Origin of the sequence: Micromonospora sp. DT44 (genome assembly GCF_049841635.1) — a bacterium.
Lineage (GTDB): Bacteria > Actinomycetota > Actinomycetes > Mycobacteriales > Micromonosporaceae > Micromonospora.
On record NZ_JBNCKS010000013.1, the window covers coordinates 1 to 56,379 of the forward strand.

The 56,379-nt window shown below is 72.5% G+C and carries 51 protein-coding genes, 1 pseudogene and 2 riboswitches; of the genes and pseudogenes, 22 read left to right on the plus strand and 30 right to left on the minus strand.

Going from position 1 to position 56,379, the window contains the following annotated elements; translation table 11 throughout:
• Positions 1-78: 78 nt before the first annotated feature.
• From ACLQ25_RS09895 to ACLQ25_RS09925, 7 genes are read right to left on the minus strand one after another with little or no spacing between them, the layout of a single operon-like run.
• The gene (locus ACLQ25_RS09895; RefSeq protein WP_425730600.1) at positions 79-2,277 is read right to left on the minus strand and encodes an AAA family ATPase; all 2,199 of its coding nucleotides are present in this window, start codon (positions 2,275-2,277) and stop codon (positions 79-81) included.
• 36 nt (positions 2,278-2,313) lie between these two features.
• Positions 2,314-2,823: a hypothetical protein gene (locus ACLQ25_RS09900; protein WP_425730601.1), complete on the minus strand. Its 510-nt coding sequence runs from the start codon at positions 2,821-2,823 to the stop codon at positions 2,314-2,316.
• A gap of 38 nt (positions 2,824-2,861) precedes the next feature.
• Positions 2,862-3,635, minus strand: coding sequence for a GTP-binding protein (locus ACLQ25_RS09905; protein ID WP_425730602.1), 774 nt, complete (start codon positions 3,633-3,635; stop codon positions 2,862-2,864).
• A complete protein-coding gene (locus tag ACLQ25_RS09910) occupies positions 3,613-4,107 on the minus strand; it encodes a DUF742 domain-containing protein (RefSeq protein ID WP_425730603.1) in 495 nt (164 codons plus the stop codon). The genes ACLQ25_RS09905 and ACLQ25_RS09910 overlap by 23 nt, the downstream gene beginning before the upstream one ends.
• On the minus strand, positions 4,104-4,580 hold the full coding sequence (locus ACLQ25_RS09915; RefSeq protein WP_425730604.1) for a roadblock/LC7 domain-containing protein: 477 nt from the start codon (positions 4,578-4,580) through the stop codon (positions 4,104-4,106). The genes ACLQ25_RS09910 and ACLQ25_RS09915 overlap by 4 nt, the downstream gene beginning before the upstream one ends.
• Positions 4,577-7,273, minus strand: coding sequence for a nitrate- and nitrite sensing domain-containing protein (locus ACLQ25_RS09920; RefSeq protein WP_425730605.1), 2,697 nt, complete (start codon positions 7,271-7,273; stop codon positions 4,577-4,579). The genes ACLQ25_RS09915 and ACLQ25_RS09920 overlap by 4 nt, the downstream gene beginning before the upstream one ends.
• Complete coding sequence (locus ACLQ25_RS09925; protein WP_425730606.1) at positions 7,260-8,432, minus strand: hypothetical protein; 1,173 nt, start codon at positions 8,430-8,432, stop codon at positions 7,260-7,262. The genes ACLQ25_RS09920 and ACLQ25_RS09925 overlap by 14 nt, the downstream gene beginning before the upstream one ends.
• Before the next feature lie 374 nt (positions 8,433-8,806).
• Here ACLQ25_RS09925 and ACLQ25_RS09930 point away from each other — a divergent pair, with 374 nt between their 5' ends.
• Positions 8,807-11,671, plus strand: coding sequence for an alpha/beta fold hydrolase (locus tag ACLQ25_RS09930; RefSeq protein WP_425730607.1), 2,865 nt, complete (start codon positions 8,807-8,809; stop codon positions 11,669-11,671).
• A complete protein-coding gene (locus ACLQ25_RS09935) occupies positions 11,671-12,537 on the plus strand; it encodes an ABC transporter permease (RefSeq protein WP_425730608.1) in 867 nt (288 codons plus the stop codon). Before ACLQ25_RS09930 ends, ACLQ25_RS09935 begins: the two co-directional genes overlap by 1 nt.
• On the opposite strand, the gene ACLQ25_RS09940 is transcribed toward ACLQ25_RS09935, so the two are convergent.
• From ACLQ25_RS09940 to ACLQ25_RS09955, 4 genes are all read right to left on the minus strand, one after another.
• A complete protein-coding gene (locus tag ACLQ25_RS09940; RefSeq protein WP_425730609.1) occupies positions 12,527-13,138 on the minus strand; it encodes a DUF4232 domain-containing protein in 612 nt (203 codons plus the stop codon). The genes ACLQ25_RS09935 and ACLQ25_RS09940 overlap by 11 nt on opposite strands.
• A gap of 201 nt (positions 13,139-13,339) precedes the next feature.
• Positions 13,340-13,633 (minus strand): hypothetical protein, encoded by a 294-nt coding sequence (locus tag ACLQ25_RS09945; protein WP_425730610.1) that lies wholly within the window; start codon positions 13,631-13,633, stop codon positions 13,340-13,342.
• Between the two features lie 121 nt (positions 13,634-13,754).
• On the minus strand, positions 13,755-14,015 hold the full coding sequence (locus ACLQ25_RS09950) for a hypothetical protein (RefSeq protein ID WP_425730611.1): 261 nt from the start codon (positions 14,013-14,015) through the stop codon (positions 13,755-13,757).
• Positions 14,016-14,057: 42 nt separating this feature from the next.
• Entirely contained in the window at positions 14,058-14,561 is a 504-nt protein-coding gene (locus ACLQ25_RS09955) for a hypothetical protein (protein ID WP_425730612.1), read from the minus strand.
• Positions 14,562-14,808: 247 nt separating this feature from the next.
• On the opposite strand from ACLQ25_RS09955, the gene ACLQ25_RS09960 reads away from it, so the two are divergent.
• Positions 14,809-15,045, plus strand: a complete 237-nt coding sequence (locus ACLQ25_RS09960) for a winged helix-turn-helix domain-containing protein (protein WP_425730613.1) — start codon at positions 14,809-14,811, stop codon at positions 15,043-15,045.
• Between the two features lie 390 nt (positions 15,046-15,435).
• A complete protein-coding gene (locus ACLQ25_RS09965; RefSeq protein ID WP_425730614.1) occupies positions 15,436-15,879 on the plus strand; it encodes a DoxX family protein in 444 nt (147 codons plus the stop codon).
• Positions 15,880-16,033: 154 nt separating this feature from the next.
• On the opposite strand, the gene ACLQ25_RS09970 is transcribed toward ACLQ25_RS09965, so the two are convergent.
• Complete coding sequence (locus ACLQ25_RS09970) at positions 16,034-16,339, minus strand: ArsR/SmtB family transcription factor (protein ID WP_425730615.1); 306 nt, start codon at positions 16,337-16,339, stop codon at positions 16,034-16,036.
• A 91-nt stretch (positions 16,340-16,430) separates the two neighbouring features.
• On the opposite strand from ACLQ25_RS09970, the gene ACLQ25_RS09975 reads away from it, so the two are divergent.
• From ACLQ25_RS09975 to paaN, 4 genes are all read left to right on the plus strand, one after another.
• Positions 16,431-17,399, plus strand: coding sequence for a DMT family transporter (locus tag ACLQ25_RS09975; protein ID WP_425730616.1), 969 nt, complete (start codon positions 16,431-16,433; stop codon positions 17,397-17,399).
• Between the two features lie 67 nt (positions 17,400-17,466).
• A riboswitch (SAM riboswitch) is annotated at positions 17,467-17,602 on the plus strand.
• A 10-nt stretch (positions 17,603-17,612) separates the two neighbouring features.
• The gene (gene thrC, locus ACLQ25_RS09980) at positions 17,613-18,899 is read left to right on the plus strand and encodes a threonine synthase (RefSeq protein WP_425730617.1); all 1,287 of its coding nucleotides are present in this window, start codon (positions 17,613-17,615) and stop codon (positions 18,897-18,899) included.
• 236 nt (positions 18,900-19,135) lie between these two features.
• A complete protein-coding gene (locus ACLQ25_RS09985) occupies positions 19,136-20,155 on the plus strand; it encodes a GNAT family N-acetyltransferase (RefSeq protein WP_425730618.1) in 1,020 nt (339 codons plus the stop codon).
• Positions 20,156-20,206: 51 nt separating this feature from the next.
• Positions 20,207-21,880 carry a phenylacetic acid degradation protein PaaN gene (gene paaN, locus ACLQ25_RS09990; protein ID WP_425730619.1) on the plus strand — a complete coding sequence of 558 codons (1,674 nt, stop codon included), beginning with the start codon at positions 20,207-20,209 and terminating at the stop codon, positions 21,878-21,880.
• Between the two features lie 164 nt (positions 21,881-22,044).
• Here the strand turns inward: paaN and ACLQ25_RS09995 are convergent.
• Positions 22,045-22,574: pseudogene (locus tag ACLQ25_RS09995) on the minus strand (GNAT family N-acetyltransferase).
• Between the two features lie 284 nt (positions 22,575-22,858).
• Between ACLQ25_RS09995 and ACLQ25_RS10000 the strand changes: the two are divergent.
• The 3 genes from ACLQ25_RS10000 to groL all read left to right on the plus strand — a co-directional run bounded on the left by ACLQ25_RS10000 (position 22,859) and on the right by groL (position 26,252).
• On the plus strand, positions 22,859-23,062 hold the full coding sequence (locus ACLQ25_RS10000) for a cold-shock protein (protein WP_124815530.1): 204 nt from the start codon (positions 22,859-22,861) through the stop codon (positions 23,060-23,062).
• 116 nt (positions 23,063-23,178) lie between these two features.
• On the plus strand, positions 23,179-24,357 hold the full coding sequence (locus ACLQ25_RS10005; RefSeq protein ID WP_425730620.1) for a hypothetical protein: 1,179 nt from the start codon (positions 23,179-23,181) through the stop codon (positions 24,355-24,357).
• A gap of 272 nt (positions 24,358-24,629) precedes the next feature.
• On the plus strand, positions 24,630-26,252 hold the full coding sequence (groL, locus tag ACLQ25_RS10010; RefSeq protein ID WP_425730621.1) for a chaperonin GroEL: 1,623 nt from the start codon (positions 24,630-24,632) through the stop codon (positions 26,250-26,252).
• Between the two features lie 58 nt (positions 26,253-26,310).
• Here the strand turns inward: groL and ACLQ25_RS10015 are convergent, their stop codons facing one another.
• From ACLQ25_RS10015 to ACLQ25_RS10025, 3 genes are all read right to left on the minus strand, one after another.
• Positions 26,311-26,556, minus strand: coding sequence for a hypothetical protein (locus ACLQ25_RS10015; RefSeq protein ID WP_425730622.1), 246 nt, complete (start codon positions 26,554-26,556; stop codon positions 26,311-26,313).
• A gap of 77 nt (positions 26,557-26,633) precedes the next feature.
• Complete coding sequence (locus ACLQ25_RS10020) at positions 26,634-27,569, minus strand: GNAT family N-acetyltransferase (protein ID WP_425730623.1); 936 nt, start codon at positions 27,567-27,569, stop codon at positions 26,634-26,636.
• 39 nt (positions 27,570-27,608) lie between these two features.
• Positions 27,609-30,182, minus strand: a complete 2,574-nt coding sequence (locus ACLQ25_RS10025; protein WP_425730624.1) for a S8 family serine peptidase — start codon at positions 30,180-30,182, stop codon at positions 27,609-27,611.
• A gap of 153 nt (positions 30,183-30,335) precedes the next feature.
• Between ACLQ25_RS10025 and ACLQ25_RS10030 the strand changes: the two genes are divergently transcribed.
• Positions 30,336-32,165, plus strand: a complete 1,830-nt coding sequence (locus tag ACLQ25_RS10030) for a glycerol-3-phosphate dehydrogenase/oxidase (protein ID WP_425730625.1) — start codon at positions 30,336-30,338, stop codon at positions 32,163-32,165.
• Positions 32,166-32,254: 89 nt separating this feature from the next.
• A complete protein-coding gene (locus tag ACLQ25_RS10035) occupies positions 32,255-32,779 on the plus strand; it encodes a hypothetical protein (RefSeq protein WP_425730626.1) in 525 nt (174 codons plus the stop codon).
• Positions 32,780-32,791: 12 nt separating this feature from the next.
• Here the strand turns inward: ACLQ25_RS10035 and ACLQ25_RS10040 are convergent, their stop codons facing one another.
• Positions 32,792-34,192 carry an FAD-binding oxidoreductase gene (locus ACLQ25_RS10040; RefSeq protein WP_425730627.1) on the minus strand — a complete coding sequence of 467 codons (1,401 nt, stop codon included), beginning with the start codon at positions 34,190-34,192 and terminating at the stop codon, positions 32,792-32,794.
• Positions 34,193-34,248: 56 nt separating this feature from the next.
• Between ACLQ25_RS10040 and ACLQ25_RS10045 the strand changes: the two genes are divergently transcribed.
• A complete protein-coding gene (locus ACLQ25_RS10045) occupies positions 34,249-34,524 on the plus strand; it encodes a DUF4031 domain-containing protein (RefSeq protein WP_425730628.1) in 276 nt (91 codons plus the stop codon).
• Here the strand turns inward: ACLQ25_RS10045 and ACLQ25_RS10050 are convergent.
• Positions 34,502-35,152 carry an HD domain-containing protein gene (locus ACLQ25_RS10050; RefSeq protein ID WP_425730629.1) on the minus strand — a complete coding sequence of 217 codons (651 nt, stop codon included), beginning with the start codon at positions 35,150-35,152 and terminating at the stop codon, positions 34,502-34,504. The two genes, ACLQ25_RS10045 and ACLQ25_RS10050, sit on opposite strands and share 23 nt — an antisense overlap.
• 77 nt (positions 35,153-35,229) lie before the next feature.
• On the opposite strand from ACLQ25_RS10050, the gene ACLQ25_RS10055 reads away from it, so the two are divergent.
• Positions 35,230-36,495 carry an FUSC family protein gene (locus ACLQ25_RS10055; protein ID WP_425730630.1) on the plus strand — a complete coding sequence of 422 codons (1,266 nt, stop codon included), beginning with the start codon at positions 35,230-35,232 and terminating at the stop codon, positions 36,493-36,495.
• A 9-nt stretch (positions 36,496-36,504) separates the two neighbouring features.
• Here ACLQ25_RS10055 and ACLQ25_RS10060 read toward each other — a convergent pair whose 3' ends face one another.
• Entirely contained in the window at positions 36,505-37,740 is a 1,236-nt protein-coding gene (locus ACLQ25_RS10060; RefSeq protein ID WP_425730700.1) for an aminotransferase class V-fold PLP-dependent enzyme, read from the minus strand.
• 79 nt (positions 37,741-37,819) lie between these two features.
• A riboswitch (SAM riboswitch) is annotated at positions 37,820-37,940 on the minus strand.
• Positions 37,941-37,963: 23 nt separating this feature from the next.
• Between ACLQ25_RS10060 and ACLQ25_RS10065 the strand changes: the two genes are divergently transcribed.
• Positions 37,964-39,466: a PrsW family intramembrane metalloprotease gene (locus tag ACLQ25_RS10065; RefSeq protein ID WP_425730631.1), complete on the plus strand. Its 1,503-nt coding sequence runs from the start codon at positions 37,964-37,966 to the stop codon at positions 39,464-39,466.
• Positions 39,467-39,502: 36 nt separating this feature from the next.
• Here the strand turns inward: ACLQ25_RS10065 and ACLQ25_RS10070 are convergent, their stop codons facing one another.
• Together ACLQ25_RS10070 and ACLQ25_RS10075 are read right to left on the minus strand one after the other, a co-directional pair.
• Complete coding sequence (locus ACLQ25_RS10070; RefSeq protein WP_396799982.1) at positions 39,503-39,670, minus strand: hypothetical protein; 168 nt, start codon at positions 39,668-39,670, stop codon at positions 39,503-39,505.
• Positions 39,671-39,751: 81 nt separating this feature from the next.
• The gene (locus ACLQ25_RS10075; protein WP_357128963.1) at positions 39,752-40,090 is read right to left on the minus strand and encodes a GroES family chaperonin; all 339 of its coding nucleotides are present in this window, start codon (positions 40,088-40,090) and stop codon (positions 39,752-39,754) included.
• Positions 40,091-40,248: 158 nt separating this feature from the next.
• Here ACLQ25_RS10075 and ACLQ25_RS10080 point away from each other — a divergent pair, with 158 nt between their 5' ends.
• Positions 40,249-41,547: an AI-2E family transporter gene (locus tag ACLQ25_RS10080; protein ID WP_425730632.1), complete on the plus strand. Its 1,299-nt coding sequence runs from the start codon at positions 40,249-40,251 to the stop codon at positions 41,545-41,547.
• A 7-nt stretch (positions 41,548-41,554) separates the two neighbouring features.
• On the opposite strand, the gene ACLQ25_RS10085 is transcribed toward ACLQ25_RS10080, so the two are convergent.
• Positions 41,555-43,744 (minus strand): ATP-dependent DNA helicase, encoded by a 2,190-nt coding sequence (locus ACLQ25_RS10085; protein WP_425730633.1) that lies wholly within the window; start codon positions 43,742-43,744, stop codon positions 41,555-41,557.
• A gap of 100 nt (positions 43,745-43,844) precedes the next feature.
• Here ACLQ25_RS10085 and ACLQ25_RS10090 point away from each other — a divergent pair, with 100 nt between their 5' ends.
• The 4 genes from ACLQ25_RS10090 (at position 43,845) to ACLQ25_RS10105 (ending at position 47,135) form a co-directional block, all read left to right on the plus strand.
• Positions 43,845-44,351 (plus strand): DUF402 domain-containing protein, encoded by a 507-nt coding sequence (locus ACLQ25_RS10090; protein ID WP_357128972.1) that lies wholly within the window; start codon positions 43,845-43,847, stop codon positions 44,349-44,351.
• Positions 44,352-44,418: 67 nt separating this feature from the next.
• Positions 44,419-45,369, plus strand: coding sequence for a PPK2 family polyphosphate kinase (locus ACLQ25_RS10095; protein ID WP_425730634.1), 951 nt, complete (start codon positions 44,419-44,421; stop codon positions 45,367-45,369).
• A 127-nt stretch (positions 45,370-45,496) separates the two neighbouring features.
• The gene (locus tag ACLQ25_RS10100) at positions 45,497-46,123 is read left to right on the plus strand and encodes a DUF47 domain-containing protein (protein ID WP_007465788.1); all 627 of its coding nucleotides are present in this window, start codon (positions 45,497-45,499) and stop codon (positions 46,121-46,123) included.
• 4 nt (positions 46,124-46,127) lie between these two features.
• Positions 46,128-47,135 (plus strand): anion permease, encoded by a 1,008-nt coding sequence (locus tag ACLQ25_RS10105; protein WP_425730635.1) that lies wholly within the window; start codon positions 46,128-46,130, stop codon positions 47,133-47,135.
• 49 nt (positions 47,136-47,184) lie between these two features.
• Here the strand turns inward: ACLQ25_RS10105 and ACLQ25_RS10110 are convergent, their stop codons facing one another.
• Positions 47,185-48,153 carry a Gfo/Idh/MocA family protein gene (locus tag ACLQ25_RS10110; protein ID WP_425730636.1) on the minus strand — a complete coding sequence of 323 codons (969 nt, stop codon included), beginning with the start codon at positions 48,151-48,153 and terminating at the stop codon, positions 47,185-47,187.
• 80 nt (positions 48,154-48,233) lie between these two features.
• On the opposite strand from ACLQ25_RS10110, the gene ACLQ25_RS10115 reads away from it, so the two are divergent.
• Complete coding sequence (locus ACLQ25_RS10115) at positions 48,234-49,067, plus strand: NUDIX hydrolase (RefSeq protein ID WP_425730637.1); 834 nt, start codon at positions 48,234-48,236, stop codon at positions 49,065-49,067.
• Between the two features lie 134 nt (positions 49,068-49,201).
• On the opposite strand, the gene pstB is transcribed toward ACLQ25_RS10115, so the two are convergent.
• The 7 genes from pstB to ACLQ25_RS10150 form a co-directional block, all read right to left on the minus strand.
• Complete coding sequence (gene pstB, locus ACLQ25_RS10120; RefSeq protein WP_099848932.1) at positions 49,202-49,978, minus strand: phosphate ABC transporter ATP-binding protein PstB; 777 nt, start codon at positions 49,976-49,978, stop codon at positions 49,202-49,204.
• Between the two features lie 17 nt (positions 49,979-49,995).
• Positions 49,996-51,084 carry a phosphate ABC transporter permease PstA gene (gene pstA / locus ACLQ25_RS10125; RefSeq protein WP_355050879.1) on the minus strand — a complete coding sequence of 363 codons (1,089 nt, stop codon included), beginning with the start codon at positions 51,082-51,084 and terminating at the stop codon, positions 49,996-49,998.
• Positions 51,081-52,172: a phosphate ABC transporter permease subunit PstC gene (pstC, locus tag ACLQ25_RS10130; RefSeq protein ID WP_425730638.1), complete on the minus strand. Its 1,092-nt coding sequence runs from the start codon at positions 52,170-52,172 to the stop codon at positions 51,081-51,083. Before pstC ends, pstA begins: the two co-directional genes overlap by 4 nt.
• A 39-nt stretch (positions 52,173-52,211) precedes the next feature.
• On the minus strand, positions 52,212-53,318 hold the full coding sequence (gene pstS / locus ACLQ25_RS10135; RefSeq protein ID WP_425730639.1) for a phosphate ABC transporter substrate-binding protein PstS: 1,107 nt from the start codon (positions 53,316-53,318) through the stop codon (positions 52,212-52,214).
• Positions 53,319-53,531: 213 nt separating this feature from the next.
• Positions 53,532-54,458, minus strand: coding sequence for a mycothiol synthase (mshD, locus tag ACLQ25_RS10140; protein ID WP_425730640.1), 927 nt, complete (start codon positions 54,456-54,458; stop codon positions 53,532-53,534).
• A gap of 87 nt (positions 54,459-54,545) precedes the next feature.
• A complete protein-coding gene (locus ACLQ25_RS10145) occupies positions 54,546-55,427 on the minus strand; it encodes a polysaccharide deacetylase family protein (RefSeq protein ID WP_425730641.1) in 882 nt (293 codons plus the stop codon).
• A 135-nt stretch (positions 55,428-55,562) separates the two neighbouring features.
• Positions 55,563-56,282, minus strand: coding sequence for a winged helix-turn-helix transcriptional regulator (locus ACLQ25_RS10150; protein WP_357129003.1), 720 nt, complete (start codon positions 56,280-56,282; stop codon positions 55,563-55,565).
• Positions 56,283-56,379 lie beyond the last annotated feature (97 nt).

Genomic DNA, 56,379 nt, shown 5'->3' on the forward strand with positions numbered 1-56,379 from the left:
CAGGCCACCACCAGTATCAACATCATCAGCCCGGACCCTTGACGACCACACCCACCGCCTAACTGAACGGCGTTGGTACTAGTCCCGCTCGGCGGCGTACGCGGCCAGCCAGGCGACCTGGGCCGGGTCCAGCGACGGGCGGACGCGGTCGCGCGCGGTAGCGACGTGCGCGGCGGTGACGGTGGCGGCGGCCAGCGACTCCCGCATCGCGGCGAGCGCCGCCTCCCGGATCACGGCGGCGCAGTCCGCGGCCGAGAAGCCGTCCAGTTCCGCGCCGAGGGCGGCCAGGTCGACGTCGGATGCCAGCGGCACGTTCCGGGACGCGGCCCGCAGGATCTCCGCGCGGGCCTGGCCGTCCGGTGGCGGCACGTAGACCAGCCGCCCCAGCCGGCCGGGCCGCAGCAGCGCCGGGTCGACCAGGTCCGGCCGGTTCGTGGCGCCCACGACCACCACGTTGCGCAGCGCCTCCACCCCGTCCAGCTCGGTGAGCAGCGCCGCGACCACCCGATCCGTGGTGCCGCCGTCGGTGGCCTGCCCGCGTACCGGGGCCAACGCGTCGACCTCGTCCAGGAAGATCAGCGTCGGCGCGGCCTCCCGGGCCCGGCGGAACAGCTCGCGTACGGCGCGTTCGCTCTCGCCCACCCATTTGGAGAGCAGTTCCGCTCCCTTGACCGAGAGCACGTTCGCCCGGCCCGACCCGGCGAGCGCGGTGACCAGGTACGTCTTGCCGCAGCCGGGCGGTCCGTAGAGCAGCACACCGCGCGGTGGCTGCACGCCGAGGCGGGCGAAGGTGTCCGGGTAGGTCAACGGCCACAGCACCGACTCGGTCAACGTCTGCTTGACGTCCTCCAGTCCGCCGACGTCGTCGAGCGTCACCGACGCCAACTCCAACGTCGACGCGGCCATCGTCGTCGGCCGGACCACCTCCAGGGCGGCGGTGAAGTCGCCCATCGACACCGTGGGCGTCGACGCGGACTTCTGCCGCAGCGCCGCGCGTACCCCGGCCTCCCGGACCAGCGCGGCCAGGTCCGCCGCGACGAACCCGGGGGTACGGCCGGCCACCTCGTCCAGCCGCACGTCGTCGGCGAGCGGGACCTGCCGGGTCAGCACGGTGAGCTGTTCACGGCGCAGGGCCGCGTCGGGCAGCGGCACGCTGATCCGCAGCGACAGCAGGTCGGGCGCGCGCAGCGCCACGTCGACGGCCTCCGGCCGGCTGGTGGTGCAGACCACGGCGACCCCCGCCCGGACGACCTCCGCGAGCACCTGCCGGAACACCGTGGCCAGCGGACCGGGCTCGTCCGCCGGGGCCAGGGCCTCCACGTCGGTGACCAGCAGCACCGCCGGCCCGGCGGTACGGGCCGCCGTCGCGGCGGCGCGCAGCCGGTCGGCGGCGGCCTGGTCGGCCAGCGCGACCACCTCGGGCGCCCACAGCGGATGTACGCGGGCACCCACGCGGGCCGCGACCGCCCGGACCAGCGCCGACTTCCCGGAGCCGGCCGGTCCGGAGAGCAGCACGCCCAGCGAGATGGTGGTGCCCAGCCGGCCCAGCACCTCCCGGTGGTGGAAGCCGAGGTCGAGGAGTTCGGTCAACTCGTCCGCCTGGGCGCGCAACCCTGGCAGCTCGTCCACGTCGGGCGCGTCCGTCTCTTCGACGGCGTCGACCGTCCCGGGCCGCCGGGCCGGTGGTGGCGCGGCGTGGGTGGCCGGACCGTGCTCCCAGGCGACCACCGTGTCCATGGTGACCAGCGACCCGGCGGACTCCTCGACGGTGACCACGGTGAGCAGGGTGCTCGTCCAGGCGAAGCCGACGCTGGTGGCGAGGCTGCGCCGGGCCGCCTCGACGAGACCGCGCGTCGACGCGTCCGGCAGCACGTCCTGCGGCAGCAGCGACACGTCGTCGCCGGCCGTGACGACCTTGCCGAGCAGGGCGAGCCGGAGCATCTCCGGGCTGACCGCCGCGATGACCTCCACCGGCCCGGCCAGGGTGACCCGGGCCGCCGGGGTCAGCGGCAGCGGCGAGACGCGCACCGACGCGCCGTCCCGTACGCCCAGGTTGCCGAGCGTCAGGTCGTCGGCGTAGAGCAGGGCGCTGCTCGCGCCCGCCCCGGCCGCCGCCACGATCCCGGCGGTCTCCCGGCGACCCGTGAGCCGCACCGGCGAGCCCGGGCGCAGGCCCAGCGCGGTCAGCGCCTCCGGGTGCAGCCGCACGATGCCCCGTCGGGCGTCCAGCGCGGCCGGTCGAAGGCTCGCCGTCAGGGTCAGGTCGGGTGGGGCCACCGCCCGACCGTAGTACCCGTCAGCCGGCCACGTCGTTCAGCGCCGCGGATCCAACTCGTCCAGCAGCGACGGGTCGCGCCGGATCAACTCCGCCAGGCGGGCCGCCGGGTCCGGCGTCAACCCGTCCGGGCCGGGCACCCACGCCGGGACTGTCCGCCCGGAGAGCGGCCAGGACGGCGGGGGTTCCACCGGGGCCACCGGCGGCTCCGGGCCGACCGTCACGTCCGGGCCGTCCCAGGAGACCCGCAGCGGGTACGTCCGGCCGTCGTGCTCCACCCGGACGGTCACCGCCAGCCCGGGGTGCGCGCCGACGACCTGGCGTACCGCCTCGGTCACCTCCTCGACCGGCCCCCACCCGGCGTCGTCGGCGGGGTCGTGCCGTTCCGCGTGCCGGGCTGGCCCGGCGTTGCGGGCCGGCCCGGTGAGGCCCGGCGCGGCGGTCGGGCCCGGTGGTGGCGTGGTGCCGTCACGGTCGTCGGCCCGCCGGCGCAGCGCCTCCTCGCGCCGGGCCAGCCGGGCCAGCGTCTCGTCCAGGTCGCCCCTCACCAGATCACCCCTTCCCGCCACGGCCGGAGCCGGTCGGCTCAGGCCTTCCTGTCCCGGGTGGCCCGGTCCAACGCGCGGTCCAGGACGACCAGCAGGGCGTCCCGCACCGAGAGTCGGTCCCGGGCGTCGAACTGCACCAGGGGTACGTGGTCGCCGATGGCCAGCGCCCAACGGATCTCGCCGAGTTCCAGGGCCAGTCGCCCGTCGAACGCGTTGACCCCCACCACGAACGGCAAACCGGCCCGCTCGAAGAAGTCGATCGCCGGGAAGCAGTCGTCCAGTCGTGCGCTGTCGACGACCACGAGCGCGCCGAGCGCGCCCCGGGCGAGGTCTTCCCACATGAAGCCGAAGCGGGACTGCCCCGGGGTGCCGAACAGGTAGAGCTTCAGGCTGCGGTCGATGGTCACACAACCGAAGTCCATCGCCACCGTCGTCGTGGTCTTGTTCGACCGTGCGCCCGGGTCGTCCACGCCGATGCCGGCGCTGGTCATCTCGGCCTCGGTGGTCAGCGGCGCGATCTCGGAGATCGCGCCGACCGTGGTGGTCTTGCCCACCCCGAACCCACCGGCGACGAGGATCTTGACCGGTACGGGTGGCGCGGCCGACGGACGGCTGGTCGGTCCCGTGTCGGCCGGCGGCCGGTACGGAGGTGGCGGCCCGGTCGGCGGTAGCGGCCCGGTCGGCGGTGGCGCGCTGGCACGCCCGGACGCCGGAGGAGTGCCCGGGCCCGCGCCGTAGCGGGCGGTGGCGCTGTTGCCGGCGAGACCCCCGATCGGGACGACCGGCCATTCAGGAGATCGCACGAAGTCCATCAATCACTCGCAGGATGAGGTCGGGGTCGTAGGCGTCGTTGGCGTCGGTCACGTGCACGTCCAGGTGCCCGGCGGCCCGCAGGTCGCCCACCAGCACCCGGGTCACGCCGAATTGCAGCCGGGCCCGGGCGGAGATCTCGGCAACCGAGATCGGTTCGGCGCAGAGCGCGATGATCGCCTGAAGCTCCGGCGCGAGCAGGCTGACCGGCGTGCCCGTCCAGCGGGCGACGTCGGAGCGGGTCACCTGCGTCTCGAGTCCGATCGCCGGATCGGCGCCGGCCACCCGCCCGGCGGTGAGCACGAACGGCCGCAGACCGGCCGGGCCACTGTCGTCCGGAGCCGGAGCCGGAGCCGGCGCCGGCGCCGGCGCCGCCGACGCGCCGCCCCCACCCGGGTGCGGCGTGCGCAGGTAGGGGCGGATCCGTACCCCGGGCTCCGGGTCCGGATCCTCGCCGGCGACGTCGGGAGTCACTGCTGAACGGCGTTCTTCAGCTCGGCGATCAGGCGCGGGGTGAGCGCGCCGCCGGCCCGGCCGGCGAAGAGCGTCATCTCGTACGCGACGGTGCCCAGGTTCGCCGAGCGGTCGGCGACGACACCCAACACGGAACCGCTGCTGATAGCGCTGATCAACAGGTACCCGTCGGCCATGTCGACGATCACCCGGTTTAGGCCGCCGAGCGCGTACCAACTGGCCGCGCCCCCGGCGAGGCTGGTCATGCCGGAGACCACGGCGGCCAGACGCTCCGCGTTGGAGCGGTCCTTGATGGCCGACATGGCCATCAGCAGCCCGTCCGAGGAGACCGCGATCGCCTCCAACACCCCGGCGGTGCTGGAGGTGAAGGAGTCCAGCAGCCAGTTGAACGTGCGGGCCTCGGGGCTGAGGTCCCCCCCGGCGGCCGGCTGGGTCTGGTGGTCGACGTTGTCGTGCAGGAAGGGGCTGGTCACCGTGATGATCCTTCTTCGTTCCGACGATCTGGGCTGACTTCGCGGAGAGCGCGGGCGACGCCCGCCTCGAAATCGGTGATGAGGCTGCGCACCTCGGCCGGGTCGCCGAGCTGCGGGCTGGCTGGTGGGTTGGGCGGTGAGACCGTCAGGTTCGCGCCGGGCACGCGCCGGCTCAGCCGGGGACGGCCCCGGTTGGTGCCGCCGGTGTCCGCCACGGTCGGGCCGAAGCCGCCCGGGGTGGTGGGCAGGTCGACGGTAGCGCCGGAATCCGCCACCGTGGGCCCCGCGCTGGCGGGCGGGTCGGTGACCGTCCGCATCGACCAGTTCCCGCCGGGGCCATCGGCGGGTGGGGCGCTCGACTCGGCGCGGCGTACGCCGGACTGGAACGCCTCGACCAGCGCGCGGGCGGCGTCCGGGTCGGCGCTGGTGGCGTCGACCGGCCGGCTGGGTGCGGCGGCCGCGGAGAGGCTCGCGCCGGGCACCCGCTGCCGGATCCGGGGGCCGGCGGACGTTCCCGCCGTGGTGGCGCTCTGCGCGACGGCGGCGGGTTGCGGTGTCGTACGGGCGGTCGCGGCGGCGTCCGCCGACTCCCGAGCGCCGAAGGCGTCCCAGGACTCGCCGGACTCCAGGCTGCGGGTGGCCCGGCTGAGCAGGTCCGTGTCGAAGCCGGACGGTGGCACAGCGGCGGCTGCGACGGCCGGTGCGGCAACGGCCGGTGCGGCGGTGGCCGGTGCGGCAGCGGCGCCCCGGGCACGAGCGCCCCGGGCGGAGTCCAGAGCCAGCCGTCGTCCCCGGTCCGGTACGGCGGCCCGGGCGACCGTCGCCCCGGCCCGGTCGGCGCGGCGCAGCACCAGTGACGCCTGGGGTATCTCCACCTGGGCGGTCACGCCGCCGCCAACGGTGGCGGCGAGACGCACCTCCCAGCCGTGGCGGCGAGCCAGCCGGCCCACCACGAAGAGGCCGAGCACCTCGGTCGGCGCGAGGTCGAGACGTTCCCGCCGGGTGAGCCGGGCGTTCTCCTCGGCGAGCCGCTGCTCGCTCATGCCGATGCCGTGGTCCACCACGGTGATCCGGGCGCCCAGCCCGGAGGTCTCGCCGGTGACCACGACCCGGGTGTGCGGCGGGGAGAAGACCGTCGCGTTCTCCATCAGCTCGGCCAGTGCCAGGACGAGGTCGCCGATCACGGCCGGCGCGGCGGCGACACCCGCCGGCACCTGCACGTCTACGCGGGTGTAGTCCTCGATCTCGCCGAGCGCCAACCGGACCACGTCGGCCAGCGGAACCGGCGCGGTGTGCGCGTCGGCGCCGGCCGACCCGGAGAGCACCACGAGGCTGCCGGCGTTGCGGCGCAGCCGGCTGGAGATGTGGTCGAGCCGGTACAGGTGCTCCAACCTGCCCGCGTCGGCCTCCTGCTGCTCCAGCCGGTCGATCAGGGCGAGCTGCCGGCTCACCAGGTTCTGGGTACGCCGTCCGACGTGCCCGAACATCTGCGCCACGTTGCGTCGGCCGGCGATCTGCCGCTCGACCAACTGGGCGGCGGTGTTCTGCACCCGGTCGAACGCCCGGGCCAGGTCACCGATCTCGTCGCTGGAGGAGATGACCACCGGCTGCAACCGGACCGACTGGACGTTCTCGGCCTCGTCGTCGGTGACCCGGACCAGCTCCGCCTCGGCGACCCGGGCGACCCGGTCGGCGGAGCGGGTGAGCTGGGTCAGCGGTCGCGCCACCGTACGCGCCACCGCCGCGCTGAGCAGCACCACCAGCGCCAGGATCAGCGCCGCCGCGCCAGCCACCAGGTAGGCGGCGGTGAGCGCGCGCCGCTGGTCGGCCTTCACCTCGGCGAGAACGTCGGCGACGATCTTCTTCTCGACGAACTGACCGAGCCGGATCATCGTGCGGACGGCCGGGAACAGGGCCTCCATCGGCACGTCGCGGACCGCCCCGGCCGGGTCCCGGGCGCTGGTAATCAGGAAGTCGGGGCTGGTACGCGCGGCCACGGCGGCGTCGTTGAGCTGAGCAACCTTGAGCTGCTCGGGCGTGATCAGGCTGCGGAAGCGGGCGTTGTCGACCTGGAGGGCCGCGATGCACGCCACGTAGCCGGCGGTGGTGTCCGGAGTGCCGATCGCCTTGACGAGGATGCTCAGCGTGGCGCAGGAGCCGATGCCCTCGTCGGCGCGGAGCAGCCCGTCCAGGGCGAGCACCTGGCGGCCGGGCAACGTCTCGGTGTCCACACTGAAGACCAGCCGGAGCGATCCGATCAACTCCCGGTTGACCGGGCCGAAGGCGTCCATCACCTGGCCGGGGTTCGCACTACGGGCCAGTACCGCCCTGCGCAGGTCGCCCAGCCGGGACACCCCGTTGAGCGCGTGGTCGACCTGCTCGGTCAGCGCGTCTCCGCCGTCGGCCCGCAGGTCGGCCACCCGGTCGTCCACGTCGGCCGCCTTGCGGATCACCTCGGAGCGTTCGACCCGACCGAGGAGGAAGCCGATCGACAGGATGCGCTCCTGCTGGAGGTCCTGAACGAGGCTGCCGACCCGGCTGGCGAGCCGTACCTGGTCGGTGATGTCGGCGGCGCGTTGGGCGGCGGCCACCCGGTCGAGCACCACGGGCACCGCGAGGCCGACCATGCTCAGCAGGGGAATCACCACGAGCAGCGCGAGCTTCCCGCGGATCCGGAGCCTAGCGAGCAGCATCGAACGGCCCCCACTGTTCGGCGACCGGCTCGTGGGCCGCGCCCACCGGTTGCAGCGGTCGGATGTCGGTCGCGGCCGGTGGTTGCCAGGGGTCGCCGGTCGGCGGGGTGGCCGGGGTCGTGGCGTCTGGTGTGGCGGCCCGCCGGCGTGTCCGCCGGTCGGCGGCGATCAGTAGTACGGCGAGCCAGATCAGCACCAGCGCGGCCACCCCGGCCGCCCCGGCGGCCAGCCACCGGTCCCGGGCCAACCCGTCGATCCGTTCGGTGAGCAGGGTGTCCAGCTCGCCGAGGATGACGGGCTGAAGCTGCCGGGCGGCGTTGCGCGAGTTGAGCGCGGTGGCGGTCAGTTGGCCCTGGTCCACCGTTCCGGAGGCGCTGGGCGTCGAGTACAGGGCCATCGCCTCCACCGACCGCTGGTAGGCGTCGAGCGGGGTCAGCACGTTGGCGCCCAGGTCAGTGCTCTCCGAGTTGTCCACGGCGGAGCGCAGGTTGTCGACCACGTCGGTCGCGGGTGCCAGGGCGGCCACCCGCAGGCCGGTCATCTCCATCAGGCTCCGGGGCCGTTGGGCGGCCGGTTGTCGAGCGGCGAGCACACCCAGGTCGGCGAGCCGGCCGGCGCCCACCACGGCCTCGGGCAGCTTCTGGCCGGCGCTGTCCTGGAGGAAGAAGGAGTCGGCGCCGGGGTCACGGCCCAGCCCCGAGCTCTCCCGCACCTTGCGGTGCAGGGCGAGCAGCAGGTCGGTGACCTCGCCGTACGCGGTGTAGGCGGCCTCCGGGTCGGCGGGGCTGCGGTCGCGCAGCGCCTCCAGTTTGGCCCGCAGCCCGGCCCACCGTTCCTGCGTGCGCAGTTCTCCGCCGATGCGGGCGTCCACCGCGGCGGCCTGCTCGACGGCGCGGGTCAGGGGCTCGCCGGGGACGGGACGGCCGGCGACGGCGGTGGTCTGGGCCTCCACCAGCGTCTCGGTGACCGGGGCCAGCGCGCGTAGGTACTCCACGCCGAGTCGTTCCCGGTCGGCCAGGCTCCGGTCGTCGCCGGTGTGTCGCCAGGTGGACGCGAAGAGCGTGCCGACCGGCGCGAGCAGCGCGACGATGAGCAGCAACGGCAGCGAACGGCCGAGCATGGACGTTCGTCGACGGGCCCGCGGCGCGGGGACTGTCATGGTGTGTCTCCTCCGGCGTCGGGCGGGGGATCGGCGCGGTGTCGGGTTCGCCGACAAGTCCCGTCCACCGGACCGGAAAACTAATCGAACCCCCAGGCGAGCTGGCCGGTTCGACGAGTCAGGTTTGCGTCAGTTCGAGCGATGTCACCGTTCGTCAGGGTTCCGGGCACGCTCTGTCCGATTCGTTGGTGTGACATGAAGGCATCGAGGGTGATATCCGCGAAAGATCGGAATTCACAGGATCCGAACTCAACTCACTGGCCCGCCACGCCTGATGCTCGGTCGCACCGGACCGGATCACCGATCGGGGCAACCGGACGGACGTACGGCGGATCTCAGCCAACGCTCAGGCTGCGCGCCGTACCGTGTGCCGCATGAGATCGCCGTCGCCGGCCGCGTGGTTCCGGCGTGCCCTGCCCACCCGCCGCCGCGCGATCGCCGCGGCGGCGGTCGTCGTGCTGCTGGCTGCCGCCGTGACCTGGGCGGTGTGGCCGCAGGGATCGGACGTCCGCACCCAGAGCGCGATGCTCACCGTCCGCTCGGGACCGTCCGGCGACGCGCCCGTGGACCTGGACACCACCCTGTACCTCCCGTCCGGCGCGTCGTCCGGCCGGAGGGTCCCCGCGGTCCTGCTGGCGCACGGCTTCGGCGGCACGAAGGAGTCGGTGCGCTCGGACGCGGAGGAGTTCGCCGGGCGCGGCTACGCGGTGCTCACCTGGACCGCGCGGGGCTTCGGCCGCAGCGGCGGCGAGATCCACCTGGACAACCCGGACTACGAGGTGCGCGACGCCCAGCGGCTGCTGGACTGGCTGGCCGCCCGGCCCGAGGTGCGGACCGACGCCCCCGGCGACCCGAAGGTCGGCGTGGTCGGCGGCTCGTACGGCGGCGGCCTGGCGCTGCTGCTGGCCGCGCAGGACCGCCGGGTGGACGCGATCGTCCCCATGATCACCTGGAACGACCTGTCCCGCGCCTTCCTGCCCGAGAGCACCGGCGGGGCACCGACCGAGGGCGTGTTCAAGAAGGGCTGGGCCGGCCTCTTCTTCGGCGGCGGCGGCAACGTGGGCAGCGGCCCGGCCGGGCTCGCGGGTACGACCGCCGCCCAGCCGGAAGGAGCGCCGGCGTCCGCTGGGCCGCCGAGCCCGGGGCCGGGCGCGGGTCCCGGAACCGCGCCCGGTGGCGTACCGGCCGGTGCCGCCGACCCGTCCTGCGGGCGGTTCGCGGCCGACGTGTGCGCCGCGTACCTGCGGATCGCCACCGCGGGCCGGGCCGACCAGGCGGCCGTCGACCTGCTGCGCCGGTCCAGCCCGGCCGGTGTGCTGGACCGGATCAAGGCGCCCACCCTGCTGGTGCAGGGTGAGGCGGACACACTCTTTCCGCTCGGCGAGGCGGACGCGAACGCCAGGGGGATCGCCGCCGCCGGCACCCCGGTGCGGGTCGCCTGGTTCACCGGCGGGCACGACGGCGGCAGTGGACCGCGCTCGGACGAAGACCGGGTGAAGTTCCTGACCATCCAGTGGCTCGACCACTACGTCAAGGGCGAGGGCGACGCGCCCGGCGACGACTTCACCTGGTCCCGGATCGCCGGGTTCGACGCGCTCGACCGGGGTCTGGTCGCCACCGGTTTCCGCCGCGCCGACTACCCCGGCCTGGCCGGCAACGCCCGCCGGGAGGTGGCGGTCGCCGGTCCGGCGCAGCCGATCGCGAACCCGCCGAACGGCAACCCGGCCGCCATCTCCTCGGTTCCGTTCGCCGGTGGCCTCGCCTCGCTGCTCGACGGGGTGGCCGGCGACGTGCCCGGCCAGCACGCGCGCTTCGAGTCGACGCCGCTGACCGAGGCGGTTGACGTGGCCGGCGCGCCCACCGTGACCGTGCGGGCCGCCTCGCCGACCGGGGAGGCGGTCCTGTTCGTCAAGCTCTACGACGTCGACAAGGACGGCGCGGCGACCCTGCCGAACGGTCTGGTCGCGCCGATCCGCCTCACCGGCCTGCCGCAGCGGGTGCAGGACGCCCGCCCGGTCACCGTGACGCTGCCCGGGATCGTCCGCCGGATCGAGGCGGGGCACCGGCTGCGCCTGGTGGTCGCCAGCTCCGACCAGGCGTACACCACCCCCGCCGCGCCCACCGTCTACACCGTGACTGCGGACGGTGCGGTCAGCCTGCCCACGGTCGACGGCGAGCCGATCCCCACGGCGGCGACCGTCTGGCGCTGGGTGCTCGCCGGCCTGCTCGCCGCCATCGTGATCGGGCTCGTCGTGGTCGTCGCCGTCGTCCGTCGCCGGCACCGCCGCCAGGACCGCTCGGTGCATCCGGAGTACGCGGACACGCCGCTGGCCGTGCGCGCGCTGCGCAAGGAGTACGCGGACGGGTTCGTGGCGGTGTCGAACGTGGACTTCGAGGTGCACCCGGGTCAGGTGGTGGGCCTGCTGGGACCCAACGGCGCGGGCAAGACCACCACCCTGCGGGTGCTGATGGGGCTGACCCAGCCGACCGCCGGGGAGATCTACGTGTTCGGCCGTCGGCTGGTGCCCGGCTCGCCGGTGCTGTCCCGCATCGGCGCGCTCGTGGAGGGGCCGGGATTCCTGCCGCACCTCTCCGGCCTGGCGAACCTGCGGACGTACTGGCGGGCCACCGGGCGACCGGCCGAGGACGCGCACTTCGACGAGGCGTTGGAGATCGCCGGGCTGGGCGACTCGGTGCACCGGAAGATCAAGAACTACAGCCACGGCATGCGCCAGCGGCTCGCCATCGCCCAGGCCATGCTGGGCCTACCGGAGCTGCTCGTGCTGGACGAGCCGACCGACGGGCTCGACCCGCCGCAGATCGCCGAGATGCGCCGGGTCCTGCAGCGGTACGCCACCGACGGGCGGGCGGTGCTGGTCTCCAGTCACCTGCTGGCCGAGGTGGAGCAGACCTGCACGCACGCCGTGGTGGTCAACAAGGGTCGGATCGTGGCCTCCGGGCCGGTCCAGGAGATCGTGGGCGAGTCGCCGAGCGTGCTGTTCGACGTCACCGATCCGGAGGCGGCGCGGGCGGTGCTGGACCGGCTGCACGGCGTGCGGGTGTTGCCGGAGAGCGACGGGCAGTTGGTCGTCGACACCAACGGCACGGCCCGCAGCGAGGTGGTGGCCGAGCTGGTGCGCGCCGGCATCGGAGTGGACCGGGTGGTGCCCCGGCGACGCCTGGAAGACGCGTTCCTCGCCCTGGTGGGCGAGAACTCTCGGGGAAGCGGTGACCGGTGATGGCTGTTGTCGACGCGGGCGAGGCCCGGGGTTACCGGCCGTCGGCCACCCTGCCCTTCGCGGCGGAGTTCCGCCGGCAGGCGTCCCGGCGGCGGACCCAGCTCGCGCTCGGGTTCATGGTGCTGCTGCCGCTGATCATCCTGATCGCCTTCCAGTTCAACTCCGGCGGCGACGACGACAACGGCAACAACGAGTTCGCCAGCCTTGTCGACCTGGCCACCTCGGGCGGGCTCAACTTCACCCTCTTCTCGATCTTCGTGTCGGCGTCGTTCCTGCTGGTGGTGGTCGTCGCGCTGTTCTGTGGCGACACGGTGGCCAGCGAGGCGAGCTGGGGGAGCCTGCGCTACCTGCTGGCGATCCCGGTGCCCCGGGCACGGCTGTTGACGGTGAAGCTGGTGGTCGCGCTCGCGTACTCGGGACTGGCCCTGGTGCTGTTGGCCGGCACCGCCCTGCTCGCGGGGACCCTGCGCTACGGCTGGTCGCCGCTGCGCAGCACGGTGGCGGCCGAGCTGGAGCCGGGGGAGGGGCTGCTCCGGTTGCTGGCCGTGCTCGGCTACCTGGCGGTCGTACTCCTGGTGGTGGCCGGCCTGGCGTTCCTGCTGTCGGTGACGACGGACGCCGCGCTGGGCGCGGTCGGCGGAGCGGTCCTGCTGTGGATCCTGTCCAGCATCCTGGACCAGATCACCGCCCTGGGCGTGCTGCGGGACTTCCTGCCCACCCACTTCAGCACCGCCTGGCTGGGGTTGCTCTCCACCCCGGTGCAGACCGACGACGTGGTCCGCGGCACCATCTCGGCGATCAGCTACGCGACGCTGTTCTGGGGGTTGGCGTTCTGGCGCTTCACCCGCAAGGACATCACGTCGTAGGCATCCGCCAGGCGCTGACGCCGATCCGCCCGGTGTTGCCCACGTCGACCGGGCCGTCCGGGTCGACCTCCTCGGCCGGCTGACCGGCGGCGGGCGCCACCGACAGGTACGCCCCGTCGGTGGCGACCACCGTCGAGTCGGTGACCAGGTTGCGCCAGAGGACGGAAGCGATGGCCCGTTCGCCGGGTGCCAGGGTGATCTCGCGGGGTGGCTGGTCGTAGCCGGACGTGATGTCCTTCGCCCCGTTCTGGACCGCCAGGATGATCGGCTTGCGCTGGTCGTCGAGGACCCACACCGTCGGGTACCCGTTGAGCCGGTACGGGCGGTCACCGCAGTTGACCAGCTCCAGGCCGAGGGCGCGCAGCCCCATCGCGGCGTCCCCGCCGGTCGACCGGATCCGGACACCGGATGCCGGGCACTCGGCCACCGGGGCGCTGCTCGCCGATGGGGTCGGACTGGTCGTGGACGTGGCCCTGGGCGGCGGGCCAGTGGGGTCGCCGCCCTGCCCCGCGTGATCGCGCGGCACGCAGGCGCTGAGCGTGACCAACAGAGCGGCCGCCGCGCCGACCCGTCGCCCCCGGCGGGCGTTACGGAAGATCATCCCCCGATCCTCGCGCACCGACGCGGCCCGTTGGTGACCGGCCTTGTCGCCGCTCGCGCTAGATCGTCTTCGGCCCGCCGGGTCGCCTGCCGACGCCAAGATCCGCACAACTTCCCTGTTGTTGCTGCTTGCGGCGCCCAGGAAGCAGCAACAACCCTGATGTTGTGCGGATCTTCGAGGGCTGAGAGGGCTGGGGTGTGGTTACCGGGCAGCCGATGCCAGGACCTCCTCCAGGTTGTAGACCTTGACCTCACGCTGTACCTGACGCGCGCACTCCATCCGAACTACTAACTGTGAGTTAATAGTTCCTTCGGTCACCTCCCCTTCGGAAAGCACCCGTCGCATGATCTGCACGATGTTGGGGACCGAGGTGCCGTACAGCTCGGCCATCTGGGCCTGCGTCAGCCAGACCGTTCCCTTGGCTGCCCTCAGTTGGACGACGGAGCTGCCGTCGTCGGTTCGGTAGAGGACCAGTTCTCCGGCGGGATCGGTCACCGTGGCTCCTCTGGTGTCGGCTGTCGCGCCAACCGTTCACGTTAATCGACCACCGCGTGAGGGAGCAGTTGCGAATCGCGCACCCGTTGTCCGTCAGATGAGCAGCGCGGGTGGTCGGTCGTCATCCCGGCCCACAAAAACCGCCGGGGTGGTCGATCAGCAGGGCGCAGCGGGCACCGCTGGGCAGCCGGTGGTCGCACCAGACGCGGGTACGCACGAACTGGCGGTCCTCCTCGCTGAGCGTCGTCTCACCGAAGTCGATCGCGGTGACGTGCCCGAGCGAGTCACGCAGCGCCTCGGCCAGCGCCCGCGCGCCGTCGACGCTGGTCAGGGTGGTCGGTAGGTGCACGATCCAGCGGGGTGGTACGTCGTACTCTGTCATGATCCCTCCCTGGCTCGGGTGGCGCCGGTCGTGGGCCCGGCGTCAGGTGGTCGCTCCGGACAACCCTTCGGTGTACGACGTGAGCGCCTCCACGGCCGCGGTGAGGCTCTCGGCCATCAGGTCGAGCTGTTCGGCGGCCCGGGACCACTGCCCGCTCGCCGCCTCGGCGGCCAGGTCGGGCTGGCCTGCGTCGGCGAGCTGCTGCCGCGCTGCGGTGATCCGCGCCGGAAGCTCACCGACCCGCGCGGCGGCGGCACCGAACTGGTCACGGGCGGTGTCCAGCACCTCGACCAGGTCGCCGATGCTGGGCTGGCCGGCCGTTGTGCGTAGCCGGCTCGCACCGTCGCTGAGCTGCCGTTCCGCGTCAGCGGCCAGGTCGAGCGCGTCGTCTCCGCGACGCCGCGCGTGCCGGGTCGCCGGATGGGCGCAGCCGGCGCTGGTCCGCTCCAACAGGACGGTCGCGGCGGCCACCGCGAGGTACGTCTCGCGCAGCTCGCCGGCCACCTGCTCGACCTCCCAGGCGGCGCTTGCCTCGGTCACGGTCACGGGGCCTCCTCTCGGATTGGTGGGTGCCGGAGCAGCGCGACAACCAGCTCGGATGGGGGACATCCGAGCCGCCCGGTGCGCTGCCCCGGCGTGGGTCCGGGGCTTCCCGGAGTGATGAACCAGCCCTGGTGCCAACCCGGGAGGCTCGTCCTCACGCTAATTCACCTAGTGACATAGGTTAACCATGTTCTTGAGGGTGGATCGCGTGTCGTGATCAGATGGGATTGCCAACCCGGGAGGACCGCCCATGCCCGCGATCCCACTCAGCTACGTCGACATCGCTGCGGATATCGCCGCTCGTATCAAAGCCGGCGAGTATGAGCCGGGTGCCAAGCTGCCGTCCTACACGCAGCTCGCCGACCTCTACTCGGTGTCGTTCTCGACCGCAGCGCGTGCCGTCGCGCTCCTGCGTGACCGGGGCGTCGTTGTCGGCGCACCGGGGCGCGGAGTGTTCGTCAAGGAGCTGGATTCCGGCAAGTCGTGACGGGTGGACCGGGCCGCAGGTGGCCCGGAGGTTGTCGCTCAAAGTGATCAATGGGTATGCCTAGCTGGGGCGCCTTGGTCGCCGGATAGCGGCAGCCCGAGGCGGCGCAGCGACCAGTTCGCCGCATCGGTGGCAGTCGTGCCCCATTTCCGGGGCAGCTCGACAGGGTGTACGGGCATCACGCCAACCGGTACGTTGAGGGCTCGGGAGCGCTCCCGGCATCGGCGACGGACACTGGGGCGGGCCGTCAAAAAAGGGCAAATCACAGCCTGGGCCCCGCACGCTTCAGGTTCTACCGCCGGGGATTTTCCCACTGGCAAGGAACTTATTAACATCGATGCCTTGAGGCCTCACCATGGAAGAGATCTGTCCCCTTCGATGGAGGTCTCCATGAACGTCTCTCGGCTCGGCGGGCCGACCCTGTCCCTGTTCCGCATCGTGATCGGCCTGCTGTTCACGCTGCACGGCCTCTCGTCGGTCTTCGGGTTGTTCGGCGGCAACCCGATGACCGGCCAGGCGGTACCGCTCGGCACCTGGCCGGGCTGGTGGGCCGCCCTCATCCAGCTCATCTGCGGCGCGCTGGTGCTGGTCGGACTCTTCGCCCGACCCGCCGCGCTTCTCGCGTCCGGCTCGATGGCGTACGCCTACTTCGTCGTGCACCAGCCGGACGGCCTGCTGCCGCTGTACAACGGCGGTGAGCAGGCGGCCCTCTTCTGCTGGTCGTTCCTGCTGGTCGCGGCGCTCGGCTCGGGCCCGTGGGCGCTCGACTCGCTGCTCTTCAAGCGGCGCGCCGAGGTGCCGTCGATGGCCGAGCCCAGCCCGGTGAACGCCTGACCGATGCGTAACGCGCGTCGCCGGGGTCTCGGCGTGTCGGCTCCGGCGACGCGTGCGTTCGGGGTGGCGTTCCATCGGGTGATGCCGTGGACGATTCAGCTCCAAAGGACCCGAGAGGGAGGGGTCGCCCCCGCGCCCCTACCGGGAAGCGGGGTCAGGCCGGCGGGCGGGGAGTGAGGACCGCGTCCAGGAGGCCGGGGTAGAGCTTGTCCACCTCGTCGCGGCGCAGTCGGACCAGGCGGCTCGTGCCGGCGGCCCGGGTACGCGTCAGGCCAGCCTCGCGCAGCACCTTCAGGTGGTGGCTGCGGGTCGCCTTCGAGACGCCGAAGTCGAAGCTGCCGCAGGCCGCCTCGCCGCCCTCGGCGAGCGCCCGGACGATCTGCAGCCGCACGTCATCGGCGAGCGCGGCCAGTACGGCGGTGACCGGTACGGCGGTCAGGTCGGGTTCGTGCGGCTCCATGTGACCAGTCTAACCCTTGTTCGACAACGATCGAACAACACCCTAAGGTCGGTGTCGTTGGTTCGAAGATACTCGAACATTGGAGCTGACGATGCGATCCCGCGCCGCCGCCTACCCGCTGCTCGCCGCGCTCGCCTGGGGCGCGATGTTCCCGATCCTGGCCACCGCGCTGGCGAGGGTCGACCCGCTCAACCTGACCACCGTTCGCTATCTGTTCGCCGCCGTCATCCTGGTCGGCATCCTGCTGCTCCGCGAGGGGTCTGCCGCGCTGCGCCTCGGCGGTCGGGGAGTCGAGGTGGTGGTGCTGGGCGTCGTCGGCTTCGCCGGCTTCAACCTGCTCACCAACCTGGCCCTCGAACACGCCGCCCCGCAGCAGATCTCCCTGTTCGTCGCGACCACCCCGATCATCACCCAACTGGTCCGGTGGGCCCGGGACGGCGTACGGCCGAAGCCTCTCCTGCTGGCCCTCTCCCTGGTGGCGCTCCTCGGCGTCGGCCTGGTGATCACCCGCGGAAGCCTGGCCGGGCTCGGCCAGTTCGGTCTCGGCGGACTCATGATGATCGGCGCGGTGCTCGGCTGGGCCATCTACACCCACGGCGCGACCCGGTTCGGCGCCTGGTCACCGCTGCGCTTCACCACGCTGACCGCGCTCGCCGGCACGGCCGCCATGCTGGTCGCGAGCATCGGCGCCGACGCCGTCGGGTGGCAGCACGCGCCGGCCGCCGCCGACCTGGTGGCGGTCACCCCGCAACTGGCGTACGCCGTGCTCGTCGCCGCCGTCGTCGCGGTGCTGGCGTGGAACACCGGCGTGCAGCGGCTGGGCGCGGCCAACGCCGCCCTGTTCATGAACCTCGTCCCGGTGACCACGTTCGTCGTGCAGATCGCCCGTGGCTACCGGCCGGAGGGGGTCGAACTGGTCGGCGCGGCGATCACCATCGCCGCCCTGGTCGCCGCGAACCTCGCGGCGCGCACCCGGCCCCGGCCCTCGTCGCCGCCCCGGGCGACGGCGGTCACCGATCCCGTGGCGGTGGTCGACCAGGTGGCGGTGGCGGCCCGCTGACCCACTGGCTGGGATGCCCGGTGGAGGCGCCGGGCAACGTTGCCTAGACTCGACGGCACAACTGCATACCTCATCCAGAGGGGCTGAGGGATACGGCCCGACGACGCCCCGGCAACCACCCCGCGCGCTCACCGCTGAGCGACCCGCGGGGCAGGTGCCAATTCCGTCCCCGCCGCACCGTGCGATGCGGGGAAAGATGAGAGGACCCTCGACATGACGTCGACGCTCGCCGCCTCCGGCATCGACACCTCCGCCAGCCCCGCCCGCGCCCTCGTCTGCCGCGCCTGTTCGGCCCGCTACCCGCTCGCCGCCCAGCACGCCTGTTACGAGTGTTTCGGCCCGCTGGAAGTCGACTACGACACCGCCGCCCTCGCCACGGTCACCCGCGAGCAGATCGAGGCCGGCCCGAACAACATCTGGCGGTACGCCGCGCTGCTGCCCGCCGGGCAGGACCCGGCCACCCGGGTCACCCTCGACCCGGGTCTGACCCCACTGGTGGCGGCACCCCGCCTCGCCGCCGAACTGGGCATCACCGCACCGCTCTGGGTCAAGGACGACAGCGCCAACCCGACCCACTCGTTCAAGGACCGCGTCGTCTCGGTGGCGCTGACCGCCGCGAAGGCGCTCGGGTTCGCCCGGTTCGCCTGCGCCTCCACCGGCAACCTCGCCAACTCGGTGGCCGCGCACGCCGCCCGGGCCGGCGTGCCCTCGGTCGTCTTCATCCCCAGCGACCTGGAGCAGGGCAAGGTCATCACCACCGCCGTGTACGGCGGCGAACTGGTCGCCATCGACGGCTCGTACGACGACGTCAACCGGCTCTGCGGCGAGCTGGTGGAGACCGACGAGTTCGAGGACACGGCGTTCGTCAACGTGAACGTCCGGCCGTACTACGCGGAAGGCTCCAAGACCCTCGGGTACGAGGTGGCCGAGCAGCTCGGCTGGCGCATCCCCGCCCAGGTGGTCATTCCGATGGCCAGCGGCGAACTGCTCACCAAGATTGACAAGGCCTTCTCCGAGCTGGTCGAGATCGGCCTGGTCGAGGCCCCGGCAGGCGGCTGGAAGGTCTTCGGGGCGCAGTCGGCCGGCTGCAACCCGATCGCGACGGCCCTGCACGCCGACACCGACACGATCATCCCGGTCAAGCCCACCGGCATCGCCAAGTCGCTCAACATCGGCGACCCGGCCGCCGGCCTCTACGCCCTGGAGGCGGTGCGCCGCACCGGCGGGTGGATGGAGTACGCCGACGACGACGAGATCCGCGCCGGCATCCGCGACCTGGCCCGTACCACCGGGGTGTTCGCCGAGACGGCGGGCGGCGTCACCGCGGCGGTGCTCCGCAAGCTGGTCGAGTCCGGCCGGCTCGACCCCACGGCGGAGACGGTCATCTTCAACACCGGCGAAGGTCTGAAGACGATCGACGCCGTGGCCGCCCAGGTCGGCCCGACCCACCAGATCAAGCCGTCCCTGCGTGCCGCCCGCGACGCCGGTCTGCTCGGCTGAATCCACCGGGTGACTGGATTTTCGCTGTGAGTGTGGAAAACCCGCCGCTCAGGACTTGACGGCAGGAACCGGACGGCGCAAGATGCTCCGTGCGGGAGGGCATTTCGCCGAAGACTTTTGAAGTTCTTGCGACCCAACGCCGGAGGCGTTGTGCGAGTGCCCCTCCCGACCACGTTCGACAGGGCCAGCGAAAATTCGCTGGCCCTGTCGCTTTTGCTCCTGCCAGGCTCGCCCACATGAGCATCACGATCGCGCCGTTCGACGGCACCGACCGGACCGCGGTCGACGAGGCGTACCGGATCGGAGCGGCGGCCACCGAGGCCGATCTGCCCGACTTCCCGCCGTCCTGCCGGCAACGCTTCGACGCCCAATTCCACACCCCGATGCCCGGCACCCGTTCGCTCTGGGCGCTGGCCCGGCTGGACGGGGTGCCCGCCGGTTACCTTCAACTCGACCTGCCGCAGCTCGACAACCCCGACAACGCCACCGCCGAGCTGACGGTCCGTCCGGACCTGCGTCGCCGGGGCGTCGGCCGGGCCCTGCACGAGTACGGGGTACGCCTGCTGCGTCAACACGGCCGCAAGCGGGTCGTCGTGATGGCTGTCGCCGCGCTGCCCGGCGGTCCGGCCCGACCGGTGGCGGGCGCGGCGTTCGCCACCGCGCTGGGCGCGCACTCCGCGCTGGTCGAGGTGCGCCGCCGGCTGGCCATCGCCGACATCGACCGGCTCGCGCTGCGAGCGGCGCTGGCCGAGGCCCAGCCCCGCGCCGAGGGCTACCGGTCCGTCACCTGGCAGGGGAGCACCCCGCCGGAGTACGTGGCGGACATCGCCTACCTGGACGGCCGGCTGCTGATGGACGCGCCCATGGGCGACGTGCAGTGGGAGCCGGAACAGGTCGACGCCGAGCGCATCCGGGGCAACGAGCGCGCCCTGGACGCCCGGGGCCGGCGGCGCTACCACCTCGCCATGCGACACGAGGCATCCGGCCGGCTGGTCGCCTGGACCCTGCTCGACGTGGGCGCCTCCGTCGACTGGCACGCGTACCAGCAGATCACCCTCGTCGACCCGGCCCACCGTGGTCACCGGCTGGGCCTCATCGCCAAGGCCGAGAACCTGCACCACCTGCTGACCCACGAGCCCGCCGTACGCGTCATCGACACCTGGAACGCGGCGAGCAACAGCTACATGGTGGCGATCAACGAGCAGCTCGGGTTCCGCCCGGTGGACGCCTGGGACAACTGGCAGCTCACCCTCTGACGGGTATCCGCCGCTACTGTTCGCGGACCTGACTCAGGCATGATGGCGGGCATGACGGAGACCCCGCATCCCCTGCACGACAGGCACGCCGACACCCTCAACCGTGCGCTGACCGCGATCACGGAGCGGGGCTACTGGTCCGCCTATCCCGAGTCCCCCAGCCCTCGCGTGTACGGCGAGACCGCCGCCGCCGACGGCAAGGCCGCCTTCGAGGCGTACCTCGGTGCTGACTTTCCCCTCGACCAGCCCGGCGCTGGCGGGCGGATCGCCACCGAGACGAGCCCGTTCGGCGTCGACCTGGCGGTGCGGTACCCGCACGCCGGGACCGACGAGTTGGTCGCCGCCGCGTCCGCCGCGCTGCCGGCCTGGCGCGACGCCGGCCCGCAGGCCCGGGTGGGCGTCTGCCTGGAGATCCTCGACCGGCTCCACAAGCACATCTTCGAGCTGGCCAACGCGGTGCAGTTCACCAGTGGGCAGGCGTTCGTGATGGCCTTCCAGGCCGGTGGCGCGCACGCGCTGGACCGGGCGCTCGAGGCGCTGGCGTACGCGTACGCCGAGATGACCCGGCACCCGGGCACGGCCGGCTGGGAGAAGGCCGCCGGCAAGGGCGACCCGCTGCGGATGATCAAGACGTTCCACGTGGTCCCGCGTGGCGTGGCGCTGGTGATCGGCTGCAACACCTTCCCGACCTGGAACTCGTACCCCGGACTGTTCGCGTCGCTGGTCACCGGTAACCCGGTGATCGTGAAGCCGCACCCATGCGCGGTGCTGCCGCTGGCGATCACCGTGAAGTACGCCCGGGAGGTGCTGGCCGAGGCCGGCTTCGACCCGAACCTGGTTCTGCTGGCGGCCGAGGCCCCCGGTGAGAAGCTCGCCAGCGACCTGGCCCTGCACCAGGCCGTCAAGATCGTCGACTTCACCGGTTCCACCGAGTACGGCGACTGGCTGGAGACGCACGCCCGGCAGGCGTCGGTCTACACCGAGAAGGCCGGCCTGAACACGGTCGTCATCGACTCCACCGACGACTTCGCCGGCATGTGCCGCAACCTCGGTTTCACGCTGACCCTCTACAGCGGGCAGATGTGCACCACCTCGCAGAACATTCTCATCCCGGCCGGCGGCATCGAGACCGACCAGGGGCACAAGAGCTTCGACGAGGTGGCCGGCGGGATCGCGGCGGCGATCGGCAAGCTCACCGCCGACCCGGCCCGGGGTGTCGAGCTGACCGGCGCCATCGTCAACGACGGGGTGCTGGAGCGGCTGGCCGAGGTCACCAAGGTCGGCGAGCCGGTGCTGGAGTCGCGGACGGTGGCGCACCCGTCGTACGCCGACGCGGTGGTGCGTACCCCGACGATCGTGAAGCTGACCGCGGACGACGCCCAGACGTACGGCCGGGAGTGGTTCGGGCCGATCTCCTTCGCCATCGCGACCGACTCCACCGCGCACAGTCTGGAGCTGATGCGCCGGACCATCGGCGAGAAGGGCGCGCTGACCGCCGGGGTCTACTCGACCGACGAGGCGGTGCTGGACGCCGCCGAGGCGGTCGCGATCGAGGTCGGGGTGCACCTGTCCGGCAACCTCACCGGCGGTGTCTTCGTGAACCAGTCGGCGGCCTTCTCCGACTTCCACGGCAGCGGCGCCAACGCGGCGGCGAACTCGGCGCTGACCGACGGGGCTTACGTGGCTAACCGGTTCCGGATCGTGCAGTCTCGGCGTCCTGCCTGATTGGTTGCGGTTGGGGTTTCCGGGGCAGCCCGCCCCGCTCCGGGCGGTCAGGCTTGATCCCTGCGCGGGGCGGGCTGCCCCGGAACCCTTTCGTGGGCACGCTTGTCGCCTGAAGAGCCGGTTTTTGGGGCATCTTTGTGGTCTTGCCTTGGGGAGGGTTTTCCTTATGCGGGGCGGCGCATCTGGAGTTCTTTCAGGGCGGGGATGGTGGGGTGGGGGACCCTTACGCCGGTGTCCTTGAAGCCGAGGCGCTGTAGGCCCGGTAGGCGCGGTCGTTGCCGACCACCACCTCCAACATCAGCTCCGGCCGGCCGCAGTCCCGCGACCAGGCGGCCACCCCGTCGATCAGTTCGCCGAGCAGCCCGCTGCCCCGCCAGGCCGGCGTGACGTACACGGCGTAGATCACGGTGAGGCCCGGCTCGTTCGGGGTGGCCGTTCCACCGGCGTGCCCGACGAGCCGGCCGCCCGGATCCGCGACGAACTGCGCGGTGTACGGACCGGTCGACGTGAACGCCACCCGGGCGGCGAACTCGTTGTGTGGTCGGGCCGCGGCGTCGGCCAGGGTCTCCAGGAAGGCCAACGGCGCGTCGGCGAGCATCTCCAGGCGCAGCGCCCGCATCCGGGCGGCGTCCTGCGGTCGTACCCGGTGGATCCGTGCCTGCCGCAGGGGCGTCGCGCCCGTGTCGGTGCTCATTCCCGCATGCCTACCACAGGGGCCGACGGGCACCGGTGACCCGTGCCGCCAGATCCCCTCCATCCGGTCCAAACGCAACCATCGTCGTGAATCCGACGGACCCTCCGATCGCTACGAACTATGCCCGTTTTGAGGTCGTGCGCTCCCGTCACTCCTCGTGTAGCGTGCGATTTCGATCACCTCTTTCAACGGTCGTCGTCGATCGCTGAGGTGGTGGTTCGCGGGTGTCCGGCCGTGCCGGACGGCCGGGCAGGCAACGCCGTGCAGAGTGAGGGAAGTGCGCCGTGGCACAGGGTTCCGTGAAGTGGTTCAACGCCGAGAAGGGGTACGGCTTCATCGCCGTCGACGGCGGTCAGGACGTGTTCGTCCACTTCTCCGCGATCGAGATGGACGGTTACAAGGCGCTCGACGACGGTCAGCGGGTCGAGTTCGAGATCGCCCAGGGCCAGAAGGGCCCGCAGGCGGAGCACGTCCGCGTCATCGGCTGACCCGATCCCGATCTGCTCGCCGGTTGTTCGCTCGATCGGGTGGCGAGTCGGGGCTGCGGCGCGAACGCCGGCCCGGGAAGATCGTGAACCGTTCCAGCCGATGCTGAGGAGGGTTCATGACCGACCAGTCGCCGCCACCCGCCACGCCCTCCGGGCCGGGTGAGCCGGTCCCGTCCGCCGAAGGCTCCGGCGCGTCACCCATCCCGGGTGCGCTGCCCGTGTCCGGCCCGGGGATGCCGCCTGTCGGGCCGCCGACCGCTGGTCTGCCGCCTGCCGAGCCGCCGCCGGTCTGGGACCCCGCGCGCGGCGCCTGGGTCCCGGCCGGCCCGCCGACGCAGGGCTGGGCCGCTCCCCCCGTCGCCGGCTACCCGCCCGGGGCCGGTCCCTACGGCGGGCAGCCGTGGTATCCGGGGGCGCCGGTCGGCTGGTACCCGCCGGGTTACGGCCTCGACCCGAACGACGCCCTGGTCACTCCGCCCGGCGCCGGTATCGGGGGCTGGTTCGACCGGTTCTGGGGCGCGCTGCGTCGGGGCTGGCGGCAGTTGGTGCCGATCATGCTGCTCACCCAGGTCCTGCCGGCGGCGGTGCTCTCGGTCGTCTCGTTCGGTCTGGACCCGTCGCCCGCCTGGCAGGCGCAGGCCGAGACCGACCCGTCGGCCGGGCTTCCGGACAACTTCGCCACCAGCCTGTTGACCCTCGTCGTCGTGCTGGTCGGCGGCAGTCTGCTGATCGGCCTGGTGCAGGCGCTGGGCTGGGCCGCGGGCAGTTGGGTGATCACCCAGCAGGCGGCCGGCCGGCCCGCCCGGCTCGACGCCGCTCTGCGGTACGGGCTGCGCCGGGCCGTCGGCGTGTGGGGTTGGACGCTGCTGGTCAGCCTGCTCATCGGCATCGGAGCCTGCTTCTGCGTGCTGCCGGGCATCTACCTGGCGTTCGCGTTGAGCATGGCCGGCCCGGTCTACCTGTTCGAGCGGGACAACCCGATCGGCCGGTCGTTCCGGATGTTCCACGACCGGCTCGGAATGCTGCTCGGCCGGGTGGCCCTGGTGGGCGCAGCGGTGATCATCGGAACCGTGGTGCCCGGCATCCTGGAGTCGGCCGGCACCGCCGCGTTCGGCGAGGATCCGTTCGCGTCCCCGGGCCCCGCGGTCGGGGTGGTGGCGGTCATCGCCGTCACGGCGGTGCTGGCCCTGCCGGCCCACCTCGCCCAGTTGGTCGGTCTGCTGATCACGTACGCCGAGCAACGCGCTCATGAGGGGCCCGTGAACGGGGCCACACTGGCTGCGGAACTCGACTGACCGGGCTCATCGTGCTTGCACTCGGCAGGTGAGAGTGCTAAACAAGTCATTGGCACTCGCATACCGTGAGTGCCAACGGTCGGGACGGTGGGGCCAGGTTGTGCCGGTGTGGAGACACCGGGGCAGCACATGGCCGGTCGTCGCGGGCTATCCGGCCCGGCCGAAGGACGTCGTCGTCGCCAGGTGGCGACGTCCCTAGGTGCGCACACCAGGCGGCCCATCCGGGGCACACATCTCGGGTGGCCCGTGAGTGTCCAGGAGGACAACGCCGTATGGCCAAGATGATCGCTTTCGACGAAGAGGCTCGCCGCGGCCTCGAGCGGGGCATGAACCAGCTCGCCGACGCCGTAAAGGTGACCCTCGGCCCCAAGGGCCGCAACGTCGTGCTCGAGAAGAAGTGGGGTGCCCCCACCATCACCAACGATGGTGTGAGCATCGCCAAGGAGATCGAGCTCGAGGACCCGTACGAGAAGATCGGCGCTGAGCTGGTCAAGGAGGTCGCCAAGAAGACCGACGACGTTGCCGGTGACGGCACGACGACGGCGACCGTCCTGGCCCAGGCCCTGGTTCGCGAGGGCCTGCGCAACGTGGCCGCCGGCGCCAACCCGATGGCCCTGAAGCGGGGCATCGAGGCCGCGGTCGCGAGCGTCTCGGAGGAGCTGTCCAAGCTCGCCAAGGACGTCGAGACCAAGGAGCAGATCGCCTCCACCGCCTCCATCTCCGCTGGCGACAGCACCGTCGGCGAGATCATCGCCGAGGCGATGGACAAGGTCGGCAAGGAAGGCGTCATCACCGTCGAGGAGAGCAACACCTTCGGGCTGGAGCTGGAGCTCACCGAGGGCATGCGCTTCGACAAGGGCTACATCTCGGCCTACTTCATGACCGACCCGGAGCGTATGGAGGCCGTCTTCGACGACCCCTACCTCCTGATCGTCAACAGCAAGATCTCGTCGGTCAAGGACCTGCTCCCGATCCTCGAGAAGATCATGCAGTCGGGCAAGCCGCTGCTGATCATCGCCGAGGACATCGAGGGCGAGGCCCTGGCCACCCTGGTCGTCAACAAGGTCCGGGGCACCTTCAAGTCGGTCGCCGTCAAGGCGCCGGGCTTCGGTGACCGCCGCAAGGCCATGCTCGCCGACATCGCCATCCTCACCGGTGGCCAGGTCATCAGCGAGGAGGTCGGCCTCAAGCTCGACGCCGTCAGCGTCGACATGCTGGGCCACGCCCGCAAGGTCGTCGTCACCAAGGACGAGACCACCATCGTCGACGGTGCCGGTGACGCCGAGCAGATCCAGGGCCGGGTCAACCAGATCCGGGCCGAGATCGACAAGAGCGACTCCGACTACGACCGCGAGAAGCTGCAGGAGCGGCTGGCCAAGCTGGCCGGTGGCGTTGCGGTGATCAAGGTCGGCGCGGCCACCGAGGTCGAGCTCAAGGAGCGCAAGCACCGCATCGAGGACGCCGTTCGCAACGCGAAGGCCGCCGTCGAGGAGGGCATCGTCCCCGGTGGTGGCGTCGCGCTGGTCCAGGCCGGCAAGACCGCCTTCGACAAGCTCGACCTGGTCGGCGACGAGGCGACCGGTGCGAACATCGTCAAGGTCGCGCTGGACGCCCCGCTGCGGCAGATCGCCGTCAACGCCGGCCTTGAGGGCGGCGTCGTGGTGGAGAAGGTCCGTAACCTCGAAGCGGGTCACGGCCTCAACGCCGCCAACGGCGAGTACGTCGACCTGCTGGCCGCGGGCATCATCGACCCGGCCAAGGTGACGCGCTCGGCGCTGCAGAACGCCGCTTCCATCGCGGCGCTCTTCCTCACCACCGAGGCCGTCGTCGCGGACAAGCCGGAGAAGAACCCGGCTGCCCCGGCTGGCCCGGGTGGCGGGGACATGGACTTCTGAGTCCAGTTCCGACACACCGAACGGGGCGGGCCGCTGACGCGGTCCGCCCCGTTCGTCGTCAGGTGGGCAGCGGGCGCTGGTTGCGGCGCTTCTGCGCCCGGTCGTACGGCGGCAGCGACCGGATCGGCGCGTCCACCATCTCCTGCGGTTCCTCGGTCGCCGGTCGGTCGTCGGTGCTCATCTCGGCGAGCTGTTCGGCGTCGCCATAGTCCAACCGGTCGAACGGCAGTTGGCCGGGCAGTTCGTCGGCCGGTTTCCAGGTGATCGGCGGGCCGTCCTCGGTCTGGTCGTCATCCGTGGTCATGGCTGCCTCCTCTACCGAAACGGTAGGGGGCGTCGATGCCCGACGCGGACGAATGAGTCAAATGTCCCATTTGACCGCTATTCCGCCCCAAGGTGTCGCCGGTACAGGAAGAAGACCCGCTCGATCCGCGCACCCGCGCTGCCCGAGTAGAACGGCACCGGCCCCACCCAGCCGATCTCCGCCCGGTCCAGTCCCGCCGCACGCTGGTCCCGCAGGCAGCGTCGCAGCAGCACCCCGCCGATGCCCGAGCCCTCGGCGGCCGGGGCCGTGCCCATCGGCCCGAACCAGCTCGGCCGGGACGATCCGTAGGCGGCGAAGCCCAGCACCTCGCCGGCCCGCTCCGCCAGGTGGCAGCCGGCCCCCTCGCGGCCCACCGATCCGGCCAGCTCACCGTCCCAGGCGCCGCCGAAGGTGGACCGGGCGAACGCGGTCAGCGCCGGCAGGTCCGCGGGCTCGGCCCGCCGTACCGTGACGCCCTGCCCGGCCAGCCGCCGCTCGGCGGCCTCCGTCGACCGCAGCGCCGGGGACTCGTCGTACGACAGGTCCGCCGTCATGTTCCAGGCGGTCCGGTCCTGCTGGTAGCCGAGCGCGAGGGCCGCGCACACCGCTGGCGTGTACCGCACGTCGATGCCCGGCCAGGCGTAGTACGGCGGGTTTCCGGCCAGCAGCACCTCGGTCACGCCGTGCTCGGCGAGCGCCCGCTCGGCCCGGGCGAGCAGCGCGCGGCCCACGCCCCGACGACGCTGCCCCGGCAGTACGGCGACCAGGTCCACGTGCCCGATGCCCGGCTCCGTCGGCGACACCGAGCAGAGCAGCACCCCCACCAGGTCGCCGGCCCGGTACGCCCCCAGCCCGATCACCGTCCGGTCGACGGCGGCCCGGGGCCAGAGGACGTCCACGACGGCGTCCGCCTCGGCGGCGTCCTCGGGCAGGTCGAGGGCCTGCGCGCAGAGCCGCGCCACGGTGGGCGCGAGATCGAGGGCCAGCTCGGTGACGGTGATCTCGGCGTCCATGGGTGCCGACCCTAGATCACCCGCTGGCCTCCGTCCTGCTCACCCCCGGGCGGCGCGGACGGCGGCGTACGCGTCGACCTGGCCGGCGCCGGTGACGTTCGCCGGGGTGCCGCAGGCGTCACTGGGATTTCGTGAGCGGTAGGTCGGCTTTGCCGGCGTGGCGGTGTCCCGCAGGATCTGCCGGGTCCGGGGCAGGTCGCCGATCAGCGCCGGGTTCGCCGACCACATGAGCGCGACCACTCCCGCCACCTGCGGGGTCGCCATCGACGTGCCGTCCAGCGCCGCGTACCCGCCGCCGGGCATGGCCGAGACGACCTGCACCCCGGGGGCCAGCACGTCCGGCTTGCCCGCGCCGCCCGGCACCGGCCCGCGCGAGGAGAACTGCGCGACGCGTCGTTGCGCGTCCACCGCGCCCACGGTCAGCACGTTCGCGTACGGCGCGGGTGCGTCGTCGATCGACGCGCACCACGGGCCGGTGTTCCCGGCAGCGACGACCACGAAGATCCCGGCCGCGTCCAGCGCCGTGGTGGCCGGCAGCAACGCGTCCCGGTCGCAGCCCTCGATCGAGGGGCAGCCCCACGAGTTGGTCAGCACCTGCGGGGCGCGCTCCGGCCGGCCGTCGGTGAACGGGTCACCCCCCGCGGGGAACGGCGCCAGCATGAACTGGAGGCAGTCCAGGTAGTGCCCCGGGCTGCCCAGGTTGCGGTCCAGGTCGACGCAGCCCACCCACTGCGCGTCCGGGGCCACGCCGATGCCGTTGCGCCCGACCGCGCTGCCCACCGTGTGGGTGCCGTGCCCGCCCTGGTCGTTCGGTGCCCGGGTGCCGTCCGACGGGTCGTACCAGGAGTCGTCACCACCCCGGAACCCGGGCCGCAGCGCCGGATGGCTGCCGTCCACGCCGGAATCGGAACTGCCGACCACGATCCCCGCGCCGGTCACCCCGAGTTGGGACCAGACCCGGTCCGCGCCGAGCTGACGGATGTTCCACTCCGGGCCGGTCGGTGCCGGCGCGGTGCCCCGGTTCTGCCCCGCCGGGGCGGGCAGTGGCCGCAGGCGCTGGCTGACCAGCACCCGGGCCACCTCGGGCCGAGGGGCGAGCCAGGCGCGCACGGCCGGACCACCATCCACCTCGACGGCGTTGACCAGGTAGTACGGCACCGGGTCGAGCCGTAGCCGCCCCGCCGTGCGGCGCAGGTCGGCCTGCGTACGGTCGGCGGTCGCCACGAGCCGTCGGTAGACCTCCGTTGCCCGGGCGTCCCGCCCGGCCTGTCCCGGGGCGCCGGCCGGGATGCCGCTCAGGTCGGCCTGCTCGCGCAGCACCACCAGCAGCCGCTCGCCGTACAGGCCGGGCTGACCGGGCCCGACGTCGACCACGCCCACCGTCACCAGCAGGACCGTCGCCGCCAGCGCGGCCACCCGGCGACTCGGGGTACGTGCCGCCGGGCGGGCCAGCAGCACCGCGTACCCGATGGCGAGGACGACCGCGACGGCGAGGCCGACGCCAGCGGCGGCCGCAACCCAGAACGGCACGTCGCGGGCGCCGACCAGCAGCAGGGTGATCTCTTCCGGGTCGGTGAACGCCAGCGGCCCGAGCGCGGCCAGACCCACCAGCCAGCCGGTCGCGGCCCGGCCGGCGCGGACCGGATCGGTCGTGTCGACGCTGGGACGCGGGGCCGGGACCGGTCTCCCGGCGGCCGGCCGCCAGGTCGCGGCCCAGAGCGCGGCGAGCACGAAACCGGTCGGTGGCAGCGTCAGCAGGGCGGGCAACTGCGCGCCGGACTGGCCCGTCCCGGCCGCGAGCAGCAGCAGCGCGACCCCGGCGACGAGGCCACCGACCAGCACCAGGCGGGCCGGTCGGGGTGGCCGGCCGACCGCGAACCGGGACCAGAAGGTGGCGTCCAGCAGCGTGGCGGCCAGCACGCCCAGCGAGGCGGCAGCCAGGACCGCGAGGACGGTCTCCAGCAGGCCCCCGAGCGCGCCCAGCCAGGCCCACGGCAGCAACAGCGCCAACCCGGCCGCGACCGCCAGCAGCGGCAGGGCACCCGGCCGGCGCGCGCCGCGCCCCGCCAGCTCCGCGTCACCGGCGGCGTCGGTCCGCGCAGCGTCGGTCGGGGTGGCGTCGGTCGCGGTGGGGTCGGTTCGTGCGGCGTCGCCGCCGTCGCCGAGTGCCGGGCCGTCGACCAGGCCAGCCGGTCCGGGGTACGTCCGCCGACGTCCCGACCACCTGACGGCGAGCGCGCCGAGCAGCGCCGTCGCGGCCAGCGCGGCGAGGTACGCCTCGTGGTGCACGGGCGGCACCACCCGCAGCAGGGTGAGCACACCGAGGGTTAGCGCACCGAGCAGCCACACCCGTCCGGTCGCCCGGACGGCGGCCGAGCGGGGCAGGACGGCCAGCAGCAGGGCGGGGGTGCCGATCAGCACGACGGCGGCCAGGCCGAGCACCGGCCAGAGCCAGACCACCCGGTCCCGTCCGAAGCCCAGCAGCACCTGATCGGTCAGCCAGCCACCGGTCTGGGTGGCCACCGTGACCGCGACGTTCCAGCAACCGACGAACACCGCCGCGACCACCGGCCACGGGGAGCTGCGGTCGCCGACTCCAGGATGCCCATGCATCCGAGAACCCTAAGGCCACCCGGAAAATCCTGGACACATTCCGGTGGCCGCCAACGGAAACTGTCCGGGATCTGCGGCCCGTCGAGGTGGAACGCGGGCGGGGCGGAGCTGGCGGCGCGTGTCGACCGGCTCGGACGCGGTTACGGTGGATGAGTGCGTGATCCCAATGTCTCCCGGTCCGTCGCCGGGCAGCTCTCGCCGATCCGTCGTGCGACAGACCTGCGCCGACTCCGCGCCGAACGCTTCGACGTCCTGGTCATCGGGGGTGGGGTGACCGGTGCCGGTGCCGCCCTGGACGCGGCGTCCCGGGGCCTGAAGGTGGCCCTGGTCGAGGCGCGCGACCTCGCGTCGGGCACGTCGAGCCGATCGAGCAAGCTGATCCACGGCGGGCTGCGTTACCTGGAGCAGTTGGAGTTCCACCTGGTCCACGAGGCGCTGACCGAGCGCGGTCTGCTGGCGACCCGGCTCGCGCCGCACCTGGTCCGTCCGGTGCCGTTCCTCGTGCCGCTGCCCGCCGGCCGAGGTCTGCGGGACCTGCCCGCGCGCGTCTTCCGCCGTTCGTACTACGGCGCGGGCGTGGCCGCGTACGACGCCTTCGCCGGTCTCTTCGGTGGCGGCCGGGGCATGCCACTGCACCGGCACCTCACCCGGGAGGGCGCTCGGCGGATCTTCCCGAGCCTGCGTGCCGACGCCCTGGCCGGCGCGATCCGCTACTACGACGGCCAGGTCGACGACGCCCGGTTGGTCGTCACCCTGGCCCGCACCGCCGCCAGCCTCGGCGCCACGGTGGTGAGCAGCGCCAGTGCCGTCGGGTTGATCCGCCAGGCGCGGGAGGTCACCGGCGTCCGGGTCCGCGACCTGGAGGCCCCGCCCGGCTCACCGGACGCGGAGTTCGAGGTGCGGGCCCGCACCGTCATCGCGGCCACCGGCGTGTGGAGCGACGACATGTCCCGGATGCTCAACGACGTGGGCCTGCGGCCCGGCATCCGGGTGCGTGCCTCGAAGGGGGTGCACCTGGTGGTGCCCCGCTCGGCGATCACCGGGGAGACGGGGCTCATCCTGCGTACGGCGACGTCGGTGCTCTTCGTCATCCCGTGGGGCGGGCACTGGATCATCGGTACGACGGACACTGACTGGCGGCTGGACCGCTCCCACCCGGCCGCTTCGGCACGCGACATCGACTACCTGTTGCAGCAGGTCAACACCGTCTTGGACCGGCCGCTGACCACCGCCGACATCGAGGGCGTCTACGCCGGGCTGCGCCCGCTGCTGGCCGGGGAGGCCGACTCCACCTCGAAGCTGTCCCGGGAACACGCGGTGTTCGAGCCGATGCTCGGGCTGCTGCTGGTGGCCGGTGGCAAGTACACGACGTACCGGGTGATGGCGTCCGACGTGGTCGACCGGGCCGTACGCCGGTTGGGGGGTGGCCGGGCGTCGCGGACGGCCGACCTGCCGCTGCTGGGCGCGGACGGGTACGCGGCGCTGTGGCGGGACCGGGCCGACCTGGCCCGGCGGCACGGCGTTCCGGTGGGTGTGGTGGAGCACCTGCTGGAGCGGTACGGCAACCTCACCCTCGACCTGCTGGCGCTTGTCGACGCCGAGCCGCTGCTCGCGTCGCCGCTGGCCGGCGCTCCGGAGTACCTGGCGGCCGAGGTCGCCTACGCGGCGCGGGCCGAGGGGGCGCTGCACCTGGAGGACGTGCTGACACGACGTACCCGGATCTCGTTCGAGACCAGTCACCGTGGCCTGGAGTCGGCGGAGCACGCGGCCGAGTTGATGGGCTCGGTGCTGGGGTGGGACGCGGCCACCCGGGCGGCCGAGGTCGAGCACTACCGCGCGCGGGTCGAGGCGGAGCGCCAGTCCCAGCTCATGCCGGACGACGCCGGGGCGGACGCCGCCCGACTCGGCGTGCCGGACGCCCGCGGGTACGCCGCGGACCGGGGTGGCGACGACCAGGCGGAGCTGCGACCGACGGCGAGATGACCGGAATGTAACGTTACCGAAGGGTAACTATCGTTAGCTGCCCGGATGGTGGTTTCGAACGCTACCTACGGTGGGGTAGGTTCCCGCGCGTGCTGTACCGCGCGCGCCCTCTTCTGCTCGCCCCCATTCTCGCCGTGGTGCTCGTCGGTGCCCTGGCCGGGTGCTCGCTGCTCGGCCGCGACGACGCCGAGACGCCGGCCGCCCCTCCGCCGGCCGGCCAATCGACCCCCGAGGTCCCCACGACGGTCGCCCAGGGGCAGGTCAGTCTGCTCCAACGCCTCGGAGCGGACGCTCCGCTGCGCACGCTGAGCGTCGAGCGGGACGGCTCCTGGCAGTGCCTCGACTGCGCCGGTGACGGGGTCACCTCCCGGGGCCGGCTGGCGCCGGAGCAGACCGAGCGGCTTCAGGTGCTGCTCGCCGACCCCCGGCTCGCCGAGGAGACCGACCAGGCCCGGCGGTACCGGACCACCTGCATCGACGCGCTGACGTCGAGCCTGCTCACCTCGTCCGGGCTGATCTCCTCGCAGGACTGCCCGGGTGAGGAGCGCCCGCCGGTGGCCGGCGAGATCCTGTTGCTGCTCACCCAGGCCACGCCCGCCGAGGTCAAGGGCTGAGCGCCAGCCCCGTCAGAGCACCTTGCCGGGGTTGAGCAGACCAGCCGGGTCCAGCGCCGACTTGATCGCCTGGTGCACCCGGACGCCGACCGGGCCGATCTCCCGCGCCAACCACTCCCGCTTGAGCAGGCCCACGCCGTGCTCACCGGTGCAGGTGCCGCCCAGGTCCAGGCCGAGGCGCATGATCTCGTCGAACGCCCGCCGACCCCGCTCCACGCTCTCCGGGTCGGCCCGGTCGACGACGATGTTCGGATGCATGTTGCCGTCCCCGGCGTGCCCCACCACGCCGATCGGCACCTCGCACTCCGCCGCGATCCGGGCCACCCCGTCGAGCAGCGCGGCGAGCGCACCGCGCGGCACCGCCACGTCGTCGATCACCAGGCCGCCGCTGCCCCCGGGGTGGGTGTCGGCGGCGAACTTCTCCATCGCCGGATGGGCCAGCCGGCGGGCCTGCAACAACGCCGCCGCCTCCACGGCGTCGGTGGCCGCGTAGACCTCCTCGGCGCCCGCCGCCTCGCACACCTGCGCCAGGGCGGCCAGGTCGTCGCCCGCCCGACCGCCGGTGTCGGCGGCGGCCAGCAGCAGGGCCTGCGCGTCGGTCCGCAGACCCATCGGCCGGTACGCCTCGATCGCCCGCAGGTGGGTCTGGTCCAGCAACTCCAGCAGGCTGGGTGTGAGGCCCCGCGCGGCGATCTGGGCCACCGCCGTGCCCGCCGCCGCGGTGGATCCGAAGACCGCCACCAGGGTCAACGAGTCGGCCGGGGCGGGCCGTAGCGCCACGGTCACCTCGGTGATCACGCCGAGGGTGCCCTCCGAGCCGACGAAGAGCCGCGTCAGGTCGTAGCCCGCCACCCCCTTGGCGGTACGCCGGCCGGTGCGCAGCACCTCACCGGAGGCGAGCACCACCTCCAGGCCCAGCACGTACTCGGTGGTCACGCCGTACTTCACGCAGCACATGCCGCCCGCGTTGGTGGCCACGTTGCCGCCGATCGTGGACGACTCCCAGGAGCCGGGGTCCGGCGGGTACCAGAGACCCTGCTTCGCGACCGCCCCCGCCAGCGCGGCGTTGACGACGCCCGGCTGGACGACCGCGATGCGGCTCACCGGGTCGATTTCCCGGATCTCGTCCATCGCGACGGTGCTGAGCACCACCGAGCCGTCCACGGCGTTCGCCGCGCCGGCCAGCCCGGTCCGCGCGCCCTGCGGCACGACCGGTACGCCGTGGCGGGCCGCCGCCCGGACCACCGCGACCACCTGCTCGGTGGTCCGGGGACGGGTCACCACGAGGGGTACGCCGGCGGCGCAGAGGTCGGCCTCGTCGCGCTGGTGCCCGCGCAGCAGGTCCGGGTCGGTGAGCACGGCGCTCTCGCCCAGGGCGGCGCGCAGGTCGTCGAGGAGTCCGGTGGGGGCCATGCCGCCGAGGCTAGGCCGTGTGCCAGCGGTCATCAACGCGGGTTAGCTTTGGCGACATGCTCTACCTGGACCGGCCTGCCTGGCCGCGGCGCGGTCGGCTCTGGTCGCACCTGATCAGCGATGTCTCCTACGCCGAGTTGCACGCCTTCGCGGAGGCGTTGGGCGCACCGCGGCGCGGTTTCGACCGGGACCACTACGACATTCCGGCCGATCGGTTCGCGGCGGCGGTGTGGCTCGGTGCCCGGGTGGTGCCGAGCCGGGAACTGGTCCGGCTGCTGCGCGACGCCGGGCTGCGCCGCCCGAAGCACCTCAGCGGTTCGCCGGCCGGGTGAGAGTTGCCAGCTCACGACGGAGATTGTCGCGGGCCGAAGCCTCCCACCGTTGCGCCAGCGGCGGCAGCCGGAACAGCGCGGGCAGTTCCAGCAGCCCGGTGAGGACGCTGGCCCGACCGCTGCGGAAGGCCGGGTCGGGCACGTGCGCGTACTCCCGTCGGATGGCCGCCGCGTAGCGGTCGTAGACGGCCGGCGGGCCGGCCAGCACGGCGAGGTCGGCGTCGCAGAGCAGCGCGCCGTCGAAGTCGTCCGCCGTCACCCGGTGCGCGGCGGTGAGCAGCACCAGGCGGCGGACCTCGGTCACCGCGGGTTCGGGCACCCCGAGCCCGGTGAGCAGGCTCGCGGCCAGTTCCGCGCTGTCCCGTTCGTTGGCGTCACCGGCGGCCCGGGGGTCGTAGACCGCGTCGTGGCACCAGGCTGCCAACCGGACCAGGTCGGGCCGTTCGGCCAGCCCGGCATGGCGGTCCACCACATCGAGTACGGCGGCCAGGTGCGTGACGGTGTGGTAGTGCCGGTGCGGCTCCCGCCAGCGGGCGAGCAGCCGCTCACCAGCCAGAGTCGCGTGCTCGTCGGTTTCCGCACCGGCGGCGCGGACCGCCGCCCGCCACCGTTCCAGCAGATCGGCCACCGTGCGAGTCTGCCGCATTCGTCCGCACCGCGCGCCTGCGGGAGGATTCAGCGGGTCTGCCACGGGTAGTCGCGCCCATGGCGGCGGCCCGGGACAAGAGATCTCCGATCTTGCGGCGTGCGCCGCTGCGCGACGGACTGGTGGACGTCGACGGAGCGCGTATCGCCGAGGCCACCGAGCAACTCAAGCACCGCAGCCGGGCCACCCTGCACGACCGGCTCCACCGGGTACGGATGGCCGGTGGGCTCGCCGTCCAGGCCGGATTGGCGGCCGGCCTGGCGTACCTCGTCTCGCACAAGGTGCTCGGCAACCCGCAGCCGGTCTTCGCGCCGATCTCCGCGGTCGGCACGCTGGCCGCGTCGGTGGGCCAGCGGTTCCGCCGGACCGTGGAGCTGATCGTCGGGGTGGGCGTCGGGGTGTTCGTCGGTGACCTGCTGATCTACTTCCTCGGCACCGGCGCGTGGCAGCTCGGTCTGGTGGTCACCGTGGCGATCCTGCTCACCATCTTCGCCGGGGCGAGCGTGGCCATCGTCATCCAGGCGGCGGCCACGGCGGTGCTGATCGTGACGCTGAGCCCGTCCACCCAGAATCTGGAGATCCCCCGCTTCGTCGACGCGTTCCTCGGCGGCGGGGTCGCGTTGCTGGTGACGGCGGTGCTGCTGCCGCTGAATCCGCTCCGGGTGATCAACCGGGCCGCCCGGCCGGCGCTGGACCTGCTCGCGGCGCAGCTCGACGCCACCGCCGACGGCCTGCGCTCCCGGGACGGCGCCACCATCCAGCGGGCGCTGGAACGGCTGCGCAACAACAAGGACGAGCTGGCCACCCTGAGCGAGGCGATCGAGGGCGCCAAGGAGACCGCCACCCTGTCGCCGGCCCGCTGGCACCGCCGCGACGAACTCGTCCACTACGCGGAGGCGGCCGACCCGATCGACCGGGCGATGCGCAACTCCGGCACCCTGATCCGCCGGTCCGTCACCCTGATCGAGGACGACGAGCCGGTCCCCGACCCCATGTCGGACGCGATCGGCCACCTCGCCGAGTCGGTCCGGCTGCTCAAACACGAGTTCGCGGCGGGGGAGGAGCCGCAGAAGGCGCGGGAGCGGTCGCTGCGGGCCGTCAGCGAGGCCGGCCGGGCGTACGGGGATGGGGTCGGCTTCTCCGGCAGTGTCGTGATCGCCCAGATCCGTACCACGGCCAGCGACCTGCTGGTGGCCTCCGGCATCGAGCAGGAGGAGGCGAACCGCTGCATCCGCACCTCCTTCGGGGACCAGGAGCGGCCGGTGGGTGAACCCGCCGAGCCGGGCGACGCGCCGAAGCCACCCACCGCCCCGCCGGTCGGCTGAGAACGCGCCTCAGGCCAGCTCGGCGAGCGCCGCGAGCAGCCGGTCCACCTGGGCGGCGGTGCTGCCCAGACCGATGCTGGCACGCAGCGCGGTCGGTGGCAGATCCCTCCGGCCGGTACGCGCGGCAGCCTCGTCGAGCAGCCGCCGGGCCAGCGGGTGGGCGCAGAACAACCCGTCCCGTACGCCGATGTGGTGCTCGGCCGCGAGCCGGGCGGCCACCGTGGCCGAGTCCTGGCCGGCGACCACGAACGACACGATGCCGACCCGCGGCGCGTCCGGGCCGAAGGTCCGCAACTCCACGACGTGCGGCAGGGCCGCGAGGCCGGCGCGCAGCCGGGCCAGCAACGCCTGCTCGCGGGCGGCGAGCGCGACCCGGTCGGCGTCGGTCAACGCCGCGCACACCGCCGCCAGCGCCACCGCGCCGAGCAGGTTGGGGGTGCCGCCCTCGTGCCGGGCCGGGCCGGTCGCCCAGGTCACGTCGTGGGTGGCCGGCCCGACGTGGCTGGTGGCCCCTCCACCGGCCAGGTACGGCGGGGCCGCGTCCAGCCAGTCCGCCCGGCCGACGAGCACACCCGCGCCGAACGGGGCGTACAGCTTGTGGCCGGAGACGGCCAGGTAGTCCACGTCGAGCGTGCGCCTGTCCACCGGCGCGTGCGGGGCCAGCTGCGCCGCGTCGAGGACGATCCGGGCGCCGTGCCGGTGGGCCACCCGGGCCAGTTCGGCGACCGGCCACAGCTCACCGGTCACGTTGCTCGCGCCGGTCACCGCGACCAGCACCGGCAGCGCGGGGTTGCTGTCGCGGCGCAGTTCAGTCAGCGCGGCGGCGAGATCGCGTACCGCCCCGGCCGGGTTGGCGGGCACCGGCAGGCGTACCGAGCCGCGCGGCCAGGGCAGCAGGTTCGCGTGGTGCTCACCGGCGAAGGTGACCACCGTCGTGCCGGCCGGCAACGACCGGGCCAGCAGGTTGAGCGCGTCCGTGGTGTTGCGGGTGAAGACCACGTGGTCGTCCGCGCCCGCGCCGAGGAAGTCGCCGACCGTCTGCCGGGCCCGCTCGTAGGCCAGCGTGCAGCGCCGCGACAGCGCTCCCGCGCCCCGGTGCACGCTGGCGTACCAGGGCAGCAGTTCGGTGACCGCGTCGGCCGCGGCCCGCGCGCACGGCGCGGTGGCCGCGTAGTCGAGATTGATCTCGCCGGGTACGCCGAGCACGTCGAGCGCCGCCGACGGCGGGGACGCGAGAGCGGGCAGGCTGGGCAGCGAGGGTACGAGAGTGACGGACACGCCGGAACCTCCGGGGTCAGGGACCCCGGGTGTGGCATCGGGACGGGGTCCGCGCTTGCCCAGCACGCCGATCGGGCTGGGCCCGGTCATCACCCGGGGCACCCCACCGCGAACTCGACGAGGGTTGCCGGCCAGCAAGCCGGGGCTTGACGCTGGCGCTCGTGACCTGCCGGCAGCATAGCGGCTGTGGATGCGACCGGACCAGCCGGCGGGGGATGGCTACGCTGACCGCATGGCCGACACCCCGCCCGGTGCACCCCTGCCGTCGCCGCCGCACCCGCCCGCGGTCCCGCCCGCCGGCACGTCACCCGGGATGCCGCCGCGCCGCTTCGGCTGGCTGCGGTTCCTGGTGCTGGCCGGTGTGGTGCTGCTCATCGCGGCGTGCGCGGTCTTCATGGTCGTCCGTCTCGGTCAGTCGCTGGGCCTCGACGCGCTGCTCATCGGGGTGGGTGCCGCCATCCTGCCGGTGCCGGTGCTGGTCGCCTGCTTCCTCTGGCTCGACCGCTACGAACCGGAACCCCTGAAATACCTGGTCTTCTGCTTCGCCTGGGGGGCGTTCGTCTCCACCGCCGCCTCGCTGAACGTGAACGAGTTCGCCGCCGGACGATTCGCCGACTGGGGGCTGCCGGACGCGCTGACCGGCGTACTGGTGGCGCCGTTCATCGAGGAGTTGACCAAGGCGCTCGGCCCGATCCTGCTGCTGCTGTTCCGGCGTCGGGAGTGGTCCGGGATCACCGACGGCCTGGTCTACTGCGGGCTCTCCGCGGTCGGCTTCGCCATGGTGGAGAACATCCTCTACCTGGGCGGGTACGGCTACGCGGCCGGCGCCGACCGGTACGGCCCGGCGACCGGCACCCAACAGGTGATCGCCATCTTCATCGTGCGGATCCTCCTGTTCGGGTTCGCCCATCCCCTCTTCACCTCGATGACAGGCGTGGGGCTCGGCGTGGCCTCCCGGAGCGCCGACCGGCGGGTCCGGGTGCTGGCCCCGATCGCCGGCCTGCTGCTCGCGATGATGCTGCACGGCACGTGGAATCTGCTGCCGACGCTCACCCAGGCCACCGGCGAGGCCGTGATCATGCTGTACGGCTTCCTGGGCCTGATGGTGCCGGTGTTCTTCGGCGTGGTCGGGCTGGCCGTGTGGCTGCGCGCCTACGAAGGGCGGCTCACCGAGCGGACGCTGCCGGACTACGTACGCGCCGGCTGGTTGAGCCCGCCCGAGGTGGCCGCCCTGAGCAGCCTGGGTCGCCGGCACGCCGCCCGGAGCTGGGCACGCCGCGTCGGCGGCGACGCCGGTGCGCGGGCCATGCGCGGATACCAGCTCGCCGCGACCCGGCTGGCCCTGCTGCGGGACGGGACGCTGCGCGGTCTGGACCGTAAGCCAGCCGACCGCGAACGGACCGCCGTCGAGGAGCGGCAGCTCCTGGAGAGGATCACCGCGTACCGGTCGTACTTCGTGGGCCGGGACCCGCAGGCCCCGGCCGGTGTCTGGGACGGTAGCCAGTACCACCTGCGCTTCCCGGACGGCACCCAGCGATCGGTGTCCGCGCCCGACGAACCGGTGGTGCCCATTCCGGTGGTGCTCGCTCCGCCGCCCCCGGTCAGCGGCTATCCGCCGCCCCCGGTCGGCTACCCGCCGGCCGGCTGGCACGGGCTGCGAGCCGCCGCACCGTGGCCGCCCGGTAACGCCTGAGCGCGGCCGGGCGGTCTCGCGGCGCGGCCGGCGGGGTCAGGTCATCAGGGTGGTGAGGAAGTCGCCGAGCCCCTGGGCCATGGCCATCAACGCCGCCCCGATCCCCTTGAACAACTGCGCCGCGCCGTCCGGCCGGAACGCCATGAAGTAGATCAGGAACGCGACGCTGCCCCAGGTCAGCAGTTTCTTCACGAATACCGGCATCGTCCCTCCCCAGGGCAACGGTCGCCGGCTGGCTTCCCGTCGTACGGTCCGACAAACAGTGCGGTCGGGCCCGGGGTGCGGCTACAGGTAGAGGCCGGTGGGGTCGTTCTCGATCCGCTCGGCGGCCACGGCGTGCACGTCGCGCTCGCGCAGCAGCACGTACCCGCGGCCGTGCAGCTCGACCTCGGAGCGGTCGTCGGGGTCGAAGAGCACCCGGTCGCCGGAGACGATGGCGCGGACGTTCGGCCCCACACCCACGGCGGTGGCCCACGCGAGGCGCTTGCCGACCGCTGCGGTCGCCGGGATGACGATGCCAGCGGTGGAGCGACGCTCGCCCTCGCTGCCCTCCATCCGCACCAGCACGCGGTCGTGCAGCAGGCGGATCGGCAGGCCGGAGTCGAGATCCTGGTCGGCGGTCACGGGGCAGACGCTACCGTGTCGCAGGTGACCGGCCGCCGGTGGTTACGCCCATGGTCGTGCGGGCATTGTGTGGCGGAACTGCCCTACGGTGTCGGGAACGGACGTATGCTGTCCGACCTGTCGCCGTGGGCGGACGATTCTTCTGCCAGGAGGTGCGCTTGAGCCGCTTCGAGCAGGTACGCGGGCGGCTGCGCCGCGCCTACCGGTCAGAAAAGGAGTCGGTACGCGCCGCCCAGGAGACCCCGAGCGACGCGCCGGAGTCGCCCGGCGTCGCCTCGCCGGCCGTCCCCGGGCCCGCTGCCCCGGCGAAGGCCACGGTCGTCGGCGCGGAGCCTCCGGCGGACCTGCACAGCTCGACGTCCAGCCGGGACGACGCCGACGTGCCGCACGGCCTGCGGATCGCCGCCGCCTGGTGCTGGCGGCTGATCGTGATCGGTGTGGTGGCCTGGGCGCTGCTCCGGATCGTCGGCACGGTCCGGATCGTGATCATCCCGTTGGCCATCGCGTTGCTGCTCTCGGCGCTGCTCGCGCCGGCCGTGGGTTGGCTGTTGCGGGCCCGGCTGCCCCGTTCGCTGGCGACGGCAGTGGTGCTGGTCGGCGGCCTTGCGGCGGTCATCGGCACCTTGACCCTGGTGGTCAACGAGTTCATCCGGGGCGTTCCGGAGCTGAGCGAGAAGTCGTCACAGGGCGTCCGGCAGATCCAGAACTGGCTCAAGACGGGCCCGTTGCACCTGTCCGACACCCAGCTCGACCGCTACATCGACGAGGCGCAGGGCTGGATCAACGACAACACCTCGAAGTTCACCAGCGGCGCGCTGAGCACCGCGGCGACGCTGGCGGAGGTGCTCACCGGCACGCTGTTGGTGCTGTTCGCGACGTTCTTCTTCCTGCGCGACGGCAACAAGATCTGGCGTTTCGTCGTACGGCTGCTGCCGGTGGCCGCCCGCTGGAAGGTCGACGACGCGGGCCGGGCCGCCTGGCAGACGCTCGTCGCGTACGTCCGCGCGACCGTGCTGGTCGCCTTCATCGACGCCGTCGGCATCGGCATCTTCCTGGTCATCTTCGACGTGCCGTTCGCCTTCCCGCTGGCCGCCCTGGTGTTCCTCGGGGCGTTCATCCCGATCGTCGGTGCGGCGCTCTCCGGCGGTGTCGCCGTGCTGGTGGCACTCGTCGACAGCGGCCCGGTCACCGCGCTGATCATCCTGGGCGCCGTGATCGGCGTGCAGCAGGTGGAGGGGCACATTCTCCAGCCCCTCATCATGGGCCGGGCGGTGGCCATCCACCCGCTCGCGGTGATCATCGGGATCGCGGCCGGCGTGGTGCTCGCGGGCATCACCGGCGCGCTGGTCTCCGTCCCACTGATCGCGGTGCTGAACACCGCGGTACGCCGCCTCGCCGCCCGGACGGTCCCCGACACCCCGCCCGACGCCGTGGTCGTCGCCTCACAGGCCCCCTGACCCGGGGTCAGGTGGTGGCTAGGCGCTTCAGGGCGCCTTGGGCCACCTCGGGGCGGGTCGTGTACCAGAACGGGGGCAGGGAGCGGCGTAGGAAGGGTCCGTAGCCTCGGGCCGTCTCCAGGCGCGAGTCGAGCACCGCGACGACCCCCTTGTCGCCGGTGGCCCGGATCAGCCGGCCCACGCCCTGCGCCAGCCGTACCGCGGCGATCGGCACGCTGACCGCGGCGAAGCCGGAGCCGCCGCCCGCGTCCACGGCGGCGGCGCGGGCCGCCGCGAGCGGTTCGTCGGGCCGGGGGAAGGGCAGCCGGTCAATGACCACGAGCTGACAGGCGTCGCCCGGCACGTCCACCCCCTGCCAGAGCGACATCACCCCGAAGAGGCAGCTCGACCTCTCCTCGCGGAACCGGCGAACCAGCAGCGGCAACGCCTCCTCGCCCTGCAACAACACCGGCAGGTCGGTCCGCGCGCGCAGCAGCTCCGCCGCCTGCGTCGCGGCCCGACGGGAGGAGAAGAGCCCGAGGGTACGACCACCGAGCGCCTCGACGAGCCCGAGCAGCTCCTCACCGGCCGCGTCGGGCAGCCCGGAAACGCTGGGCCGGGGCAGGTGCGCGGCGACGTACAGGATGCCCTGCCGTGCGTAGTCGAACGGCGAGCCCACGTCGAGCGAGCGCCACCCCGGTCCCTCGGTCGCCGGGACGGTGGTGGCGTCGGCCAGCCGGCGGCCCGGTGTCTCAGCGGCCGGGCGGCCCGCGCCGGTGCGGGCGGCCAGCGAGGCGGCGGCGGGCGATGCGGGGACCGGCGGCGCGTCCAGGCCGAGGGCGCGGGCCACCGTGTCGAACCGGCCGCCGAGCGCCAGGGTGGCCGAGGTGGCGACCACGGTGCGTTCGTCGTACAGGTGGGCGGCGAGGGTGCCGGCGACTGACAGCGGTGCGACCACCAGTGCCCGCCGGTTGCCACTGTCGTTCTTCTCCACCCAGGCCACGTCGTGGTCGGCCTCTTCGAGGAGCCGTTGGGCGGTGGTGGAGAGGTCGTCCATCGCGGCCTTGGCCTGCTGCTTGCGCACCGGATCAGGGTCGTCGGACTTGATGTCGCCGATGGCGTCCAGGGCGGCGCGGGTGGCCGCGTCGAGCAGGGTGCAGGCCTCGCGCAGCGGCGTCGGCAGACCGGCGGTGAGGCGACCGGCCGGCGCCTCGGCCAGCCCGACGGCGAGGGCGTCACCGGCGGCGACGAGCGCGTCGGCCGTCTCCGGCCGGAGCAGCGTGCGGGCGCGTTTGGTGGACCGGTCGATCATCTCCGGCACCAGCTCGGCCTGGGCGGCGGAGGAGACACGGTCGGCCAGCTCGTGCGCCTCGTCGACGATCAGCAGCTTGTGCGGCGGGACGATGTGCCGGTCGGCCAGCATGTCCACCGCGAGGAGGCTGTGGTTGGTCACCACGATGTCGGCCTCGCGGGCGCGGGCCCGGGACGCCTCGGCGAAGCACTCCGCGCCGAACGGGCAGCGGGTCGCGCCGACGCACTCCCGCGACGGCATGGAGACCAGCCGCCACGCCTGGTCGTCGACGCCCGGGTCCAGCTCGTCGCGGTCGCCGGTGTCGGTCTTCTCGGCCCAGTCACGCAGGCGCTCGATCTGCTTGCCCAGCCGGCCGGCCTCGCCGAGCCACTTCGTGCCGCCGCTGGGACGGGCGGCCGGGGCGTCGAAGAGGGTGTCCTCCGGCTCGTCGGCGGTGGAGTTGTCCAGTCGGGCCAGGCAGAGATAGTGGTGGCGACCCTTGAGCACCGCGAACGTGGGCCGGCGGCCGAGCAGCGGCTCGACCGCGTCGGCCAGTCGGGGAAGGTCGTGGTCGACGAGTTGGGACTGCAACGCCAGCGTGGCCGTGGAGACCACCACCGGGCCATCCACGGTGAGGGCCGGCGCGAGATAGGCCAGTGACTTGCCGGTGCCGGTGCCCGCCTGCACGAGCAGGTGCTCGCCGCTGGTCACGCAATCCTCGATGGCGGTGGTCATCTGCTGCTGACCGGGCCGCGCGGCGCCGCCGGGGACCGCGCCGACCGCCGCCGCGAGCAGCTCCGTGCCGCTGGGCCGGGCACCCCGCCGCCGGCCTGCGCCACGGGCCGAGGGGGTGGCGGAACCGGTGGCGGTGCGGGGCGGAGTCACCGTGCGACGGTACCCGTCGCCGCCGACACCGACCGCGCCCATCCGCCCGCGTGGCGCGTACCCGCCGTTGGCTCCGCCGGCCTGTGCCGTCCGGTTACGGCGGCACTACGACGTGTGGGCGCTATCGGTTAGGGTGCGAATCATGCCGAGCGACGTGGTCCGAGTGATCTACCGCAAGTACGACGGCAGCGCCCACCGCGACTACCCGGCCCGCCGCCTCGCCGAGGACGACCTCGGCGTCTGGCTCGGCGTCCCGTTCGGCACCGAGTCGGTCTACCACGGCCGGCCGTCGGTGGAGAAGATCCCCTTCGTCCTGCTGGTGCCGCACCACGCCTGGTGGACGTGCATGTTCAACCCTCCGCCGCGCACCAGCGAGGTCTACTGCGACATCGCCACTCCGGCCCGTTGGGAGTCCGACGACACCGTCCACCTGATCGATCTCGACCTGGATGTGGTCCGCCGGCGGGCCACGGGCGTGGTGGAGCTGCTGGACGAGGACGAGTTCGCCGAGCACCGGGCCCGCTTCGGCTACCCCGACGACGTGGTGGTCGAGGCCGAGGCGGCGGCCCGGTGGTTGTACGGCGCTCTCGGCGACGGCACCGAGCCGTTCGCCACCTCGTACCGCAAGTGGTTGGCCCTGGTGGTCTGATCGGCGCGGGTCGTCCGGCGTCGGGCCTCGCCCGGCGGATGGCGCGCGGGTGGGCGATGATCCTCAGATGAGCGAACCCCGGCAAGAGCAGGGCGGTCGGATCGTGACGCCGTGCGGTGGGTCTGTGCGGGACCTGTTGCGGGTCACGGCTCCGGTGGATCTCGCCGCGATCGATCCCCGGTCCACGCCCGGCCTGCCGGCCGCCGAGGAGATGGGCGAACGCCGCAAGACCTGGGCCCGGGCGCAGGTGGAGCTGATCGGCGAGGAGTTGGGCCGCCAGCAGGAAATGCTGTTCGCGATGGCGAAGGCCGGTTCGACGCGCCCCCCGCACCGGGTGCTGCTGGTGCTCCAGGCGATGGACTGCGGTGGCAAGGACGGCACGATCAAGCGGGTGGCGGGCGCGATGAACCCGCTGGGTCTGCACATCCGCTCGTTCGGGCCGCCGACCGAGGAGGAGTTGCAGCACGACTTCCTGTGGCGGATCCGCCGGGAGTTGCCGCCTGCCGGGTACGTGGGCATGTTCAACCGGTCGCACTACGAGGACGTGCTGATCGCCCGGGTCGGCGCGTTGGTGCCGGAGGCGATCTGGCGGGCCCGCTACGACGAGATCAACTCCTTCGAGCGGGAGTTGACCGAGGATGGCGTGACCGTGATCAAGGTGATGCTGCACATCTCGTACGCCGAGCAGGGCGAGCGGCTGCTGGAACGGCTCACGGACCCGCGTAAGCACTGGAAGTACAACCCGTCGGACGTCGACTCCCGGTCGCACTGGGACGACTACCAGGCCGCGTACGCCGAGGCCCTGAGCCGGTGTGGCACGGACGCCGCGCCGTGGTTCGTGGTGCCGGCGGACCGCAAGTGGTACCGGGACTGGGCGGTGGCCCATCTGCTGCGAGAGACGTTCGACACGCTTCGGCTGGGGTATCCGCCTGCCGATTTCGACGTGGCGCACGAGCGTGAGCGGTTGGCTGCTGGGGGAGCGGGGACGGCTGGGACGCCCGAGATGAACACTAGGTGAACGAGCGGTGAATGTGGTCCGACCAGGGGTGGGCCGGCGAATTCGCGGATCTGGCGTTTCCTAGCATTCACCGAGCGGACGCCCACGGACGCCGCCACCCTTCCACCGACGCGACGAGGTCTGTGCTGTGAAGTTTTCCTTCCGCCCCACCGAGGGCGCCTTCTACGAGCTCTTCACCAGGGCCGCGCAGAACCTGGTCCGGGGCACCGCGCTGCTGAACGAACTGGCCCTGCCCGGTGTCGACGTGCAGTCGGTCAGCGAGCGGCTGACCGAGGTCGAGCACGACAGCGACCAGATCACGCATGATCTCTACAAGAAGATCAACTCGACCTTCATCACGCCGTTCGACCGGGAGGACATCTACCGGCTCGGCTCGCTGCTCGACGACGTGATGGACCACCTGGAGGCGGTCGGCGACCTGCTCTACCTGTACGGGCTCACCGAGCTGCCGGCGCTGCCCCGCGAACTGCACGAGATGGTCAACGTGCTCGACCAGCAGGCCAAGCTGACGGCCGAGGCGATGCCCCGGTTGCAGTCGATGAAGGATCTTGAGGACTACTGGATCGAGTGCAACCGGCTGGAGAACGAGGGCGACCGGATCAACCGGCAGCTCCTCGTGCGGCTCTTCTCCGGCGAGTACGACGCGTTGACGGTGCTGAAGATGAAGGAGGTCGCCGACGAGTTGGAAGCCGCCTGCGACGCCTTCGAGCACGTGGCCAACACGGTCGAGACCATCGCGGTCAAGGAGTCCTGAACCGGTGTCTACCGAACTCATCGCCGTCCTGGCGGTGATCGCGGTGGCCCTGGCGTTCGACTACACCAACGGCTTCCACGACGCCGCCAACGCGATCGCGACAAGCGTCTCCACCCGCGCGCTGACACCCCGGATCGCCCTCGGCCTCGCCGCGGTCGGCAACTTCATCGGCGCCCACTTCGGCGCCGGTGTCGCGAAGACCGTCGGCGACGGCCTGGTCACCCTCCCCACGGGGGTGAGCAGCCTCGGAGTGGTCTTCGCCGGGGTGCTGGGCGCGATCGCCTGGAACCTGATCACCTGGTACTTCGGCCTGCCGTCGTCGTCCTCGCACGCGCTCTTCGGCGGCCTGGTCGGCGCGACCCTGCTGTCCAGCGGCGGCATCGTCCAGTGGGGCAACATCGGCGAGAAGGTCATCCTGCCGATGGTGCTCTCGCCGATCGTCGGCCTCACCCTCGGTTACCTGCTGATGCTGGCGATCCTCTGGCTGTTCCGTAAGGGTCAGCCCGGCAAGCTCAACCGGGGTTTCCGCCACGCGCAGACCGTCTCCGCCGCCGCCATGTCGGTCGGCCACGGCATGCAGGACGCCGCCAAGACAATGGGCATCGTGGTGCTGGCGCTCTACACCGGCGGTTTTCAGGAGAGCAAGACCCACATCCCGGGCTGGGTCTTCTGGACCTCAGCCACCATGCTGGCCCTCGGCACGTACGCCGGTGGTTGGCGGATCATCCGCACCCTCGGTCGTAAGATCATCGACCTCGGGCCGCCGGAGGGCTTCGCCGCCGAGACGGTGGCCAGCGCGGTGCTCTACTTCAACGCCCTGGTCCTCAAGGCCCCGATCTCCACGACCCACACGATCACCTCGGCGATCATGGGCGTGGGCGCGACCAAGCGGCTCTCCGCGGTCCGCTGGAACGTCGCGGGCAACATCGTGATCGCCTGGGTCATCACGTTCCCGGCGGCCGCGCTGATCGCCTGTGTCACCTACCTGCTGGTCCGGCCGCTCTTCGGCTGACCGGACCCCGAACGCCGAGAGGCCCCCCGATCGGGGGGCCTCTTCGCGTTCACTCGTAGCGCACGCCGATCTGCTCCCGGACCGTGTCCAGCAGGGTCATCACCTCGAGGGTCGTGGTGTGCGGCACCAGCGGGCTCTCGGTGAGCCCGGCGGCCAGGCAGCGCCCCACCTCGATCGCCTCGTACTGGTAGCCGCTGCCGGCCTCCTCGGCGGTGATCGTCTCGGGCTCGGCGCCGTCCCGGTACAGGGTCAGCGAGGCCGGCCGGAAGAACGGCTCCGGTAGGTCGATACGGCCGCTGCTGCCGGTGATCGAGGCGGCCAACGAACTCGCGCCGACCATGCCGCAGCTCAGCGTGGCCACCGCCCCGCTGTCGTACCCGAGGAGGATGCCGGTGTTCTCGTCGGTCCCCTCCGGGCCCAGGTGCGCCCAGGAGCGGATTTGCTGCGGCATGCCCAGCAGCAGGTACGCCAGGCTGATCGGGTAGATCCCCAGGTCGAGCAGCGCGCCCCCACCCAGAGCCGGGTTGCGCATCCGGTGCTCCGGCGGGAACGGCCCGGCCACCCCGAAGTCGGCCCGCACGTGGCGCACCGTACCGATAGCGCCCTCGGCGATCAGCTCGACCGCGCGAAGGATGAGCGGGTTCGTCCTCATCCACATGGCCTCCATGAGGAAGACCCCGGCGGCGCGGGCGGTGTCCACCAACTCGGTGCTGGTGGCCAGGTCGAGGGTGAACGGCTTCTCCAGCAGCACCGCGCGGCCGGCGGTCAGGCAGGTCAGCGCCGCCTCGTGGTGCGCGGCGTGCGGAGTGGCCACATAGATCACGTCGACCTCGGGGTCGGCGGCCAGCTCCACCCAGGAGCCGTACGCCCGCTGCGCGCCGTACGTGTCCGCGAACCGCCGCGCGCTGTCGGCGGAGCGGGAGCCGACCGCGACCAGTTCGGCGTCCGGCACCAGCCGGAGGTCTTCGGCGAAACGGCTGGCGATGTGGCCGGTGGCCAGGATGCCCCAACGAGTCATGTCGGAACGCTAACCCCTGTGGTGGACGGCCGGACGTCGCCCCTCGCCCGTCGGGATCGCAACGCTTTAGGCTCGCGGGCATGACGATCGACAGCGACGGCTTCGCCGCACCGGCCGCCCTGGTCGAGCACGCCCGCCGGTTCCAGGCCGAGGGCGGCACTCCGGCCACGCCGCGGGTCGCGGCCACCGTGTTGCTGCTGCGTCCGACGGACACCGACTTCGAGGTGTACGTCATCCGCCGGGTCGCCGCCATGACCTTCGGCGGGATGTACGCCTTCCCCGGCGGTGGGGTGGACCGCTCCGACTCCGAGGCGCACCTGGACTGGGCGGGGCCGACGCCGGACGAGTGGGCGGACCGGCTCGGGGTGGCCCCGCCGGCCGCCCAGGCGGTGGTCTGCGCCGCCGCGCGGGAGGTCTTCGAGGAGGCCGGCGTACTCCTCGCCGGCCCGGACACCGAGACAGTGGTCGGCGACGTCAGCGGCGACGACTGGGAGGCGGCCCGGCAGAACCTGGAGGGTCGTCGGCTGGGCTTCGCCGCGCTGCTCGCCGACCGTCGGCTCACCCTGCGGTCGGACCTGCTACTGCCCTGGAGCCGGTGGATCACTCCCGAGTTCGAGCCGCGCCGCTTCGACACGTACTTCTTCGTCGCCCTGCTGCCGGCCGGACAGCGGACCCGCGACGTCTCCGGCGAGGCCGACCACACCCTGTGGATCCGGCCGACAGACGCGCTCGCGCGGGCGCAGGCCGGCGAATTGACGATGCTGCCACCGACCCTGGTCACACTGGCCGAGATTGCGGCGGCCGGCGACCTGGCCGGAGTGGCAAGCGCGGCGGCCGACCGCGACGCCGCCACCCCCGTCACCCCCCGCCTGGACCTACCGCCAAACGGCCAACCCCGCTTCGTCCTGAACTAACCTCCCCCCGCTGCCCCCGCCCCCCGCCCCACCCCCAACCGCGTCGATCATGGAGTTGTGGTGGGGACAAAACTGTCCTTAAGGCTCTCTTTCGGGCACCACAACTCCATGATCGACGGGTGCGGTCCGGCGGCTCAGCCGAAGCGGCCGGTGATGTAGTCCTCGGTCTTCTTCACGCTCGGGTTGCTGAAGATCTTCTGGGTGTTGTCGTACTCGATCAGCCGGCCCGGGTCGCCGGTCTTCTCGATCGAGAAGAAGGCGGTCCGGTCCGACACCCGGGCGGCCTGCTGCATGTTGTGGGTCACGATGATGATCGTGAACTTGTCCTTGAGCTGGAACATCAGGTCCTCGATGGCCAGCGTGGAGATCGGGTCCAGCGCCGAGCAGGGCTCGTCCATCAGCACGACCTGCGGCTCGACCGCGATGGTCCGGGCGATGCAGAGCCGCTGCTGCTGACCGCCGGAGAGGCCCGCGCCGGGCTTGCCGAGGCGGTCCTTCACCTCGTCCCACAGGTTCGCCGAACGCAGGGCCTTCTCGGCCGCGTCCTCCAGGATCGACTTCTTGCGGACCCCGTTGAGCTTCAGCCCGGCCACCACGTTCTCGAAGATGCTCATGGTCGGGAACGGGTTCGGCCGCTGGAATACCATGCCGATCGTGCGCCGGACCGCTGTGACGTCCACGTCCCGGTCGTAGATGTCCTGGTCGTCGATGGTCAGGCTGCCCTCGACGCGGGCCCCCGGCAGCACCTCGTGCATCCGGTTAATCGACCGCAGGAACGTCGACTTGCCGCAACCCGACGGCCCGATGAGGGCGGTGACCGTCTTCGGCTCGACGGTCAGGTTGATGTTCTCGATCGCCTTGAAGCCGCCGTAGTACGCGGTGACGTTCGAGGCGGAGACGCGCTTGGCCATGGTGGTACCTCCGGGGTTCATCGGCTGAGCCTGTTGCGACGGGCCAGCAGCTTCGCCGCGATCGTCAGGATGAGCACGAGGGCGACCAGGGTGAGTGCCGCGGTCCACGCTCGTGCCGGTGCGTACTTCGACGCGTCACCGGCCTGCTGGTAGACGAAGAGGGACAGCGACGACTGGTTGTTCTCGAAGGGGTTGGTGTTGATGGCGGCGCCGCCGCCCGCGACGAGGAGCACCGGCGCGGTCTCACCGGCCGCGCGGGCGATGGCGAGCATGACGCCGGTGACGATGCCGGGCAGCGCCGTCGGCAGGACCACCCGCAGGATGGTCTTCCACTTGGGTACGCCGAGCGCGTACGCGCCTTCACGCAGCGGCGGCGGAACGAGGCGGAGCATCTCCTCGGTGGACCGGACGATCGTGGGCAGCATGAGCACGCTCAGTGCGAGCGCGGCGGCGAAGCCGGAGAAGCTGGGCCGACCGTCGTTGAACCACGGCGAGACGATCAGCACCCAGAACGCCAGCACGAACAGGCCGGAGACGATCGACGGGATGCCCGTCATGACGTCCACGAAGAACCGGATCGCGAAGGCGAAGCGGCCCCGCCCGTACTCGACGATGTAGATGGCGCAGAGGATGCCGAGCGGAACGGTGATCAGGGTGGCGATGCCGACCTGCTCCAGCGTGCCGACGATCGCGTGGTACGCGCCGCCGTTGGCGTCCCGGGCCCCGATGTTGTTCATCGAGGTCTGGAAGAAGTTGCCGTCCAGCCGCTCGGTGCCCTTGCTGACCAGCGTCCAGACGACCGAGACGAGCGGCAGCACCGCCAGCACGAACGCGGAGTGGATCAGCGCGCTCCAGGTGCGGTTGCGGGCCGACCGGCGTCCCTCGACCACGTTGGCCGCGGCGAAGAGCCCGGCCAGGTAGAGGATCGCGCCGAGGACGACGACGAGGACCGGGCCGCCGATGTCGCCGCCGTAGACGATCACGGCGGAGAGCGCGAGGGCCGCCACGGCGATGGCCGGTGCGGCGTACCAGGGCAGGCGCTTGGCCCGCAGCGAGGCGGGCTGGGCCGGCGGCCGGGTGCGGTGGGAGGTGACGGTTGTGGTCATGCGGCCGACTCCGTGAACTCCCGGCGGCGGTAGATGATCGCCCGCGCCGTGATGTTGACGATCAGCGTGATGGTGAACAGCACCAGGCCGGACGCGATGAGCGCGCCCCGACCGGTCTCGTTCGCCTCGCCGAACGCGTTGGCGATGTTGGCGGCGATTGTGTTGCCGCCGTTCTGGATCAGGTTGAACGAGATGCCGAAGGTGATGCCGAGGGTGAGCGCCAGCGCGATGGTCTCGCCGAGCGCCCGACCGAGGCCGAGCATCACCGCGGCGATGATGCCGGGGCGGCCGTAGGGGAGCACCGCGGTGCGGAGCATCTCCCAACGGGTGGCGCCCAGGGCGAGGGCGGCCTCCTCGTTGGCGGTCGGCGTCTGGAGGAACACCTCGCGGGAGAGTGAGGTGACGATCGGCAGCACCATGATGGCGAGCACCAGGGCGCCCAGCATGATCGACTTACCGAACGGGCCGTCGCCGCCGAAGATCGGGATCCAGCCGAAGTACTCGTTCAACCAGACCGAGAAGTCCCGGACCGGGCTGCTGAAGACGTCGCGGCCCCAGAGGCCGAAGACCACGCTCGGCACGGCGGCCAGCAGGTCCACCAGGAAGCCGAGCGCGGTGCCCAGCCGGCGCGGCGCGTAGTGCGACAGGTAGAGCGCGATGCCGAGTGCCACCGGCACCGCGATCAGCAGCGCGAGGGCAGAGCTGAGCACAGTGCCGAAGGCGAGTGTGCCGATGCCGAACTTCGGCTCCGTGTCGTTGGGGGACCAGCCCTCGTAGGACCAGAAGTTCTCGGTGTTGGCGCGTAGGGCCGGCACCGCCTTGGCGACCAGGAAGATCGCGATGGCGGCGATGATGACCAGAACGGCGGTGCCGGCGGCCAGTGTGAGGCCGCGGAAGGCCCGCTCGGCGCCGAACTTGCGGCTGCGCGGCAGAGCGCCGCCGCCGCCCAGCCCGGTGCCGCCCGGGGAACGGGTGCTGACTGGTGCCTCGGCCACACGCGCCGAGGCACCGGCGGGCCACTCGTGACTTTCGGTCACGCGCGTCCCGCCGGTGCCGGCGTCGGCCGAGCGGTGAGGGGTTTCACCCATCTGCTCGCTCGATTCGGTTGCGGAGGTGTGGGGGTCGGGTCAGGAGAGGTTCTTGACCGCGGCTTCGACCTTGGTGCGGACCGTCTCCGGCAGCGGGGCGTAGCCGAGGTCGGTCAGGGAGTTCTGGCCCTCGGCGCTGGCGGCGTAGCCCAGCAGGCCCTTGACCAGCTTGAGCTTGTCGGCCGCGAGGCCCTTGCTGCAGACGATCTCGTACGTCGCCAGGACGATCGGGTACGCCCCGGCCTCCTTGGTGTTGTAGTCGATCTTCAGCTTGAGGTCGTCGCCCTGGCCATCGACGGTCGCGCCGGCGATGGTCTTGCCGGCGGCCTCGGCGGTCAGCGCCGCGAACTCGCCGTTGCCGTTACCGATCTTGGCCATCTTCAGGCCGGCGTTCTCGGCGAACGACCACTCCATGTAGCCGATGGAGCCGTCGGCGCCCTTGACCGAGCTGGCCACGCCGTCCGAGCCCTTGGCGCCGGTGCCGCCCGGAGCCTTCCAGGCCTTGGCGTTGCTGAAGGTCCAGTCGCTCTCGGAGGTCTTCGAGAGGAACTTGGTGAAGTTGTCGGTGGTGCCCGACTCGTCCGAGCGGTGGACGGTCTGGATGGTGGTCGCCGGGAGCTTGGCGTCCGGGTTGTCGGCCTTGATCGCCGCGTCGTCCCACTTGGTCACCTTGCCGGCGAAGATCTTCGCCAGGGTGGCCGGCTTGAGCTGGAGGTTGTCCACGCCGCTGACGTTGTAGGCGACGGCCACCGGGCCGATCACCATCGGCAGGTGGATGGCCTTGCCGCCGGCGCACTTGGCGTCGGCCTGCGGCTGCTCCTCCGGCTTGAGCGCGGAGTCGGAGCCGGCGAAGTCGGCGGTCCCGGCGATGAACGCCTGGATGCCGGCGCCCGAGCCGGAAGCCTCGTAGTTGATGGTGGTGCCAGCGCACTTCTGCTGGTAGGCCTTGATCCACTCGGCCATGGCGTTCTTCTGGGCCGACGAGCCCTGTGCGTTCACCGTGCCGGTACCGCAGTCGACCGCGGCGGCGGAGCCCGAGGCGCTGGCGCCGGAAGTGGGCTCGTTGTTGTCCGAGCCGCATGCACTGAGGCCGAGCGTCGCGGCAAGAGCGAGGCAGGCAATAGTGCCGTACCGCTGGAGCTTCACCTGAGGGGTTTCCCTTCGCGTCTGACTTGGCGCCCCGATCCCGGGGCCCGAGGACCGGCACTGACCGGCTGACACGAAAGTTAGAAGTGCCAGGTAGCCGGTTCGCCGGTCGCAAGTGAACGCAGGGTGAACAGGTACGGCCCCCGAGGTGACCGCTCGCTGAGGGTGAGTTGTCCGTTAAGTGAACCGGGGCACTTCAGCGCCCGTTGCCGCTCAGCCGAGGTGGTAGTTGATGTGCGCGGACCACCGGGCGAAGCCCAGCCGCTCGTACAGCGCGACCGCCCCGGTGTTCGAGTCGTCGACGTAGAGCATCACCCGGTCCAGGCCCCGCCTGTCCCGCAGGTACGCGAGCCCCGCCGTGGTCAGCGCCCGGCCCAGGCCGCCGCCGTGCGCGGTCGGCTCCACCCCGAGCACGTACACCTCGCCGATCCGGGCCGACCCGGGCCGTTCGTGCACCTTCGTCCAGTGGAAGCCGAGCAGTCGACCGGTCGAGGTCTCCTCGGCGAGCAGGAAGCCGGCCGGGTCGAACCACGTCTCGGCGAGGCGGACCCGCAGGTCGTCCGGGGTCCACCGGCCCTGCTCGGGGTGCTCGGCGAAGGCCCGCGCGTTCAGGGTCAGCCACGCCGTGTCGTCCGCCCCCGGCCGGAACGCGCGCAGCGTCACCCCGTCGGGCAGGCGCGGCTCGCCCAGTGGAGCCGCCAACGGTCGGCGGAGCTGCCAGAGCACCCGCGTACGGGCGAACCCCAGGTCCACGGCGAGCGCCGCCGCCGACGGGTGGTCGCCGTGCGCCCACGCCCGCAGCGGTCCGGTCGCCGAGGCGAGCACACCCCGGGCCAGCGCCCGGCCGGTGCCACGCCGCCGGTACGCCGGGTGCACCACCAACTCCACACCGATCCCGTCCACCGGGTCGGTGGTGTCCAGGTGCGCGTACCCGGTCAGCGTGCCGTCGTCGGCGCGGGCGAGCAGGTGTACGGCCGGAGCGTCCGCGTCGCGCAGGCGGAGCAGGACGTGCTCGTCCAGCGGGTCCGCGCCGTCGGTGTCGCCCGCCGTGCGGGCCAGGGCCAGTACGCCGGCGATCTCCGCGGGGGACAGTCGGTCGGTCCGGGTGACCTGGTCGCTGGTCGGTTCCGCGCTGCTCATCCCGTCACCGTAGCCGTTGCTTCAGGGGCGTCCCGGACTGTCGCCCGAGTAGCGTCCCGGACCCGCCGCCTGAGGGAGGTGGCCGGCTCACGTGGGGTCGGTGGGCAGCGCCTCCAGCTCGTACCGTGCGGTGAGTTCGGGCAGGATCCGGCGCAGCGCGTCGACCGTGCCCTGCCGGTCGCCGCCCGCGTCGTGCATGAGGACGACCGCCCCGGGCTGCGCCTGCGTGAGCACGGTGGTGGCGATCTTGTTGGCGCCGGGCGTCTGCCAGTCCGACGGGTCCACCGACCAGTGCAGCGGATTCATGCCGAGTTGCCGGCACACCGACACCACCGGGTAGGTCCAGGCGCCGCCGGGTTGGCGGTACCAGACGACCGGGACGTCCGGCACGGCTGCGCGGATGGCCTCGTTGGTGCGTATCAGGTCGGTGCGGATCTGGTCGGCGGACCGGTTGCCCAGCGAGACGTCGTGGTGCCAGGAGTGGTTGCAGAGCGTGTGGCCGTCCGCCACGATCGCCTGGATCAGGTCGGGGTGGTCCTGGGCGTTCTCGCCCACCACGCAGAACGTGGCCTTGACGTCGTACTCGCGCAGCAGCGCGAGAACCTGGGGGGTGTAGCGCGGGTCCGGTCCGTCGTCGAAGGTCAGCGCGAGTTGGGCGGTGCCGGTGTCCGTGTGGGCGCCGAACAGCCGGTCGCCCCCGGCGTCCCGGCCCGTGCCGTCCTGGCCGGCCTCGGCGGGAGCGGCGGCGCTCTGGCTGGTGCTCGGGCGTTTGGTCGACGGCTGCTCGGGAGGCTGGTCGGCGTAGTGGGGCCCGGTGGCGTCGGTGGTGACACCCGTGGCGTGCTGCCGGGTCTGGTCCGGGACGAGGCTACGGCCCAGCACGTACGCGGAGCCGAGCAGCGCCGCCACCACCACTGTCACGATCCCTGCCACGCGCGCGGTCGAGCTGACCCGCGTCACGGCTTCCACCCGGTCGGCCGGAGCCCCCGGCCCGTCGCCCCCGTGTTACCTGCGCGCACCCTTGCCCCCTTTTGCGACAAACCCGGCAGTCAGAATAGGACTGCCGAGCTGCGCAAAAGGGGCATATGGGGAATCGGCCGACCCCTAGACGGGCAACGGCGCGTGCTCCGTCTCGGGCAGCGAACGCGACGGGGGTACGACGAACTTGTAGCCCACCTGGCGGACCGTGCCGATCATCGACTCGTACTCCGAGCCGAGCTTGGCGCGCAGGCGTCGGACGTGCACGTCCACCGTCCGGGTGCCGCCGAAGTAGTCGTACCCCCAGACCTCGCGCAGCAGCTGGTCGCGCGTGAACACCCGGCCCGGGTGCTGGGCCAGGAACTTCAGCAGCTCGAACTCCTTGTAGGTGAGGTCGAGCGGGCGGCCCTTGAGCTTCGCCGCGTACGTGTCCGGGTCGATGGTGAGTTCCCCGGCCCGGATCGAGCCGCCGGCGCCGGCCGTCGCGTTGCTCAGGCGGCCGACCGCGAGCCGCAGCCGGGCCTCGACCTCGGCGGGGCCGGCCGAGGCGAGGATGACGTCGTCGACGCCCCAGTCCGCGTTCAGCGCGATCAGGCCGGCCTCGGTGACGACCGCGACCAGCGGCACCCCGAGCCCGGTGGCGTGCAACATCCGGCAGGTCGCCCGGGCCTCGCTCAACTCCGATCGGGCGTCCACGAGCACCGCGTCGGGGCTGGGCCCGGCAACAAGGGTGCGGACGTCGCGCGGCGCGGTGCGCACCGAGTGTGGCAGCAGGTCGAGAGCCGGCAACACAGCCGACGGTTCGCCTGCGCGCGCGGTCACCAGCAGCAGGATTTCCACGATCACCTCCGTCCCGGCGGCGCATCGCCGCACGCGACCAGACACACTCGTGAGGGAGTGCGCTGAGAAATTGCGTGGTCCCGGCGTCGCTGACGGGCGGGTA

Excerpts from the sequence above, each read along its gene's own strand:
- ACLQ25_RS09905 (WP_425730602.1), bottom strand. The coding sequence starts at position 3,635 with ATGGACTTCGTGCGATCTCCTGAATGGCCGGTCGTCCCGATCGGGGGT.
- ACLQ25_RS09920 (WP_425730605.1), bottom strand. The coding sequence starts at position 7,273 with ATGCTGCTCGCTAGGCTCCGGATCCGCGGGAAGCTCGCGCTGCTCGTG.
- ACLQ25_RS09925 (WP_425730606.1), bottom strand. The coding sequence starts at position 8,432 with ATGACAGTCCCCGCGCCGCGGGCCCGTCGACGAACGTCCATGCTCGGC.
- ACLQ25_RS09930 (WP_425730607.1), top strand. The coding sequence starts at position 8,807 with ATGAGATCGCCGTCGCCGGCCGCGTGGTTCCGGCGTGCCCTGCCCACC.
- ACLQ25_RS09935 (WP_425730608.1), top strand. The coding sequence starts at position 11,671 with ATGGCTGTTGTCGACGCGGGCGAGGCCCGGGGTTACCGGCCGTCGGCC.
- ACLQ25_RS09940 (WP_425730609.1), bottom strand. The coding sequence starts at position 13,138 with ATGATCTTCCGTAACGCCCGCCGGGGGCGACGGGTCGGCGCGGCGGCC.
- ACLQ25_RS09950 (WP_425730611.1), bottom strand. The coding sequence starts at position 14,015 with ATGACAGAGTACGACGTACCACCCCGCTGGATCGTGCACCTACCGACC.
- ACLQ25_RS09960 (WP_425730613.1), top strand. The coding sequence starts at position 14,809 with ATGCCCGCGATCCCACTCAGCTACGTCGACATCGCTGCGGATATCGCC.
- ACLQ25_RS09965 (WP_425730614.1), top strand. The coding sequence starts at position 15,436 with ATGAACGTCTCTCGGCTCGGCGGGCCGACCCTGTCCCTGTTCCGCATC.
- ACLQ25_RS09970 (WP_425730615.1), bottom strand. The coding sequence starts at position 16,339 with ATGGAGCCGCACGAACCCGACCTGACCGCCGTACCGGTCACCGCCGTA.
- ACLQ25_RS09975 (WP_425730616.1), top strand. The coding sequence starts at position 16,431 with ATGCGATCCCGCGCCGCCGCCTACCCGCTGCTCGCCGCGCTCGCCTGG.
- thrC (WP_425730617.1), top strand. The coding sequence starts at position 17,613 with ATGACGTCGACGCTCGCCGCCTCCGGCATCGACACCTCCGCCAGCCCC.
- ACLQ25_RS09985 (WP_425730618.1), top strand. The coding sequence starts at position 19,136 with ATGAGCATCACGATCGCGCCGTTCGACGGCACCGACCGGACCGCGGTC.
- paaN (WP_425730619.1), top strand. The coding sequence starts at position 20,207 with ATGACGGAGACCCCGCATCCCCTGCACGACAGGCACGCCGACACCCTC.
- ACLQ25_RS10005 (WP_425730620.1), top strand. The coding sequence starts at position 23,179 with ATGACCGACCAGTCGCCGCCACCCGCCACGCCCTCCGGGCCGGGTGAG.
- groL (WP_425730621.1), top strand. The coding sequence starts at position 24,630 with ATGGCCAAGATGATCGCTTTCGACGAAGAGGCTCGCCGCGGCCTCGAG.
- ACLQ25_RS10015 (WP_425730622.1), bottom strand. The coding sequence starts at position 26,556 with ATGACCACGGATGACGACCAGACCGAGGACGGCCCGCCGATCACCTGG.
- ACLQ25_RS10020 (WP_425730623.1), bottom strand. The coding sequence starts at position 27,569 with ATGGACGCCGAGATCACCGTCACCGAGCTGGCCCTCGATCTCGCGCCC.
- ACLQ25_RS10025 (WP_425730624.1), bottom strand. The coding sequence starts at position 30,182 with ATGCATGGGCATCCTGGAGTCGGCGACCGCAGCTCCCCGTGGCCGGTG.
- ACLQ25_RS10040 (WP_425730627.1), bottom strand. The coding sequence starts at position 34,192 with ATGGCCCCCACCGGACTCCTCGACGACCTGCGCGCCGCCCTGGGCGAG.
- ACLQ25_RS10045 (WP_425730628.1), top strand. The coding sequence starts at position 34,249 with ATGCTCTACCTGGACCGGCCTGCCTGGCCGCGGCGCGGTCGGCTCTGG.
- ACLQ25_RS10055 (WP_425730630.1), top strand. The coding sequence starts at position 35,230 with ATGGCGGCGGCCCGGGACAAGAGATCTCCGATCTTGCGGCGTGCGCCG.
- ACLQ25_RS10065 (WP_425730631.1), top strand. The coding sequence starts at position 37,964 with ATGCGACCGGACCAGCCGGCGGGGGATGGCTACGCTGACCGCATGGCC.
- ACLQ25_RS10070 (WP_396799982.1), bottom strand. The coding sequence starts at position 39,670 with ATGCCGGTATTCGTGAAGAAACTGCTGACCTGGGGCAGCGTCGCGTTC.
- ACLQ25_RS10085 (WP_425730633.1), bottom strand. The coding sequence starts at position 43,744 with ATGGGCGCGGTCGGTGTCGGCGGCGACGGGTACCGTCGCACGGTGACT.
- ACLQ25_RS10090 (WP_357128972.1), top strand. The coding sequence starts at position 43,845 with ATGCCGAGCGACGTGGTCCGAGTGATCTACCGCAAGTACGACGGCAGC.
- ACLQ25_RS10095 (WP_425730634.1), top strand. The coding sequence starts at position 44,419 with ATGAGCGAACCCCGGCAAGAGCAGGGCGGTCGGATCGTGACGCCGTGC.
- ACLQ25_RS10110 (WP_425730636.1), bottom strand. The coding sequence starts at position 48,153 with ATGACTCGTTGGGGCATCCTGGCCACCGGCCACATCGCCAGCCGTTTC.
- ACLQ25_RS10115 (WP_425730637.1), top strand. The coding sequence starts at position 48,234 with ATGACGATCGACAGCGACGGCTTCGCCGCACCGGCCGCCCTGGTCGAG.
- pstB (WP_099848932.1), bottom strand. The coding sequence starts at position 49,978 with ATGGCCAAGCGCGTCTCCGCCTCGAACGTCACCGCGTACTACGGCGGC.
- pstA (WP_355050879.1), bottom strand. The coding sequence starts at position 51,084 with ATGACCACAACCGTCACCTCCCACCGCACCCGGCCGCCGGCCCAGCCC.
- pstC (WP_425730638.1), bottom strand. The coding sequence starts at position 52,172 with ATGGGTGAAACCCCTCACCGCTCGGCCGACGCCGGCACCGGCGGGACG.
- mshD (WP_425730640.1), bottom strand. The coding sequence starts at position 54,458 with ATGAGCAGCGCGGAACCGACCAGCGACCAGGTCACCCGGACCGACCGA.